Source organism: Terriglobia bacterium (assembly GCA_020072815.1).
In the GTDB taxonomy this organism is placed as follows: Bacteria; Acidobacteriota; Terriglobia; order Terriglobales; family Acidobacteriaceae; genus Angelobacter.
Window position 1 is genome coordinate 1 of record JAIQGE010000018.1, and the last position, 57,671, is coordinate 57,671.

At 59.5% G+C, this 57,671-nt stretch carries 30 protein-coding genes (1 of these 30 running past the window's edge); 19 read left to right on the plus strand and 11 right to left on the minus strand.

Annotated features, from left to right (window positions below):
* The first annotated feature begins 581 nt into the window (after window positions 1–581).
* The 4 genes from LAO20_19160 to LAO20_19175 all read left to right on the plus strand — a co-directional run bounded on the left by LAO20_19160 (window position 582) and on the right by LAO20_19175 (window position 4,733).
* Complete coding sequence (locus tag LAO20_19160) at window positions 582–1,064, plus strand: GIY-YIG nuclease family protein (GenBank protein MBZ5533554.1); 483 nt, start codon at window positions 582–584, stop codon at window positions 1,062–1,064.
* Window positions 1,065–1,372: 308 nt separating this feature from the next.
* A complete protein-coding gene (locus LAO20_19165; protein ID MBZ5533555.1) occupies window positions 1,373–1,729 on the plus strand; it encodes a YciI family protein in 357 nt (118 codons plus the stop codon).
* A gap of 65 nt (window positions 1,730–1,794) precedes the next feature.
* Window positions 1,795–3,045, plus strand: a complete 1,251-nt coding sequence (locus LAO20_19170; GenBank protein ID MBZ5533556.1) for an RNA polymerase sigma factor — start codon at window positions 1,795–1,797, stop codon at window positions 3,043–3,045.
* 308 nt (window positions 3,046–3,353) lie between these two features.
* Window positions 3,354–4,733, plus strand: coding sequence for a c-type cytochrome (locus LAO20_19175; GenBank protein MBZ5533557.1), 1,380 nt, complete (start codon window positions 3,354–3,356; stop codon window positions 4,731–4,733).
* A 3-nt stretch (window positions 4,734–4,736) separates the two neighbouring features.
* On the opposite strand, the gene LAO20_19180 is transcribed toward LAO20_19175, so the two are convergent.
* Together LAO20_19180 and LAO20_19185 are read right to left on the minus strand one after the other, a co-directional pair.
* The gene (locus LAO20_19180; protein MBZ5533558.1) at window positions 4,737–5,165 is read right to left on the minus strand and encodes a hypothetical protein; all 429 of its coding nucleotides are present in this window, start codon (window positions 5,163–5,165) and stop codon (window positions 4,737–4,739) included.
* A 236-nt stretch (window positions 5,166–5,401) separates the two neighbouring features.
* Window positions 5,402–5,836 carry a hypothetical protein gene (locus LAO20_19185; protein ID MBZ5533559.1) on the minus strand — a complete coding sequence of 145 codons (435 nt, stop codon included), beginning with the start codon at window positions 5,834–5,836 and terminating at the stop codon, window positions 5,402–5,404.
* A gap of 113 nt (window positions 5,837–5,949) precedes the next feature.
* Here LAO20_19185 and LAO20_19190 point away from each other — a divergent pair, with 113 nt between their 5' ends.
* On the plus strand, window positions 5,950–7,008 hold the full coding sequence (locus tag LAO20_19190) for a hypothetical protein (protein MBZ5533560.1): 1,059 nt from the start codon (window positions 5,950–5,952) through the stop codon (window positions 7,006–7,008).
* Between the two features lie 494 nt (window positions 7,009–7,502).
* Here LAO20_19190 and LAO20_19195 read toward each other — a convergent pair whose 3' ends face one another.
* The 4 genes from LAO20_19195 to LAO20_19210 form a co-directional block, all read right to left on the minus strand.
* The gene (locus LAO20_19195; GenBank protein ID MBZ5533561.1) at window positions 7,503–8,393 is read right to left on the minus strand and encodes a YwiC-like family protein; all 891 of its coding nucleotides are present in this window, start codon (window positions 8,391–8,393) and stop codon (window positions 7,503–7,505) included.
* A gap of 76 nt (window positions 8,394–8,469) precedes the next feature.
* Entirely contained in the window at window positions 8,470–9,726 is a 1,257-nt protein-coding gene (queG, locus tag LAO20_19200; GenBank protein MBZ5533562.1) for a tRNA epoxyqueuosine(34) reductase QueG, read from the minus strand.
* The gene (locus tag LAO20_19205; protein MBZ5533563.1) at window positions 9,669–9,944 is read right to left on the minus strand and encodes a DUF507 family protein; all 276 of its coding nucleotides are present in this window, start codon (window positions 9,942–9,944) and stop codon (window positions 9,669–9,671) included. Before LAO20_19205 ends, queG begins: the two co-directional genes overlap by 58 nt.
* Window positions 9,941–10,219 (minus strand): DUF507 family protein, encoded by a 279-nt coding sequence (locus LAO20_19210; protein MBZ5533564.1) that lies wholly within the window; start codon window positions 10,217–10,219, stop codon window positions 9,941–9,943. The genes LAO20_19205 and LAO20_19210 overlap by 4 nt, the downstream gene beginning before the upstream one ends.
* Window positions 10,220–10,511: 292 nt before the next feature.
* Between LAO20_19210 and LAO20_19215 the strand changes: the two genes are divergently transcribed.
* Window positions 10,512–12,089 (plus strand): thiol oxidoreductase-like protein, encoded by a 1,578-nt coding sequence (locus tag LAO20_19215; protein MBZ5533565.1) that lies wholly within the window; start codon window positions 10,512–10,514, stop codon window positions 12,087–12,089.
* An 88-nt stretch (window positions 12,090–12,177) separates the two neighbouring features.
* Here the strand turns inward: LAO20_19215 and LAO20_19220 are convergent, their stop codons facing one another.
* A complete protein-coding gene (locus LAO20_19220) occupies window positions 12,178–13,269 on the minus strand; it encodes a hypothetical protein (protein ID MBZ5533566.1) in 1,092 nt (363 codons plus the stop codon).
* Window positions 13,270–13,894: 625 nt separating this feature from the next.
* Between LAO20_19220 and LAO20_19225 the strand changes: the two genes are divergently transcribed.
* The 7 genes from LAO20_19225 (at window position 13,895) to LAO20_19255 (ending at window position 40,335) form a co-directional block, all read left to right on the plus strand.
* A complete protein-coding gene (locus LAO20_19225) occupies window positions 13,895–16,549 on the plus strand; it encodes a hypothetical protein (protein ID MBZ5533567.1) in 2,655 nt (884 codons plus the stop codon).
* A 118-nt stretch (window positions 16,550–16,667) separates the two neighbouring features.
* A complete protein-coding gene (locus LAO20_19230; protein MBZ5533568.1) occupies window positions 16,668–19,370 on the plus strand; it encodes a hypothetical protein in 2,703 nt (900 codons plus the stop codon).
* Between the two features lie 183 nt (window positions 19,371–19,553).
* A complete protein-coding gene (locus tag LAO20_19235; GenBank protein MBZ5533569.1) occupies window positions 19,554–21,929 on the plus strand; it encodes a hypothetical protein in 2,376 nt (791 codons plus the stop codon).
* Between the two features lie 448 nt (window positions 21,930–22,377).
* On the plus strand, window positions 22,378–27,744 hold the full coding sequence (locus LAO20_19240; GenBank protein MBZ5533570.1) for an Ig-like domain repeat protein: 5,367 nt from the start codon (window positions 22,378–22,380) through the stop codon (window positions 27,742–27,744).
* A 187-nt stretch (window positions 27,745–27,931) separates the two neighbouring features.
* Window positions 27,932–28,930 carry a hypothetical protein gene (locus tag LAO20_19245; GenBank protein MBZ5533571.1) on the plus strand — a complete coding sequence of 333 codons (999 nt, stop codon included), beginning with the start codon at window positions 27,932–27,934 and terminating at the stop codon, window positions 28,928–28,930.
* Window positions 28,931–29,645: 715 nt separating this feature from the next.
* On the plus strand, window positions 29,646–35,570 hold the full coding sequence (locus LAO20_19250) for a beta-propeller fold lactonase family protein (protein MBZ5533572.1): 5,925 nt from the start codon (window positions 29,646–29,648) through the stop codon (window positions 35,568–35,570).
* Between the two features lie 562 nt (window positions 35,571–36,132).
* Window positions 36,133–40,335, plus strand: coding sequence for a DUF11 domain-containing protein (locus LAO20_19255; protein MBZ5533573.1), 4,203 nt, complete (start codon window positions 36,133–36,135; stop codon window positions 40,333–40,335).
* Between the two features lie 344 nt (window positions 40,336–40,679).
* On the opposite strand, the gene LAO20_19260 is transcribed toward LAO20_19255, so the two are convergent.
* On the minus strand, window positions 40,680–41,249 hold the full coding sequence (locus LAO20_19260) for a histidine phosphatase family protein (GenBank protein ID MBZ5533574.1): 570 nt from the start codon (window positions 41,247–41,249) through the stop codon (window positions 40,680–40,682).
* 365 nt (window positions 41,250–41,614) lie between these two features.
* Between LAO20_19260 and LAO20_19265 the strand changes: the two genes are divergently transcribed.
* The gene (locus LAO20_19265) at window positions 41,615–42,682 is read left to right on the plus strand and encodes a peptidyl-prolyl cis-trans isomerase (protein ID MBZ5533575.1); all 1,068 of its coding nucleotides are present in this window, start codon (window positions 41,615–41,617) and stop codon (window positions 42,680–42,682) included.
* 444 nt (window positions 42,683–43,126) lie between these two features.
* On the opposite strand, the gene LAO20_19270 is transcribed toward LAO20_19265, so the two are convergent.
* The 3 genes from LAO20_19270 to LAO20_19280 all read right to left on the minus strand — a co-directional run bounded on the left by LAO20_19270 (window position 43,127) and on the right by LAO20_19280 (window position 51,096).
* On the minus strand, window positions 43,127–45,844 hold the full coding sequence (locus LAO20_19270; protein MBZ5533576.1) for a tetratricopeptide repeat protein: 2,718 nt from the start codon (window positions 45,842–45,844) through the stop codon (window positions 43,127–43,129).
* A 608-nt stretch (window positions 45,845–46,452) separates the two neighbouring features.
* On the minus strand, window positions 46,453–49,359 hold the full coding sequence (locus LAO20_19275) for a fibronectin type III domain-containing protein (GenBank protein ID MBZ5533577.1): 2,907 nt from the start codon (window positions 49,357–49,359) through the stop codon (window positions 46,453–46,455).
* Window positions 49,360–49,797: 438 nt separating this feature from the next.
* The gene (locus LAO20_19280) at window positions 49,798–51,096 is read right to left on the minus strand and encodes an energy transducer TonB (protein MBZ5533578.1); all 1,299 of its coding nucleotides are present in this window, start codon (window positions 51,094–51,096) and stop codon (window positions 49,798–49,800) included.
* A gap of 746 nt (window positions 51,097–51,842) precedes the next feature.
* On the opposite strand from LAO20_19280, the gene LAO20_19285 reads away from it, so the two are divergent.
* The 5 genes in view from LAO20_19285 to LAO20_19305 are tightly spaced (at most 49 nt apart) and all read left to right on the plus strand, a layout consistent with a single transcriptional unit that may run on beyond the window.
* A complete protein-coding gene (locus tag LAO20_19285) occupies window positions 51,843–53,357 on the plus strand; it encodes a phosphotransferase (protein MBZ5533579.1) in 1,515 nt (504 codons plus the stop codon).
* Window positions 53,354–54,094 (plus strand): nucleotidyltransferase family protein, encoded by a 741-nt coding sequence (locus LAO20_19290; GenBank protein ID MBZ5533580.1) that lies wholly within the window; start codon window positions 53,354–53,356, stop codon window positions 54,092–54,094. Before LAO20_19285 ends, LAO20_19290 begins: the two co-directional genes overlap by 4 nt.
* Window positions 54,095–54,143: 49 nt before the next feature.
* Window positions 54,144–55,388: a cysteine desulfurase-like protein gene (locus tag LAO20_19295; GenBank protein ID MBZ5533581.1), complete on the plus strand. Its 1,245-nt coding sequence runs from the start codon at window positions 54,144–54,146 to the stop codon at window positions 55,386–55,388.
* Window positions 55,385–56,827 carry an amino acid permease gene (locus LAO20_19300; GenBank protein ID MBZ5533582.1) on the plus strand — a complete coding sequence of 481 codons (1,443 nt, stop codon included), beginning with the start codon at window positions 55,385–55,387 and terminating at the stop codon, window positions 56,825–56,827. The genes LAO20_19295 and LAO20_19300 overlap by 4 nt, the downstream gene beginning before the upstream one ends.
* Window positions 56,824–57,671 carry the 5' portion of an FAD-binding oxidoreductase gene (locus LAO20_19305; GenBank protein MBZ5533583.1) on the plus strand. 553 nt of this gene lie beyond the right edge of the window, so 848 of the gene's 1,401 nt are visible here — the first part of the coding sequence; the start codon lies at window positions 56,824–56,826; the stop codon falls past the right edge of the window. Before LAO20_19300 ends, LAO20_19305 begins: the two co-directional genes overlap by 4 nt.

The window sequence follows — 57,671 nt, forward strand, 5'->3', positions numbered from 1 at the left end:
TCGCTCTGAGTTAAATATCGCCAGCCGCAGTCGGGATGGTGGGGAAAGTGGGAAACGCGTAAGCGTTTTCCAAGGCGGCCTTGCCGCCGTCTTTTCCACCATCCGCTTTCCCTTGGCCCTTGACAAACCAGACAGTCGCCCCCCCCCGGTTTCACCCAATCTCACCCAAGGTCACCCAATGTCACCCAAGAATCGGCTGAGGGTCGCAAGCTCTTACCCAAGTACCAAATGCTAAGTACCAACTACCGGCTTCTTGCTAATTGCTTTATTTTCAATGAACTAGGTCGCTCCACACCCTGAGGCGCAGGCCGACTCTAGCAGATTCATGATAGCGAATCAACGACGAAGTAGTACATCAGCAAGCACGCGTGTCAAGTGTCTTGAAGACGTAGTACCAAGGCAAAACTTCGGGCCACATGAATCGGACCGTAGAGACGTGGCACTGCCACGTCTCCTTCGACTCTGCCGAAGGCCAGCGCGAAGCGCAAGCGGAGCGCGCGAATCAAAGGCATATATCATGGCTGTTAGTGCCGTTAGCTCATCGGTGCATCCCAGAGAACATTTTGACTTAAGGAGCACAAGTGATCGAATCAATGGACCCACTCTTCGCCCCTTATATCGAGAGTCTGCATTCAAAATTGCAGGAGTTGATCGCTGCAGCGCCCATCACGCCGTTGAACGTGCCTCGCAGTACATGTAAGAAAGGTGTTTATTTACTCTCCGAAGGAGACCAAGATCATTACGTTGGACGCAGCAACCACATCAGGAAGAGGTTATCGCGCCATTGCAGTCCCGGTGCGACGCATCGCATGGCAGCATTTGCGTTTCGCCTAGCAAGGGAAAAAACGGGCAATATAAAGGCGACTTACAAGAAGGGGCACGGATCCAGATCAGCTCTAATGGAAGATCCCACCTTCCTGGCCGCTTTCGAGGAAGCCAAAGACCGCATCGCCAAGATGAGCGTCCGTTATGTAGAGGAGACTGATCCCATCAAGCAAGCGCTCTTGGAGATTTATGTTGCGGTCGTCCGGCGGACTCGGTACAACGACTTTGACAACCACTAGCCGTCGTGGCGATAGGGCTCCCTCGCACACGCTCGGGATTAAGAAAAATGGTCCTTGGGTGGTAAGGCGCCGCAAATCCGGGGGACGACTCGGCGCATTACCACCCACTGCGGGGGACCAACTTACATCGCACTATGAACTCCCCTGGAGACGGGAGGACTCTTTCTGTAACAAGAATGCGCACCCGCCCCAAACTTGCGAAGATATTCTGTAAAGAATTCTTTGGCCCTTTGTCGAATTGGCCGCCGCCCGTTCGACTACTCGTCGAGCCCGCTGAGAAAAGGCCAGGCTACGATAAAGGAGACGTTATGAAATATCTTTTGCTCATCTACGGCAATGAAGCCCACTGGGACACGCTGCAGGACGCCGAACGCATGAAAATTTACAAAGAGTTCATGGACTTCTCCGCCGACTTGAAGAAGAACGGCAAGTACGTCGGCGGCAATGAACTGAAGCCCATCGCCACCGCGACTACCGTCCGCGTGCGCGACGGCAAGCGCGCCGTCACCGATGGCCCGTTCGCCGAGACCAAAGAGCAACTGGGCGGCTACTACCTGGTGGACGCCAAAGACCTGGACGAAGCGCTGGGCCTGGCCGCGCGGATTCCGTCAGTACGCTGGGGATCCATTGAAGTCCGGCCCATCAACCCACACGACGACATGTAAGGGACATGGGATGCCTCACGACGGGTTCATGCGGCGGCGAGCTTGCCGTAGACTATCGCTGCCGCATGAACATCGAGCAGATCTATCGCGACGAATGGGGACGCGTGCTGGCCAGCGTCATACGCCTGGTAGGCAGCTTTGATCTGGCGGAAGAATCCGTGCAGGAAGCTTTCGCCGCCGCGGTGGAACAATGGCCGCGCGAGGGCCCGCCGCAAAACCCGCGTGCCTGGCTGATCAGCACGGCGCGGCACAAGGCGATTGACCATCTCCGCCGCGCCCGCCGCGTGGAGTTGCAGGATGCAGAAGACCTTGCGCGACTGGCGGAAGCTCAGCCGGTTCACGGCGCGGAGACCACCATAGACGAAGGACCCATGCGCGACGAACGCCTCAGCCTGATCTTTACCTGCTGCCATCCGGCGCTGGCGCAGGAGTCGCAAGTGGCGCTTACGCTGCGCACGCTGTGCGGGCTCACCACGGAAGAGATCGCGCGCGCGTTTCTCGTCCCGTTGCCCACCATGGCGCAGCGGCTGGTGCGCACCAAGCAGAAAATCCGCGCGGCGCAGATTCCGTACCGCGTGCCGGACAAGCGCGACCTGCCCGACCGCCTGGACGCGGTGATGCTAGTCATCTATCTGGTGTTCAATGAGGGTTACGCCGCCAGTTCGGGCGACAGCCTGGTGCGTCGCGAGCTCTGCCAGGAAGCCATCCGCCTGGGACGCATCTTGTGCGAACTTCTGCCGGAGGATCCCGGCCCCCGCGCTTTACTGGCTCTGATGCTGCTGCATGATTCGCGACGCGCCGCCCGCACCGGCCCCGGCAACGAATTGATCACGCTGGAGGAACAAGACCGCTCGCTGTGGGACCAGGATGAAATTCGCGAAGGCATGGCCCTGGCCGAATCCGCGCTGCGTGCCGGAAATCATGAGGAATACGCATTGCAGGCCGCGATTGCGTCATTGCATGCGCAGGCGGCCACCGTCAGCGACACCGATTGGCCGCAGATCGCGCGCCTCTACGACCTGCTGTGGCAAACGCATCCTTCGCCTGTAGTGGAACTGAACCGCGCAGCGGCCATCGCCATGGCATTTGGACCGCAGCAGGGACTGTGCCTGCTAGACGATTTGCAGTCGCGCGGCGAACTCGCTGGCTACTATCTTCTTCCTGCCGCGCGCGCTGACTTGCTCCGCCGCGACGGCCAGTGGACCGAAGCCGCCGCGTCTTACCGCGCCGCTCTCAACCTGGTAAAGAGCGCAACCGAGAAGCAGTATCTTGAACGGCGGCTGCGCGAGGTGGAAGGCCGATTGAGCAATGGCTGAATTTCACATTCAAATCATCACTTAAGTTGAGTCATCCTGAGCGGAGCGGCGCTGCGCAGCGTGGCGTCGCGCAGTCGAAGGACCCCGAGAATCTATCCCGGCCCATGCCGCGTCAGTGAGTTCTCACCAATCTGTCCCAGATGCTCGTTTTCTTTTTTGCGTGGCTCGCGTACTAATCATGACAGACCAAAAGCGGAACACAATTGTCCAAAACGGCCCGTGCGGTTTGACTTGAGCGGACAAACCATCAGCAAACGAATACAATAGTTCGCGTCACGAAGCAATGCTGAAACAATAAGGTGGACCCGATGCGCACCAAACTGATTGTCGCCCTGATCTGTGTTTTCGTCGTTGCATTCTCACTCCCCGCGCTGGCGCCCGTACAGTACCAGCTCAAACACAAGCACGTCCTCGGCGGCGACGGCGGCTGGGACTACCTGACCTACGATCCCGCCGGCAAACGGCTGTTCATCTCGCGCGGCACGCACGTCATGGTCGTGGACCCGGAGAAGGGAACCGTGCTTGGCGATATCCCGGACACCGCCGGAGTCCATGGTATCGCGCTGGCGCCGGACCTGGGCAAGGGCTTCACCAGCAACGGCCGCGACAACACCGTCACCGTGTTTGACCTGAAGACTCTCAAAGAGACGGCTAAGATCAAAACTGAAGGCGGCGAAAATCCTGACGCCATCATGTATGACGCGTTCTCCAAACGCGTGTTCGCCTTCAACGGCCGCAGCAAGAACGCCACGGTGATTGACGCCGTGACTGACAAACTTGTCGGCAACATCCCGCTGAACGGCAAGCCGGAGTTCGCCGTCGCCGACGGCAAAGGCCTGGTCTTCGTCAACATTGAAGACACCTCAGAACTCACCAGCATTAACGCCGCCAAGGCTGCTGTGGCCCACACCTGGAAGATAACCGGCTGTGAAGAGCCGTCCGGTCTGGACATGGACGTGACACACCGGCGCCTGTTTGCCGGCTGCCACAACAAAGTTATGGCCGTGATTAACGCTGACGACGGCAAAGTGGTGGCCACGGTGCCCATTGGTGAGGGCGTGGACGCCAACGCGTTTGATCCCGGCACGCAGCTCGCTTTCAGCTCCAATGGCGACGGCACGCTGACCGTGGTTCACGAAGACTCGCCGGACAAATACACCGTGGTGCAGAACGCGGAGACCCAGAAGTTCGCACGCACCATGGCGCTGGACACGAACAATCACAACGTCTATCTGGTCACCGCGGAGATTGAAATCGTGCCGCCGGCCAAGGAAGGTGACCGTCCGAGCCGCAAGATGAAGCCGGGGACGTTTACCTTGCTGGTGATGGCAGAAGCGGACGCGGCCAAGCCCGCAGCCCCGCCGAAGAAAACAGCCGACGCCAAACCCGCTGAGCCGGCCAAGAAAGCGTCCACGGCTCCCCAAGCCGCTGCCGCCGTAGCGTCCCCAGAATCGGCAGCGCTCTACAAATCCAAGTGCCAGATATGTCACGGCGCTGACGGCAAAGGCAGCGCAGCCGGCCAGAAAATGGGCGCGAAGGACTTTCATGCGCCGGAAGTCGCCAAGCAATCTGACGCCGAGCTTTTTGACGCCGTAAAAAAAGGCAAAGGGAAAATGACGGCCTTCGCCGGCAAGCTGACCGACGACCAGATCAAAGGCCTGATCGCCTACATCCGCACCTTGAAGTAGCGACTACTTCAGATATTTTTCCGGCAGCGGATGATCTTTGTCCTCCCCTTCCCAATAGACGGAGAGGATCCACCAGCGCTTGCCGTCGTGGATCAACTGAAAGCTGTTGATGCCGCGCGCGAACGGCTGATCACCTTTGGCGTGGCGCGATTCGTAGGTGCTCCACACGTGCGCCATGTGGTCCCAGACCTCGGTGCGGTTGGCGATGGAATTTTCAAAGAAGCCTTCTTTGCTGAAGAACTCCTGTGCGCGCGCGGCGTATTCGTCCGGCGTGTTCACGCGGGCGACGACGGAACCTTTGTCGTCGCGCCGGCTGGGAATCATGCGCGCGCCGGGATAGTACAGCGAGCGGAAGCGGTCCCAGTCGCGCAGTCCGGGCGGACCGGAGATCACGTCATACACCGCGGCGATGATGTGCTCAATCGTATCCACGTCGCTGCTTCGCGCCTCGATGGCTTTTGCTGCGGTTGGCGCGGGCGTGGCCGCCGGAGTTTGCTGCGCGGCCGCCGCGGGAGCCTGGGTTGATGACGAGACCGTCTGTTTACGCGTCGCACCGCCCGAGCAAATTGCAGCGAAACACACGATAAGAATCAAATGTGCAAGACGTTTCATGCCGATTAATGTAGCAGCAAGGCTGTTGCCGCGCCAGAGTCGCGCGAGTTCTTCGTTCAATGCTCCCAAATGCCTCTGCTCATCGGCGCTTCTTCCCCTGGATGCTGGCGCTGCCACCATTGCAGGTAGTGCAGGTTGCTGCAGAACTCGGCCGGCGCGCTCTCCATCTGGGCGATGGAGATACCTTCTTCAAACGTCTTTTTGCATTCGCGGCAAACACCGGCGTCAATAAACTCCGGTTGCACGTTGCCGTGCCAGGGAATGCGGCGGTATCCGCCTTCGTACAGGCCGGAGACGTAAACCGGTCCAACAATCTGGCGAGTGCGCGTGTGCCAGTTCTGGCAGTAATTCCAGTGGTCGCCCAGGGGAGCAACGCCGCGTAGTTCACAGAATGCTGTCTGCGTTTCGTCCGGCTCCGGGTTGCGCCAGATGCCGCGGTTGCGGCGATTGAACCCGCATGTCCCGCAATTGTCCGGACCGCCGTTGGGCATGGGTGACACGTCCTCTGCGCATTCAGAATCAGGCCGGGCAGCAATGTACCATGAAATACGAGTTGCCGCCGGGCCGCGTCGCCAAGTAATCTGCCGGAGAGGGAGGAGCAAGATTGTTGTATCCAGAAGAAACCGTGCGCCTGCTGCGCGAACTTCCCGGCGTCACGCTGCCCAAGGACGCAGAAGGCGCGGTGGTTAGCGTCACGCGCAATCAGCAAGGCGAACTGGTGAGCGCCGATGTCCGGTTTCATTCGCCTGCCGGCACGCAGGTGGTCACTGTCCCTTGCGATGCGTTGCAGCCCGTGATCTCCCGCGCGTCCCAGGACCGCACCGCCGTGTTGTGGGGACTGGAGATTGAACCGGAAAAGCTGATTGAATCCGCGCTGCACTCCATCATGGACCGCGGTTTCACCATGCGTGAGGGCGTGAACATCGCCCGGCTGCACTATGACCTGCAGGAACGCTGGTGGAAGTGGGGTGAGCGCCTGGCCGATCCTTCCGGCGCGCACTTGGCGGCGTCCGGCCACACATGGGACGGATGCGTGGCCGCCCTCTCCGGCGACGAGCGCTTTCATCTGGAATTTCGTCTCCGCGGTCGCGGCGAAGCCGTGGTCCTGCTGCACGAACACGATGAAGCTTATGCCCGGCAGGCACGCCGCACCGAACCCGCTATGCGCCTGGCCCGCGTGCTGGGCAGTTTGTGCTCTGACATCGCCGCTGAGTTCTGCGTTTTCCCCGTCGCCGATCCCTGGCTGATGGATGAAGACTGGAAATCGCTGCTGCGCGCACCGTTCTATCAGGATTTCATGCTGCTTCCGGAGGCGTCCAGTCCGGCTGAGCTGCCGGAAGAATTTCGCGTCGCCCGGCTTACTTCCAATCGCCTCATGCTGACCGCGCTGCCGGTGAAGTTCGATCCCGCCGACCCGCCCATGGAACGTACCGACCGTGATTTGAAGCTGGCCCGCCTGCGCAAATGCCAGGCGCTGGGCGAAAAATATTATGACCAGATGTATGAGACCCGTTTCGGCACGACGGGTCTTTACAGCAGCGCCAAAGAAGCTTTCTACGACGCCATTTCCACCGCCAACGAACTCGGCCTTGCCAATGAAGCGCGTACCCTGGAAGCGCGCTTGGCGAACATCAAAGGCGTTTTCAGGTCGCAGTTTTCGTGAAGGAAGGGAACTCCCAGTCGCAGTTTTCGTGAACGCTTGACAGTCCTTCCTGCCAAGAACGACCCAATCACAATTCTCCTGAACGCCTAACTGTCCTTCCTCATCAACCAAGACCCACGCGCTGAGCGACCTCGTTTTCCATCGTCATCCTGAGCGAGCTCGAGCGACCGCAGGGAGCAAGGGCGAGTCGAAGGATCCCGAGGATCTCTCCCTTGCCATGCCGCGTTAGGGCATTTTCACAGGACTTCAACCCCGTGCCTTTGGGAAATCATTTCCTGCAACTGCCTAGACATCTCTGGTTGAAAAACCGCTGCAAACCTCTCATCGAGCGTCGACGCTGGTCTTTCCTTCTTCAAACTAACCAGCCGATGCCGATTCAGGTCGTTCCTTCTTCAAACCAAAGCGCCGTAGGCGCGAAATGAGTTAGCCTAGGCCGGCAGGCCTGGGTGCGCTGGTTTAAAATGACGGGCCCCGTAGCGGCGACACTTAATCCGCTATCCGCGAATCACAAACGCCGCCACCAGCAGTCCGCTGAACAGGAAACTCTGGGACAACTCGGCGAAACCCAGCACGTGGAAATTAATTTTGTGCGGACGCGCCGCGCCCCATGCGATCAACCGCAACATCGCGGGGATGAACGCGATGCCCATCAGGATGGAAACCAGTCCCGCCTCGGCGGCGGCAATCGAAGCCACCACCAGGAGCAGGTGCAGATAAAAGACTTTGCGCCCTGCCGCGAACTTTTCCAGGCGCGATTTGGCGGACGCCGTGCTGATGCAGAGCTGCACAAACTCAATTTGGCCCGACGCAAAGAGCCAGCTGGCGCCCCAGAGCAGCAGCGCCGTGGCGTCAATTCTGCCGGTGGTCACGTAGTAAGCGCCCGCCGCCGCGGAAGTGAGGCCCAACGCGCCCACGATCTGCTTGCCCTCGCGCAACGCGCGCGTCTTGCCGAACAGCCAACGCACGCCGAAGCACGCCAGCCCCAACGTAGCGAACAGCAGCACGCGCCCGCGGCCCAAGCGAACCAACTCGACCATGCTCAGCATTCCCACAGCCGTTGCTGCGAATACCCACGACCATGCCAGCCGTCGCTCGGTTTTGGAACGCGCTTTCAGCGGAGACAAATCCAGCAACACCTCCAGCGGCTGATAGACCAGGAAGGCGCATGCTGCGGCCAGACAGAACCAGAACAGGACCAATGATGCCGGCGTCTGTCCCTTTCCTGAAATCCAGCCCACCATCGCCCCGCTGATCAACGGCAAGGCCCACAGGCCCCACGATCCGTGCTCCCTGGGCAACAGGAGCTTCTGCATTTGCGTGGGCGGGAAAGTCAAGACGCTGGCTGTGCTCGTCCGGTTGGTTTGGGGCAGGCTGTGTGCGCGCATGAGAGTGTTCTCGAAAAACCATTCTCATGCCGCAACTCACTTTCCGGCTGTGACCACGATCACATCGGTACCTTGCTCACGATGACAACTTCTTGATCGCCCAACGCGCATGTTCCGCAACCACGGGATCCGCACCCGCAGCCATTCTCTCCAAATCGGGAATGAATTGCTTATTGCCGCTGTTGCCCATAGCGACGGCCACATTCCGCCGCAACCCCGCGTACTTCGCGCGTTTCACCGGTGATCCGCGTAACACTTCTCGAAAGCCTGCTTCGTCCATCTGCGCCAATGACTTCAACTCCGGATGAAACACTTTCTCCCGGGCCTGAAATTCCGGCAGGGAAGTCGGCGGCGCGTTGCCGCTCTTGTTGTTCCACGGACAGACGTCCTGGCAGATGTCGCAACCGAACACGTGATGGCCCATGCCCGCGCGCAGCTCTCGGGGAATTTCACCGCGCTTTTCGATGGTGAGATAAGCAATGCAGCGCCGCGCATCCAGCTTGCCTGGCGCAATGATGGCTTCCGTGGGGCAAGCGTCCATGCAGCGCGTGCAACTGCCGCAGCAGTCGGCCGCCGGAACGTCAGCAGCCAGCTCCAGCGAAGTCAGGATTACGCCCAGAAACAACCACGAGCCAAGCTTCTGATGGATGATGCATGTGTTCTTTCCGATCCATCCCACGCCGGCGTACTTGGCGTAAACCCGCTCCACAATCGGCCCGGTGTCCACGTAGCTTCGCGCCTGCACGTCCAGCCCGTGCTCAGTCGCTGCCGACTTGATGGCCGCTTCCACCTGCAGCAGCCGGGGCATCAGCGCGTCGTGGTAGTCCTTGGCGCCCCAGGCATAGCGGGAAATCCATCCGCGCTGCTGATCGTGCACCTGCGTTGAATAGGGTCTCTGCGTGTTGTAATTCAGCGCGCAGACGATGACTGAACGGGCCCACGGCGCGGCGTTCCTGGCGGACGCGCGGCGCAACTCACCGTTCTCCCCGCGCTTCTCCAGGTACGTCATCTCTCCGGCGTTGCCGGCTTCAATCCATTCGACGAAAGCCTGCAACTCGGGGAAATCGTCTTCGCCAACCGGCGCAACTCCGGCCAGCTCAAATCCGGCTTGGGCAGCGGCCTGCTTGGCCGTGTGGGCGAGTTGTTCGCGCGAGATCACCGCACCATTATCTAGGATTTGTGGGGAAGGCGAGAAACTTGAGGTCGAGATAGATAAGACGGGTGGAGCAAGGTCTGGGAAAGACTGAAGGATCCTGGATAAGAATGGATGGCGGTCTAGATCCCCAGCTTTTTGACTTCCTCGCCGTAATACTTGCGGTACAGGATGTCCCATTCCTGGGTGCCTTCCGCAATGGTGCGCTTCTGGCTTTCAATTTTTGCCCGGGCGGCTTTATCAATCTTGGCTTCTTCGTTCATCAGTTCTTCCAGGATGCGCCGTGCTTCCACGCGGATGGTGTTCCGGTCTTCCAGGAACTCCACCTGGTCCAGTTCGGCCAGGGCGTCGGCGACCACGTGGGCCAGCTTGTTCACTTTGTCGCGGGAAAGTCTCACAACACCGCCTTGTATTTCTTCACCAGTTCGTTCTTGATTTTTTTGAACATCTCCTGGTAGCTGGCGCCGGCTTTGCGCATTTCGTCGTCGTATTGCTCCAGGATCAGGCGGACTTCATCATTAATGCGGTCTTCCAGCTGGAGCTCTTCCAGCAGCGCCGCGTTCATGGCCTCGGCGACCGGAGCGAATTCCTTCACTTCAATGAATTCGCCCTTGACCAGCTTTTGGGTTACTTGCCGGGCCAGGTACCCGACATATTCTTTAGAAAAGAGCATGCTGTTTGAGTGTATGTGATTGAAAAAAATAGTTTAACACAAGAGCAGTGAAACGCTGAAAAGCCTAAGCCAGCCTGTAACGCTGCGCCGGGGCGATCACTATTCTTCCATGAAGCTTCGCTGCCGTTCACGAAGACGCTGGCCCAAGAAAGATGAGCACGATCGGGCATTGCACGGTAGTATTGCCCCACTGCTTTTTCTCCATTTGCCCGCCACCAACTGGAGAATAGACCGACCGGGAACCCACCGCTTTACCGCTCGACACAAAAGTAGAAGGAGTAGTCCCATGAGAATGAGACTCTTGACACTCGTCCTGTCAGCAGCAGCATTTTGCTTGCTGGCTTCCTCCCTGGCAGTTGCCCAGTTGGTGGACAATAACAAAGCTCCCAATCCGGCCAAGGCTGGAATCAATAAATCTCTGGCGGATGAAATCGGCCCCGGCCGCGGTGATCTGCTCACGCCCAACTCTTCGCTGTTCATCATCAACCGCGACCCGTTTCGCTCGGTTCGCCGCGGACGCCAGATCTTCCAGCGCAAATTCACACGGGCTGAAGGGCAAGGGCCCAACAACCACGACGGCGTGGGCGATATAACGAAGATCGGCGGCATTGGCGCCGGCCTTGTAGACAGTTGTGCTGGCTGTCACGGTCGTCCGCGCGGTGCTGCCGGAGCCGGTGGCGACGTGGCCACGCGTCCTGACAGCCGCGACGCTCCCCACCTCTTCGGGCTTGGTTTGAAAGAAATGTTGGCCGATGAGATGACCACCGACCTGCGCAGCATTCGCGCTCAGGCCGCGATTGACGCCAACAAAACCAAGCACGCCGTAACGCGCAAGCTTGTCGCCAAAGGCATCTCCTTCGGCTCCATCACCGCCAACCCTGACGGCAGCTTCGATACTTCCAACGTTGATGGCGTGAATCCTGACCTGCGCGTGCGCCCCTTCTTTGCCGAAGGCAGCACCATCTCGATCCGGGAATTCCTGGTTGGCGCGTTCAAGAATGAAATGGGACTGGAAGCCTTTGACCCTGACATGGCCAAGGCCAGCGCCGGTGGTCGCGTAGTCACGCCCTCCGGCATGGTGCTGGATGGTTCGCTGGACAAGATTGACGCGCCGCCGTCCCCGGAAGCCGGCGCGGATCCCGATGGCGACGGCATCACCAACGAACTCCCCGTCAGCCTGGTGGACCACGAAGAGTTCTATCTTCTTCATTACTTCAAGCCCGCGGTTTACAGGCAGACGGAAGAGACCAGGAAAGGCCGCAGGCTGTTCGACAGGATTGGCTGTTCTTCTTGCCACGTGTCTGATCTGCTGATTGAACATGACCGCCGCGTGGCTGACTTGGACACGGTCTTTGATCCGGTCCGCGGTAATTTCAACAATCTGTTTGCCACCGCCACGGCCTTCATTCAAGAAGTCCACGACAACAGCGGTTTCCCCAGCATCAAGAAGCCTGCCGGAGGGCCCTTCCTGGTGACCAACATTTTTACCGACTTCAAGCGGCATGACGTTGGCCCGGCGTTTTACGAACGCAACTATGACGGGTCGCTGACCAAGGAGTTCCTCACGCGTCCGCTGTGGGGCGTGGCCACCACCAGCCCTTACGGGCACGACGGCCGCAGCATCAACCTGCACGAAGTCATCCTGCGTCACGGCGGCGAAGCCCAGGCTTCACGCGACGCCTACGCGAAACTGGAAGACCAAGATCAAGAGCGCATCCAGGCGTTCCTGAATACCTTGGTACTGTTCCCGCCGGACGACACTGCTTCCACCCTTGACCCTGGAATCCGCACCGCTCCTGGGTTTCCGCAATTCGGCCACGGCAGCATTAAACTGACCGTTTTGTTCAACGATCCCAGTGATCCCGAGTAATAGGCAGCATTTTCAGCTTGCCAAAAAAGATGGACCGCCGAGTTGGCGGTCCATTTTCAATTCCTGCAAGTAATCTGCCCGGACAGGGTCAGCGAGTGACATCCAGCGCGACTCCGCGTGCCGTGGGTGCTGCAGCTCCCTGGGTCACTCCGGTTCCAGTCAGTCTGCGTGTCGGAGCAATGTTTCCGTTCGCGGCGGCAAGATTGGCAAAGATATCAACCGACCCTGCCGTTGGGTCCGCCACATACAGCTCGCCTCCTCCTGGCGCGGAGTCCGCGACAATCTGGTTCGGACCGCTGAGTGTGGTGCTGGCGCCGCTAATGACCGCTACCGGCGCGAGGTTCCCGTTGGCCGTTGCGGCATTGCTGTAAATGGTGATCGTCGGTGTGGTGCCGGAGTTGGTCACTACCAGCCGGCCGCCGGAGTCCACCAGCACGCCTGACGGTGCGGCCAGTTGCGTACCTGCGCCGCTGATGGTCCGGGAAGCAACCACCCCGCCGCTGAGGGTGCTGACCGCATCAAAGACCACAATCCGGTTGCCCGCCGGGTCCGCCACATACATGCGGTCGTTGGTGGCATCCACGAAAATCGCCTGCGGCGCGAACGTCAGTGCCAGTAACTGCGACGGAGTGAGAAATCCGTTGGCCGTGGAAGCATTGGCGAAACCTACAATGTCCGCTCCATCCACCACGTAAAGCAGGTCCCTCGTCTTGTCTAACGCCAAGTCCGACGGCCCCCCAAGTAGGGTAGCAGTAATTTCCCGCGAGGGCGCCACGTTGCCAGACATGGCACTGGCGTTGGAAAACACCAGAATTGAGCTGGTGCCTGAATTGGCCACATACAACTGGTCCGTCGCTGCGTCCAGGAAGACGTATTGCGGGGAATTGAGCTTGGTAGATGCGCCCGTCACGGGAGCTGCGGGAGTGGCTGCCCCGTTCGCCGTGAACGCGTTATCGAAGCGGAGAATCGCGTTTGCCGTATCGTTGCTCACATAGAGCTTGCCGGTGGGCGCTGGGGTAGGCGTAGGTGTAGGTACTGGCGTAGGTGTTGGTGTAGGCGTGGGCGTTCCGCCGCCACTACCTGCGCCCGGGTCCGGACGGCGCGGCGAGATCACACACCCCGACAAAAGCAGGATGAAGCAAACCGCCATCACCCAGCCAGACACTCTGGTTACGATCACACTTGTCCGTCGAAGATTTTGACGCATATGAACGGATGATAACCCCGGATTTGCGTGACGCAAGAATTTTTGTTGTTCGCGCGCGGGTACCTCCGTAATGTTTGGGCGACCGCGCTCTTCCCCGCAACTCTGACACCGGGTTTGGATCACGCCTGGCTTCGCGAAAATACGCTTCATAAATTTGTATTTATTTCGCAGCTTACTTGCACCATTTGGAAGGGGCTGGGCAGATGGAACTAAGGCTGATGGACCGTAGGGCCATCTTCCACGTGACGTCAGTACATGTCACGACGAATATTAGAACAGGGCCGGTTAGTGCCAAAATGGCCCATTTTTGGCCCGTCTGGCGGTTCGCTTGCGAGCCGTCTACTAGACCGCATCGTTAGCGCAACCATCTTATTATTAATAAGTTACAGAGATAGTAGCTTCCCGCATTAGTTCATTAAAAGTTTTAACGCACACCTAATCAGCTTCTAATTGCCTAAGCACACAATCTTTCTCGCGGTGGCCCCTCGGTCCACTGCTGTCGAGCACACGCGATCAAGTTCGCTGCTGTCGAGTACCGCGAAAAAAGTGACGACGTTTGTGACGACTGCTTAGGGCAAAACTTTTAGGAGAAATCACCATGAAACCGTCTTCCGGTACTCTGGCCTTTGTGCGCATCTTCACGTGGGTGGTGGCAATCGTTGCAGCATTGGGTTACTACGGCCATGTGCGCGCCCAGAGCAGCGGATTGCCCGAGCAGGGGATGGTCATTCCCTTGCGTCCTCTTGCGCCACTGTCCAGTGTTCCAATCCCTCCGGTGTTCGGCATGGAGGGAATTCTTGCCGATAAGACCGCAGCCATCCAGCTTGGGAAGGCGTTGTTCTGGGAGATGCAGGCAGGCAGTGATGACGTTCAGGCCTGTGCCAGTTGCCATTTCAATGCCGGTGCCGACAGCCGCTTTAACAACGACGTCAATCCAGGACAGGCCGGCGGCGACAACAGCTTTCAGTTAGGCGTTCCGCTGAACGGATCTCTGTTTCCCAACCTTCGCTACACAGCCGGGACCCCGGGAGCCGGATTTGGCGGCTACCACGACGGCGATTTTCCCTTCCGCAAGCTTGCCAACGTCAATGATCGCTTTAGCGTGATCTCTGACGTCAATGACGTTTCTGGTTCGCAAGGCGTGTTTCTCAGCAAGATGAGCCAGGTGGTCGTCAGAATAGATAACTCCAGCGGCAAGGGCCGGCCGGTACTTGATCCCAATGGCGGCGGCGACGGCAGTGGCCTCCCCGAGATTAATCCTGTACAAGATGGTGGACCGGGAATGGTTCGCGGCGGCCCGGGCGCAATCCCGCGCCAGCCAGGATCGCATCCTGGGTTCGGCGGCAATTCCATCGGTGGCGGTGGCGGCTTCTCCACCCAGAACACCATCGTTCACGTCGGCGGCGGTCGCATTGGCTTAACCCCCCAAACCACTAGCGTGGAATCTGGCACCTCGGTGCCTGATCCGGTCTTCTCTTATCCCGATCCGGACAACCCGGGCGCGCGCATCAACACCCGCAGGACCACGGGCCGCAATACTCCCAGCGCCGTGAACGCGGTCTTTAATTTCCGCAATTTCTGGGATGGACGCGCCCAGAATATTTGCAATGGCGGCAACCCCTTCGGCGCCCGCGACAATTCCGCCCACCTGCTGGCAATCGGCGGAGACGGCAAGCTTGCTCAGGCTCACGTAAGCATGGTGAACTCGGCGCTCTGCTCCCAGTCCCTGGGCCCGATTCTTAACGGCACTGAGATGTCCGCCGATGGACGCGATTTCCACCAGGTTGGCAAGAAGCTTCTCAACCGTACCCCGCTGGCCAAGCAGCTGGTTGATCCCTCTGACAGCGTGCTGGGCGCGATGTCCAATGCGCCCGCCGGCAACGGACTCAAAGTCCAATACTCCGACCTTATTAAGAAGGCCTTCCTGCCGGATTGGTGGCAGTTTGCAGACGCTCTTTGCCTGAATCCCGACGGCAGCGTGGCCAACACCACCAACCCGTCTGTTCAGGCCTGCAGCAGCGGCACCCAGCAATATTCGCAGATGGAATACAACTTCTCGTTGTTCTGGGGCGTTGCCATCCAGATGTACGAGAGCACTCTGGTTGCCGACCAGACTCCCTTCGATAAGTACATGGAAGGGCAAAAGACTTACAACCTGATCGGCGACAACCATACCCAGTTCTACACCATTCAACTGGATCCTGGTATTCAGCCCTACACCCTCTCGGTCATCGGGCTCGATCCGCTGGCGGATTTTACCGACCAGGACATGGCCTACGCCTTCGATTCCGGCGATGGACGGGTGATGGGTCCCGGACTCGATATCGGCAACATTGATTACGCCACCGGCAAGCTCACTTTGTCATTCGGGATGCCGCCACTCTCCACATTCCCTGTCAAGATCAGCTACTCGGTCGGCGCCACGCCGTTGACCACCGGCCAGCTTCGCGGCCTGCTCGTGTTCCAAACCAAAGGCCGTTGCGTCAACTGCCATGGCGGCCCGGAACTCTCCAACGCCTCAGTGGGTACGGTGAGCTCTGTGGGCCCCTCAGAACGCATGATCATGGCGGACATGCAGGTTCGGGTCTATGACACCGGCTACTATCACATCGGTGTTCGGCCCACCGCGGAAGATGGCGGACTGGCGGGATCCGATCCGGTGGCCGGTTTGCCGCTCTCGCAATCGGAGTATCTCCGCCAGCGCATCTGCAACGGTTCCGGCGAAGTCCTCATGATCCCCGGGCGTCCGGGCGACGGCATCTCCATGTCGCCTCTGAACTGCAACGATCAGACTGCCAGGGGCGGTTTCTTCAAGGCGCCCCAGTTGCGCAACGTGGCCCTGACGGCCCCCTATTTCCACAACGGCAGCCAGTTAACTCTGGAACAAGTCGTCGAGTTCTACAACCGCGGCGGTGATTTCAATACCTTCGGTGAAGAGCACCAGTACATGGATGCCGACATTGACGTTCTTGGCCTGACCCTGCAGGACCAGCAAGACCTGGTTGATTTCCTGCGCATCGGTCTGACCGATCCGCGTACCGTGAACCAGTCAGCTCCCTTTGATCACCCGCAACTGTTTACGAGCAATGGCCATCCGGTGGGATCGAATGGTTATCCCGTGAAAGATCCGGCGCACCCCGGGCAGGCAGCTAACCAATTTATGGAGGTTCCTGCCACAGGACAGAACGGCGGCAAACCAATTCCCACGTTCCTTCAGAACTTACTGGGGGTGCAAAATGTCCGGCCCAACTAATTTGCAAGCGTTCGCAGTTCCCGCCCACCCATTAGGTTGGCAGGGACCAGACAACCTCCCCCTATCAGCAAGGCAGAGCACGATAACGAAATTGAAGGACGACGGAAGGAGCTTCAAAATGACGGGATTTGAAATCACAACCAAGATCTTCAGGGTGGCGGTAGTAGCTCTGCTGCTGATTGCGGGAATGGGTGCCAGCATGTCCGCCCAGGCTCCGGCCCCCACTCCCTGGCCAACGCCAGCGGCGGTTCCTGCGCCCCCGGTCCAGTTGCCGGCGTATCAGACCAGACCGGCGGGCGTTCTTTTCACCGGACAGATTCAGTGGGCATCCTTGGATGCGACGCCTGGCCTGTGCAACAAGGACGACAATCCGGCCCCCACGCCGGCCAATCCTCCTCTGCCGGACGGCTGCAAGACCACCGGCGGCTGGATTGAGGCAAACAATCAGATAATCCGCATCCCTGCAGGGACAGTGGTCGTTATGCCCAATACGTTCCTCACTTGGGAAGAGGTGTTTGAATTCAATCCCAACACCCACCAGACTGACGCCGTCTTTCAGACCGGTCTGGCCATGGCCGACACGTTGCGGTTCCCCGGAACCTATCAGGCCACCATTGACTACAACATCGTCAATGGACAGAACATCGCCGGCATCGTTCGTATTGCCCAGGACGCCGCGCAAGCGATTTCCGGCTTCATTGAGGCCATTGACTATCCCAACGGCACGCTGATCGTCAACGGCCAACGCATCCAGATCAACGACCCTAAACTCACCTTTGAGATTCCCAACCCAGATGGTTCAGGGACTGGGCAGATCGTTACCAAGGGCCGCTACACGGCCGGGCAATCGGCTGATCCGCGCTTCACCGTTGACCAGGGCAACACCACGGTTCGCGCAGGCACGGGATACGACATGTGCATCCCTGTGGTCGCTCCCGGCACCTACAACAACGAGCTGGGCATTCCGGGAACTCCTGACCCCTATGTCTTGAGCGCGCCCCCGGGTTTGACCTTTACCGGGATGGACGATCCCCAATGTCCGGAGATTAACCGTAAGCGCGATAACTTTAATCCCTTACAGCCGCTCCTGACCCTCTTCATTATGAACGCCCCCGGCGCCGCGCCAACGCCTGAGAACCCGTTCCCTCAGGATCCGTACGCGGAAGCGCCTTTTGAAGTGGGCGATTGGGTTGACGTTCTCCCCACCCTGGAGTGGGACGCTACGACCAATAGCTCGTTCATGACCGCTACCGAAGTTGCCGGCAACGTGGCCATTTATACCGCTCCCGGCGTCGATCCGGCGTATGTCTTTATTGAAGTTGCCCTCATGGGTACGGCCGCCACACCCGATCCCAACTTCCCGCAAGAAGCGGGCGTCAGGACCAGGGTGGAAGGCATGACCTCTGACCCGACTCGCCCGGTGGACGTTTCGGCGATTGACTATGATTGCAACGGCAACCTCACCTTCCGCGAACCTTCATGGGTGGCCAGCTTCCCCGTGGAGCCCGGTCCTCCGAACATCGGCAAACGTGGCCGGTGGCGTGTACGCTTCCCCCAGGGCGGCAACTTCATGCCTCCCGTGGCGAACGTCGGCGTGCGTGTAAGCGGCGCCGTAGTGGGCAAGAACAAGAGCGGATCGGATACCGGTGAATACCAGTTGCCCATCGGCGAGTTCATCTACCCTGAACTCCTGATGCCCGGCAATCCTCCGGTGCCGTTTAACTTCGCTGATTTCCAATATCTCACCAACGGTTCAGGGCCCATGCCTTTCCTGGGCAGCGTGTTTGACAGTATTCAGGTGCAGTTGGGCCTAGCTCCATTGCCCTTCTATCCCAACCAGAACACCGGCCAGCTCAATCCGTTCCCCTATGACTCGACGCCTGCGCTGACGTGCTTTGCGGGTACCTCGAGTTCAGTCGCGCGGCCGCGATTCACGTCCTCGCCGAACCCGCCGTTTGCGGGCGTGACCGTCACGCTTGATGGTACCGCCAGCACGCCGCCTACGGGACCGTTCGCCTGGTCACAGATCGTCAATCCTGGCGATCCGGTCGTCAACATCATTAACCCGACCAGCGCCAAGCCGACCTTTATCGCTCCGGTCGTGGCTGGCGGGCAGAACCTGGCCTTCCAGTTGATCGTGGGCGGGGACGGAATTACGCCGGCCTCAGCGCCAGCCACCTTGCTGGTGCCGATCGTGGTACCGGCGGCGGGTACGCCCCCGGCCACTACCGCCAGCGCGTCCTTTGCTGGTCCTCCGGTTGTCAGCGGAACCACGATTACCGTGCCCAGCGGCGCGGTGGGCGTGACGCTCACGGCTGCGGGAGTTGATCCTGCGGGTGGAGCACTCACCTTTAACTGGATAGCCCCTGCTGGAATCGGGCTCGTTCCGGCGGCTGCCGATGGTTCGGTGCAAACTTTCACCGCTCCTGTCGTGCCTGAGCTGACGGCGCCTCTGTCCCTTACCTTCAGCGTGACGGCGACCAGCGCCACCAGTGGTCTTATCAGCGCTCCCGTGACGGTGACTGTGATCGTGAACCCGCAGGTCGACATCGTGCTGGTTGTCAATGCGGCCTACCGCACGAAGAAGGCGCGCCTTGATGTATTGGTTGAAGACTTCACTCCGGGCGTGACCCTGACTCTCACCCTGGACATCATCAACCAGGCAACCGGCTTGCCGATCTCGGTCGTGATGGGTCCGGCAGTCCCAGCAGCTCCGGGGCTCTTTTCGGTGATCCTGCAGAACGTGCCGCCGCCGAACATTATCACCATCACCTCCAGTGGCGGTGGCTCGGCGCAAACCGGCATCACGGTCCTGAGGTAACGAAGAAACAGGGCTGCCGGGCTTCGGCCCGGCAGCCCCAAACCTAGATTTCCAAAGCAAGGTAGCAAGGCACCTAGCAGCAGACGAAGAGAGGAACCAACAATGAACTCGAAACTTAAGCGGGCTCCGGGCAAGGACATGACTCTTTCAAACAAGAAATCCTTGCTAACTCGCGGCTCTTGGATGAGCGTACTGGCACTGGCAGTAATCACTCTCATGTCAGCGGCCAGCTATGCCCAAATCCAAAACCTCAGCACGCAGATTGGCACTCAAGGCATCAACCAACCCCGCGGCATGGTTCGCGTCACCGTGCCCAACCCGGCAGGCGGAACGGTCTCGGACTATTGGGTCACGGACAGCGTTGCAGGGTTCTGCCGCCTGTCCGCTGCCGGTATCCTGGAAATCGCTACCTGCGACGTCAACGGTACCTTTGAAATGAAGGACTACCAGGCGGAGACCAACGGAATCAATGGATCCAATGGTTATATCTTCGTAGGCAGCATTGACGGCGTGCGCCGCTTCGACTTCGTTTTCTCTGGTGGACGTACTGCCATCAATACCACCACGGTTTTGGCCGGCGCCGGCTCGATTTTCACCAACGGTGTGGCCATCAGCGGCAGAAACCTGCCTGACACCGTCAGTATGGGGCCCGATGGCAAGCTGTACATGGGGTTTGTCAGCAACACTGACATCTGGCGTGTACTCAATCCGCTGTCTCCCACCTTCACCGTGGCGGGCAACAAGATTGAACGAGTCGGCGTTGACGAAGGCACCGGCGGTCGCGTTACCGCCTTGGCCTGGATCGGCCATGATCTGTGGATGTCAGACGTGGGCTTCATCAACCGCATCCAGAATGCCGATCAGTGCTTTTACACCTTCCCGAAATGCAGCGCGATCATCCAGTTCCGCAACCTGTTCGTGACTGCGGGCATGGAGTCGGACCAGTTCATTTCGTCGATTCCCAACGGCCGCTGGCTGTACATGGCCAACGGCAGCCGCGTCATTCGTTATGACACCACCACGCCCGGTTTCATGGAAGTCTGGAACCAGGCGGGTACCCTGGCTGCGGGCGGGGTACAGCACTACTCGCTCATCACGGGCTTGAACTTTCTGCAGACCTTGAACCCAACCCTGTTGAACGCAACTCCAACGGATCCTGGTCCCACCAATATTGAAGAGATGACGGTGACCATGGACCCGTTTGTGAATGCCCTGTTTCCGCCGGCTCCACTGATCGCGCCGCGGAACGGCGCCGGCAAGACCTGGCTGCTGCCAGCTTCGGCGACTTTACAGGCGGAATTTCAGTGCGATGGGAACGCCACCACTTTAACCGTAGACGTTATGCCGGGGTGCGCCATCGGCTCCATCGGAAACACCGGAGTGGAAGCTTCACCGAACCCCATCGCCGTCAAAAGAGGCATCCTGCTGGCTTCCGGCATCACCCATCCAAGGGGAGTCCTTTGGCTGGCCAGCAATTGGTGGGTCTCTGACGAAGCTCTTGGTTTCTGCCGCATTGATGTGAACCCCATCACTGGGAACGGCACGCTCTCCAATTGCTTCCAGCCAGACGCGACCTTCATCCCGGGGCAGACAGCGGCCGGCGCACCTGACGCCAACGGCGTGCAGGTGGTCTATGTGCCGGACGCCTCCGGTATCACACCGAGCATCTACAGGTTCGTCTTCACCCCTGGTCCTGGCGGCGGGACCCTGGTCCTGAACGGGATCCTGGACGGCACCGGCAGCAGGAAGGGTACTTGGCTACAGACCGTGGCCCTGCCTACCGGCCCCTTCAATGATGGTGCCCTGTACGTCGGGTACGCGGACAGCGGATTCATGGAGAAGATCACCAATCCGGCAACCGCCCCGTCCGCAGCTGGACAGATCGCCAGGCTCTTCAATGGCACTGGCGTAATCAGCATGGCCTTCAACGGCAACGACCTCTACCTCTCTGAGCTGGGGCCGCCGCCGATCGCTGGCCAGTTCATCAAAAAAGGACAGGTGACCAACCTCCTGAAGGCTTCGCCTAGCATGGCCCAGGGAGGCGCCTCGCCGGTCAAGCGCGCCATCGCGCGTCTGCAGACTCCGCAGATCATTGTGGAGAACTCTGGTGGGTTTGCAGTCGGTCCCACAACTTACAGGCCGTCCTGCTTGCCGCCTCCGGGTGTGAAGCTTTCACCCAGCGTTCCGGCAGATCCAGCAACCACCCCAGCGTTCTACATCGGAACTCTGGGACTACCGGCCGATGGCGTCCTCAGTCCTGGCGTGAGCAATGGCCTGGCCGAGGACCCGGAAGTGGATCAGTATGACTTCGTCTGCAACGTCCAGAACGTGTACGTGACGGACGCGGCGCTCGATCCGCTCCTGAGCTCTAACCTGCCTCTGGGCGCTGTAACCGCGATCGGGTTCACCAGTCTCACCGATCCCACTGCGGTCATGGCGATTGGCGACGATCCTTCCGTGATCGTTCCCACGCAGACGCGGCAGAGAGGCATCATCCGCAAGAACGGGCCTCCGGGAACGGGGTCGGTTGGACAGGGACACGTTTACCTGGTCCAGTAATGATGTATGGCAACCAACTCGAACAGGCCGGCGCAGTTTCACGCGTCGGCCTAGTTCGCTTAAACGCAGAAACGCAAGTCCGTATCCTAAGGGCTCTCATCGGGGGATGAGGGTTCAGAAGGTACCCAAGCAGCAGAGGCAGTCACAGACATCTCACGTGGCGCCCTGACGAAAAATGTAACTTCGGGTTCAGGTCAACCCAAAAAACTGTTGCGGGCAAACTAGCTTACCGGGTATGCTAGGGCAATTCAGAAATCCTAAAATTGACCATTCATGGCTTACCTTGCCGTTTCGCGGCGGAGTCGGGCAAAGATGTACCCCGCCGGCGAGTTCGCCAGGTTTGCTAGTGAACCGCAGCATCCCCCAAAAAAATACGCTGCTGATCCGTGAGTGCGCACCCAAAAGTGTGCTTTCCCGGACATGTGCTTGAGATTGGAGAAACGTCGACATGAATGCTTCCGGGTCGTTGCGCGTTTGGGAAATTTCGGGGGAAAATACCAGCGACAAGTTTGCCTGGTTGAGGGCCGGCAAGGTTGTTGCCCTGCTGGCTGCGTTGCTGGTGGCAGTAGTCTGTCCGTCCTCGGCTCAGACCGTGACCACAACGCTTGGCGCCGGGACCACTCCGTCCGCGGTGGCGGTGAACGTGGCCACCAACAAGGTTTACGTTGCCAACAAGGGCAGCAACGACGTCACGGTGATCGACGGCGCCACCAACGCAACCACCACGGTTGCTGTCGGCACCGGTCCCGCGGCCGTCGCCGTCAACCCCGCGACCAACAAGATCTACGTTGCCAACAGCGGAAGCAATAACGTTACCGTGATCGACGGAGCTACCAATACCACCACCACGGTCGCGGCCGGGACTGGCCCTGCAGCCGTGGCGGTCAATCCGGTGACCAACAGAATCTACGTGGCCAATGGCGGCGGCACCGTCACCGTGATCAATGGCGCGAACAACACCACGGCCAGCGTGACTGCCGGGACGACTCCCGCCGCCGTGGCGGTAAACCCAGTAACCAACCAGATTTACGTTGCCAACAGCGGAAGCAGCAACGTGACCGTGATCAACGGCGCGAACAACGCAACGGCCACCGTTACCGCCGGCACTCAACCCGCAGCCGTGGCCGTGGACGTGGCTACCAACAAGATTTACGTGGCGAACCAGGGTGGCAGCGTCACTGTGATTGATGGCGCCACCAACGGCACGGCCAGCGCAATCACCGGGCTGCTTCACCCGGCCATCACCGTCAACCCGGTGACCAACAAGATCTACGTCGCCAACAGTGGGAGCAATTCCATAACGTCAGTGGATGGCGCCACGAACGCCGCCGGAAGCGTGCCCGCCGGACCTCTCGGCACAAGCCCGGTTGCCGTGGCCGTGGACCCGATAACCAACATGATCTACGTGGCCAGTCCTGGCCCGACTGTGGGCGCATTGACGGTGATCAATGCCGCAAACAATTCCACGACAGCCACGCTCCTTGTGGGGTCAGGCCCCGCGGCTCTGGCGGTCAACCCAGTGACCAATAAGATCTACGTGGCGAACGGGACCAGTAATAACGTCACGGTGATTGACGGCGCCACCAACGCCCTGGCCACCGTCACCACCGGCAACTTTCCTACTGCGGTAGGGCTAAACCCGGCCACCAACAAAATCTATGTCGCCAACGAGATCGACGGCACCGTCACAGTAGTGAACGGGACCAACAACACCACGGCCACCGTGATCACCGGCGCGAACCCTGACGCCGTGGCGGTCAACCCGATCACCAACACAATTTACGTGGCCAATCTCGCCGATGGGACAGTGACGGTGATCAACGGCGTCACCAACGCCACGACCACGGTGACCGTCGGGACGTTCCCGGAAGCGGTGGCAGTGAACCCTGTTACCAACAAGATCTATGTGGCCAACAACTTGGATAACACCGTGACAGTGATCGATGGAGTGACCCTTGCAACGGCCACGGTAACAGTCGGCACTTCCCCAACGGCTGTAGCGGTAAATCCCGCAACCAATAAGATCTATGTCGCCAATCTTGGCTCCCACAGCGTGACGGTAATTGACGGGGCCACCAACACCACAGCCACGGTCACAACCGGGATCAACCCTAAAGCAGTTGCCGTCAACTCGGTGACCAATCAGATCTACGTGGCCGTTGAGACCGGCACCGTGACCGTGATCGACGGCACAAGCAACCTGGCCACTCCCATAGCCGCGGTCGGAAATGTGCCTTTTGCTATCGCGGTAAATCCTGTCACCAACAAGATTTATGTCGCCAATTTGAGCGGCGGCAACGTGACGGTGATTGACGGTGCAACCAATACCGTTGCTGGTACCATCGTCGCCGGGTTGAGTCCCTCCGGCGTGGCGGTCAACCCGGTGAGCAACAAGATTTATGTAACGAACAAGGGTGATTTCAACCTGGCGATCAATGGCACCTTGACGGTGATTGACGGCGCCACCAACAGCACCTCCAGCATTACGCTGGCGCTTACCCCCGCGCCCGTGGCGGTCAATCCGGTCACCAACCAGACCTACGTTGTCAATGAAGACAGCAACAACCTGATGGTGATCGACGAGCAGCAAGAGCAAGCGGTGCCGCTCATCACAACCATCACTCCACTGGCCGGGAACACCACTGCCAGTGCCACGCCCACGTTCACGTTCACGGCAGCCAGCACCTTTGCTCCAACGGCGCCTCCGGTGACCCACCTCTATTTCCAGTTTGACACCTGGCAGGGACCCTGGCTTGCGGCCACAGGCGGCCCGGCAACTTTCAACGGAACAGCGCCCGTACTGTCAGCCGGCACGCACATTCTTTACGCCTTCGCCACCGACGGGCAGGACGCCACCTCCACCATCACCGGCTTGGGTAGCAATCCGCTCACCGGCTCCATCACCGCCTATTTATTTGACGATACGGCGCAGGGCGCGGCCACCAGCACCACGGTAACTTCGTCGGCGAATCCTTCGACAACAGGGCAGTCCGTCACCTTCACTGTAACTGTTACCAGCGCTTCCGGGACGCCAACGGGCACAGTGGCGTTCTTTGACGGCGCCAACTCCATCGGGACCGGTACGCTGAGTGCGGGTCAGGCCACGCTGTCCACTTCCACGCTGACGGCCGGTACGCACTCGATTACCGCGCGATATGCCGGCAATGCCACATTCGCCGGGAGCACCTCGGCCGCGATCACGCAGACCGTGAACGGCCAGGCCACAACCACGGTTGTGACTTCTTCGCTGAATCCCTCGACCGTGGGACAGACTGTCACCTTCACCGCCACCGTTACCGGCAGCTCGACGCCGACCGGCACGGTGTCATTCCGCGATGGCACCACCACCATCGGAACCGGCACCCTCAGCGCAGGATCGGCTTCGCTGTCCACTTCAGCCCTTACGTCTGGCTCACACTCGATCACCGCGGTTTACCAGGGCGATGCCACTTTCAATCCCAGCACGTCGGCGGCGGTTACGCAGACCGTGAACGGTGTTGCTTCAACTACTTCGGTCGTCTCGTCGTTGAATCCCTCCACCTTCGGGACGTCCGTCACGTTTACCGCCACGGTCAGCGGCTCGGGAACGCCCACCGGCACCGTGACAATCCTTGACGGAGCTGCGGCCATTGGGTCCGCTCCTGTGAGCGCAGGCCAGGCTACGGTTTCCGTTGCCGACCTGACCGTCGGCGCGCACTCCATCACCGCTTCCTATTCCGGTGATGCCACGTTTGCCGCCAGCACCTCGGCCGTACTTACGCAGACCGTGACCGTGGTGGGGACCACCACCGTCGTCACCTCTTCGGTAAATCCATCCACAACGGGTCAAACGGTCATCTTCACGGCCACCGTGAGCAGCAATACGATAGGAACGCCTACGGGCATCGTCACCTTCCGTGATGGCGTGACCACCATCGGAACAGGCACGCTTGATCTGGCAGGGCAGACCACTCTGTCCACTGCGGCGCTGACCGCTGGGGCGCACTCCATCACCGCCATCTTCGGTGGCGACGCCACGTTTACCACCAGCACCTCGGCGATCTTCACGCAAACTGTAAACACCCCAACCAAAGCCGCCACCACTACGGTTGTAGCTTCGTCGCTGAATCCTTCCACCACGGGCCAGAGCGTTACCTTCACGGCCACGGTGAGCAGTGCTTCGGCCGGGACGCTGACGGGCACGGTTGCGTTCTTTGATGGCGCAACCAGCCTCGGCACGGGAACCGTAAGCGCCGGGAAAGCAACGCTCGCCACGGCAGCGCTGGCGGTTGGTTCGCATTCGATTACGGCCGTCTACTCGGGGGACGCCGCGTTCGCGACCAGCACCTCGGCGGCCCTCACACAAACCGTAAACAAAGCCGCTACCACCACGGTTGTAGCTTCGTCGTTGAATCCTTCCACCGCGGGCCAGAGCGTTACCTTCACGGCTACGGTGACCAGCGCTTCGGCCGGGACGCTAACAGGCACGGTTGCATTCTTTGACGGCGCAACCAGCCTCGGCACGGGAACCGTGAGCGTCGGGAAAGCCACACTCTCCACGGCAGCGTTGGCGGGCGGTTCGCATTCGATTACGGCCGTTTATTCGGGCGATGGTACGTTCGCGACCAGCACCTCGGCGGTTCTCACCCAAATCGTAAACAAAGCCGCCACCACCACGGCTGTGGCTTCTTCGCTGAATCCTTCCACCGCGGGCCAGACAGTTACCTTCACGGCCACGGTGACCAGTGCTTCGCCCGGGACGCTAACCGGCACGGTTGCATTCTTTGACGGCGCAACCAGCCTCGGCACGGGCACGGTGACCGCCGGGCAAGCCACGCTTTCCACGTCAGCGCTGGCTGCCGGTTCGCATTCGATTACCGCTGTTTATTCGGGCGATGCCACGTTTGCCACCAGCACTTCGGCGGTGCTCACACAAACCGTAAACAACTCGACCAAACCGGCCACCACGGCCACCGTCGCCTCGTCGCTGAATCCTTCCGCCACGGGCCAGTCAGTTACCTTCACGGCCACGGTGACCAGCGCTTCAGGGACGCCGACCGGGACGGTCACCTTCCTTGACGGGACAACCAGCCTTGGCACCGGCACGCTGAGCACAGGACATGCCACGCTTTCCACGACAACGCTGGCTGCCGGTTCGCATTCGATTACCGCGTCCTACCAGGGCGACGCCACGTTTGCCGCCAGCACCTCCACCGTGCTCACGCAAACCGTGAACAATCCGGCTGCTGACTTCACCATTGGCGCGGCCTCCGGCAGTCCAACATCCATCACCGTGAAGGCCGGCTCGCCAGCCAACTACTCGCTTCAGATCGCTCTTCCGGCCGGCGTCGCGGGCCCACTGAATGTGACGATTACCTGCACGGGAGCGCCTTCGAAGGCAAGCTGCAATGGACCCGCTGTGCCGGTGAACGTCACGGGAGCAGCGCCAACCATCGTTTCCGTCACCGTAACCACGACTGCGAATGCGATGTTGTTGCCAGCGCCTTCGTCCCGGCCCGGCAATCCGGTAAATCTCTTGCCGATTCTTGGCCCCTTGGCAATTCTGTTGCTGTTATTCTGGATGGCAACCAATAAGCGGACCGCAAGACTCGGTGAAGGCCTGGCCTGGCCTGGGAAACTGGCTCCTGCCATGCCCGTGCTCGCCTTGTTCTTGGCGATGGCGTTTGTGAGCGGTTGCGGCGGCGGAGGCAGCAGCACCACTCCACCACCGCCACCTCCGGTCACCGGAACGCCAACCGGTACGTACACCCTTACCGTGACAGCCGTCGCGGGCAGCGTGACGCACACGCAGCAATTGACGCTTACCGTCCAGTAAAATTGGACGGGGAAGCAAGACGGGGCGCAAAAGCTTGGCAGAGACGCGTTCTTTTGGTGGACACGAAGAAAGGACCTGAATGCGGAAGTCTATTGATCGATTCCTAAAGAGCGCCTTCGGGACGCGACCGATTGACCGATGTGTGTGCGCTCTCCTGCTTTGCGTCTTGGCTCTGTCTGCGGGATGTGTGATCTCGCCCCGCCGGACTTTGGGCGGCGGAAGCGGTTCGGGTTCGGGGTCGGGAAGTCCCACCCCAACTCCCACGCCTGGTACCGGTGCTGCGGGGAAGCTGTACGTCTCCAACTCAAACACCAACTCCATCCTGCGTTTCAACGGTGCAGCTACATCCAACGGCAATGTTGCCCCCGCGGCAAACATCTCCGGGGCTTCGACCCAGCTCAACAATCCACAGCATATTTTTGTGGATGAGACCAACGACCGCCTCTTCGTGGCGAACCAGGGGAACGCGTCCGTCCTGGTATTCGATGCCGCCAGCACAAAGAGCGGTAACGTCGCTCCCACGCGCACCATTGCCGGCGCCGGTACGGGGTTGCTTTCGCCGGCTGACGTGGCCGTGGATGCAACCAAAGACCTTCTCTATGTCGCTGACGGGCGCGACGTGTTTGTCTTTACCGCTTCCACAGCAAATGGAAATATTGCCTTTACCCGCGATATTCAGGCCGGCTTTGTCATCTCCGCCATGTTTGTGGATAGCGCGAACAACCGTCTCTTCCTTGCCGATTCCGCCGCAAATGCCATCAACATTTATGACAACGCCAGTACCCTGAACCTGAAGGTGGCTCCTTCGCGGGCCCTCACGGGAGCAGCCACCCAGCTCAACACGCCCTCGGGAGTTGGAGTCGATGCGGTAGGTAAATTGGTGGTCGGCAACGCCGGCGGGAACAGCATCACGGTCTACGTGAATGCCGGGGCCACCAACGGAAACGCCTCCCCCGCCATCGTCATTTCCGGCGCGAATACCACATTGAGTGTGCCGGCCCAGATCGCGGTGAACAAGTCCAATACTCTGGTTGAAGTTTTCGTCGCCAATTCCAACGGCGTGAATGTGCCAGTCTTCTCTAATCTGGGGGGGACGTCGGGGAATATTGCGCCTTCCAGAAACATTGTTGGCGCTTCCACCTCGCTGGCAATCCCGTCAGGCATAACGCTGGATTCCACAAGGTAATCACCGGCCCGGGCTGACCCGTCAGTGGGGCGGAGAGGCATCGTGCGTCCCGTAAGACTGCGAACGTAACCCTTTGGCTCGCGGCAATTGGTCCGCGGGCTTTTTCTGCAAGCAAATCGCTAGAAGCTTAGCCTGCCTCAGAAGGGCCGCTTTTCTGGCTCCGTCCTGGGTAGAAAAGCGCAGAGAGAAGATTAGAGAGTTTAATCGGACATTAATCTCTTGCTAATGAGCGCAAGCGATCATCATGCTGACGTTGCGGGGTCAGAGAACTCAGCCTACCTTCCGGGTTCTCAGTAGTGCGGATCAGTTCTATCGGGCAAAGAGCACGATTTCCTACCGGGTCTTATCCCCTCGTCACAGAAGCTTTTCATTTTGGTCCTGCATGGGCGGGCCTCCTTCCGGGAAAAGCGGCAAGCTTAGATATTTTTACAACAGCGACAGCTCAAGCGATTGCACCTTGCAGCCTTGACCATAAAAGAATTCAGAGCAGAGATATTTAATGTAGCTCTAATCCATTCTTAATCTGAAAGCGTTCGACTGCATATATCGCACTACGATATCTCAGTTACGACATATAGAAGCGCCGGGTTACACGGCGCAAAGGGCAAGACGAACTTCCTTCCGGGCTTCGCCCTGCTTCGAGAAAAGTTGTGATGGCGGTCCGTCCCTTGGACGGCGATCCGCCTGTTGGGCAGAAATCTAGGAGGAAACGTTCATGATCTCCCCACGGAGAATTACCCGCGCATTCTGTCTGGTCTTAACCTCGCTTGCGTTGTGTGCTTTTGCCGCGCTGGCATTCGTGCTCCCGGCGGCCGCGCAGGCCCCGGGCAACTACGTATATGTGAATAACCAGACGGTAGCAAACTCCGTCAACGCTTACTCCGTGTCTTCCACCGGCGCCCTTTCGCCCTTGCCAGGCTCGCCCTATGCCACCGGCGGCGTAGGCGCCAATGTCCTCTGTTATGGCTTAAACCGGATCACCATCAGCGGCGCCAACAACTTGCTGTTTGTCGCCAATACCGGGAACCAGACCATCAGCGTCTTCCAGATCAATCCCGCCACGGGCGCTTTGACCCCGGCGGCCGGATCGCCTTTTGCCAGCGGCCTCACCCTCGATAGCTGCCAGGGGCTCTCGCTGGCGGTCACACCCGATGGTGCGTTCCTGATGGCCTCCAGCAATGGCCTGATCAATACATTCAGCGTTGCTGCCAATGGATCGCTGGCCCCGTTCGCCTCCACCGCAAATTGCTGTTCGCCCATGGCCGGCATGGTGATCTCCGGCAATGGAAAGTTCCTCGCTGCCTCCAACGAGAACAGCGTGTCTGTTTACACCATCGCTGCCGGCGTGCTTACCCCGGTGCTGGGTTCGCCCTTCCCCAAGACCGGCACAGGATTGATCTCCGGACTGGATTTCAGTTGCGCGGCCGACCGCCTTTACGGTGGAGAGGCCACCAGCATCAACACCATTACCGACGCATGGACCGTGGATGCAAACGGCGTGCTGACTCCTGTTCCCGGCAGCCCGTTTCATACCACCGGCACCAATTCGAACGTTGTTCATCTCAGTCCTGACAACGCGCTGCTCTTGGAAAGCAATCAGGCCAGCAACAGCGTAAATTCCTCCAACATCCTGAGCGATGGCCGCCTGAGCAACGTCGGCAAATTCGGCGGCACCGCCGCGGTGCACGTGCCTGCAGGCATGGCCACGGACGCTGGCGGAAGGTTTCTCTACGTAGCAGACGCCAATTTTGGCGTAGCTGTTTTCAAAATCAGCGCAGGCGGCCTGCTCACGTCTTTGAGCGATAATGCCATCAATCGTCCGGGCCAGATCCAGGACCTGGCGGCCTATCCTCCGCGCTCCTGCGCCAGTGCTGATCTTTCCATTACCAAGTCAGCTTCGGCCACCGTGGTGGCCGGGAGCCCGATCGTCTATACGATCACCATCACCAACAACGGCCCGTCGGCAGCGTCGGCCGTGGTATCGGACACCGTGCCGGCCGGCACAACGCCCGGCGGGAACCTGAAAATCGTTGCCGCCACCGGAGCGCAGCGCGCCAGCGGCGTAGTCACCATCCACACCACGGCGCCGCATTCCATCTTTGCCGGAGAAGCGGTGTCTATTACCGGAGTAGGGGACGCCAGCTTCAACGGAGCATTTACCGTTGCTTCGGTCCCGGACGCTTCCTCTTTTACTTACAATCAGGCAGGAACGGATTTGATCAGCGGCGGCGGCAACGCCACCACCCCGAATTGCCAGGTCCCCGCAGGGGGCACCGGCGTATGCGGCGCGGTAACAGCGGCGCGCGCCATACCGATTGTTGCTTCAACCGGAGCCAAGCGAGCGAGCGGCGTGGTGACCATCACCACCACGGCGCCGCATGTTCTGCTCGCCGGTCAAACAATTTCCATCGCGGCCGTGTCGAATACCAGCTTCAACGGCACATTCCCGATCGCTTCTGTCCCCACCCCCACAACCTTTACTTACAGTCAGGCAGGCGCGGATGCCACCAGCGGCGGCGGGAATGCTGTCACCGGGCAGACCTTGACCGTTGCGTTCGACTCTCTCGCCAACGGAGAGACGCAAACCGCTCTCCTCACCACCACCACAGCTACTACAGCCGCTAACGGCGCGGTGATCAGCAACACTGCCACCATCAGCAACAAATCCGCGGTTGATCCCACTCCCGCCAACAACACGGCCACCGCGGCAGTGACTGTGGGGACGCCCGTGGCCACCACTCTTACCGTCCCCAACGGCACCGGACCTTACGGCGGACTGGCTACGCTTTCAGCCGTCCTGAAGAACAGCGTTACCAATGCTCCTATCGCGGGCAAGCTGCTTACGTTCCAATTGAACGGCAGCACCCTGGCCAGCGCGTTGACCGATGCCACCGGAACAGCCACGGTTACTACTTTGCCGATTGGCACCATCTCGGTCGGGACCCATGTGTCTGCCTTCACCGTCAGCTTTGCCGGCGATTCCAGCTTCCTGGCCAGCAGCTCGGTGGGCACGCTGGTGGTAACTACGGCGCAGTTGACGGTCACCGCCGACAACCAGTCCCGTCTCTATGGCGATCCCAATCCGCCGCTGACGTACACCATCACCGGCTTCGTCAACGGTGACACCATTGCGGTGGTGAGCGGGGCCGCCAGTTGCTCCACCACAGCCACCCCGGCCAGCCCGGCGGGAACGTATCCCATCACCTGCACTCTGGGCACGCTCGCTGCCACGAACTATGTGTTTGTGTTCGTGGACGGCACGCTCACGGTGAACCCGGCGCCGTTGACGGTGACGGTGGCCAATGCCAGCCGTGCGTATGGCGCAGCCAACCCGGCCTTTACCGGCACGATCACCGGTTTGAAGAACGGTGACGTAATCACCGCAACGTATAGCACCACGGCCACTGCGGCCAGTCCTGTGGGGACTTATCCCATCACCGCAACTCTGGTGGATCCCGGCAACGTGCTGGGAAGCTATGTGGTCACCAACACTCCTGGCACGCTGACCGTTACGGCCGCGTCCCTGGTGGTTACCGCCAACAACGCAGCGCGCTTGTACGGCGATCCCAACCCCGCCTTCACCGGGACGATTGCCGGATTGGTGAACGGTGACAACATCACCGCTACTTTCACCAGCGCGGCCACTCCGGCGAGTCCAATCGGAAATTACGCCATCGTGCCAGCTTTGCTTGATCCCACGAACAAGCTTGGCAACTATGCGGTCACCCTCAACAACGGCAACCTGGTGGTCAGCCCCGCGCCCTTGACCGTGACGGCGGCCAATGCCACTCGCGCGTTCGGCACTCCCAACCCGGTCTTCACCGGCGCCATCGTAGGCATCAAGAACGCTGACAACATAACAGCGACTTATGCCAGCCCTGCTACCGCGACCAGCGCGCCGGGAACGTATCCCATCGTCCCGACGCTGGTTGATCCCACCGCGAAGCTGGGCAATTACACCGTGACCGTAAACAATGGCACGTTGACCATCACCGCCGCGGCATTGACGGTGACTGCGGACAACGTGAGCCGCTTGTACGGCGATCCCAACCCGACTCTGACCTACACCATCACCGGCTTCGTGAACGGCGACACCATCGCGGTGGTTAGCGGCACGGCCGCTTGCACAACTACGGCCACGCCGGCCAGCCCGGTGGGAACGTATCCCATCACCTGCACTGCGGGCACGCTTGCCGCGTCGGGCTATGTATTCGTGTTCGCCAACGGCACGCTGACCGTGAACCCGGCGCCGCTGACGGTGGCTGCCGCGAATGCCAGCCGGCTCTATGGCGCTGCTAACCCGGCGTTCACTGGCGCCATCACCGGCATCAAGAATGGTGACAACATCACGGCAACCTACGCTAGCGTGGCCACTGCAACCAGCAACGCCGGCACTTACCCGATCGTCCCCACACTCGTGGATCCAACGGGCAAGCTCGGCAATTACACCGTGACTTCCAACAACGGCACGCTGACCGTGACCGCGGCGCCGTTGACCGTGACCGCGGCTAACGCAACCCGCGTGTACGGCGATCCCAACCCGGCGTTCACCGGCACCATCACCGGGCTGCTCAACGGTGACAACATCACCGCAACTTATGCCAGCGCGGCCACGCCAGCCAGCTCCGTGGGGAGCTACGCAATCGTGCCCACGCTGGTGGACCCGACGGGCAAGCTCGGCAATTACACCGTGACTTCCAACAACGGCACGCTGACTGTGACTCCGGCGGCGCTGGTTGTGACTGCCGCCAATGCAACGCGCGCATTCGGCGATCCCAACCCGGCCTTCACCGGTACTATCGTCGGCTTGAAAAACGGCGACAACATCACTGCCACGTTCTCCAGCCCGGCTACTGCAACCAGTCCGGCGGGAACGTATCCCATTATCCCGGCGTTGGTTGATCCTACCGGCAAGCTCGGCAACTATACGGTCACCGCGAACAACGGAACGCTGACTGTGACCTCCGCGGCGCTGGTTGTAACCGCGGCCAACGCCAGCCGGTTCTATGGCGATCCGAACCCGGTCTTCACCGGGACGATCACCGGCGTCAAGAACGGTGACACCATCACGGCCACGTACAGCAGCACGGCCACCGCGACCAGCGCACCCGGGACGTTTGCAATCGTACCCACGCTGTCAGACGGCGGCACGGGCGCGCTGGCGAACTACACCATCGTGATCAACAACGGTATTCTCACGGTGAATGCCGCTCCGTTGAGCGTGGCTGCGGCCAATGCCACCCGCCTTTACGGCGCTGCCAACCCGGTCTTTACCGGTACCATTACCGGCCTGAAGAACGGTGACAACATCACTGCCACCTACACCAGCGTCGCTGATCCCACAAGCAATGTGGGGACCTATCCCATCGCGCCGGTGTTGAGTGATCCAACCAACAAGCTCAGCAACTACGCGGTCACTCTGACCAATGGCACGCTCACCATCACTCCGGCTCCGCTATCGGTCACGGCAGCGAATGCCAGCCGCCTGTACGGTGATCCCAACCCGGCCTTCACCGGGACGATCACCGGGCTGCTGAACGGTGACAACATCACGGCGACGTACTCCAGCGTCGATGCGACGGCCGCCGTGGGAACCTACCCGATCGTGCCTGCCCTGGTTGATCCCACCGGCAAACTCGGCAACTACACGGTCACTTCCAACAACGGAACGCTGACGATTACGCCGGCGCCGTTGAGTGTGACTGCGGCCAATGCGGCGCGCGCATTCGGCGATCCCAACCCGGTCTTCACCGGCGCCATCGCCGGAATCAAGAACGGTGACAACATCACCGCAACATATAGCACCACGGCCACCGCCACCAGCCCGATTGGAACTTATCCAATCGTGCCTGCGCTGCTTGACCCGACCGGCAAGCTCAGCAACTATACGGTCACCATCAACAACGGAACGCTGACGATCTCGCAAGCTGTGCTGACGGTTACCGCCGCCAATGCCGGCATGCTATACGGCGATCCTGTTCCTCTCTTGACCGGCGTCATTACCGGTTTGAAGAACGGTGACACCATCAGCGCGGTCTACGGCACCACGGCAACCCCGGCCAGTCCGGTGGGGATCTACCCGATCATCCCCACGCTGGTTGATCCCAATAACCAGGCTGTCAACTACACGGTCGTGATCAACAACGGATCGCTCGTCGTTAGCCCGGCTCCGCTGCTCGTGACTGCGGCCGATGCCAGCCGCTTGTACGGCGACCCCAACCCGGTCTTCACCGGCACGATCATCGGCATCAAGAACGCTGACAACATCACCGCCACGTTCTCCAGCGCCACCGATCCAACCACAACCGTGGGAACGTATCCAATCGTGCCCACTCTGGTTGACCCGGCCGGCAGGCTGGCCAATTACGTGGTCACTTCAACCAATGGCACGCTCACGATAACCCCGGCCCCGCTGACCATTCAGGCGGCGGATGCCACTGCACCGGTGGGCTCAATCCCGGCCTTCACCGGAACGATTACCGGAGTGAAGAATGCGGACGTGATTACGGCCACCTACTCCACCACCGCAGACGCCACCAGCCCGGCTGGAACGTACCCGATTGTCCCGGCCGCTGATCCCAACCCGGTGCTGGTCAACTACTCGATTACATTGCTCAATGGAACTCTGACTCTGCAGTAGCAACACTGTTCGACTGAAGGCCGGCGGTCCTCCGCCGGCCCTTTTTGATCGCCGCGACATAACGCCTTGCCCAATTCGGCCGCGCAAGCGGCCCCTGAAATCCTCCGCGCCAAATTAGGAACTTTAATCGGTGTCTCTTTAGTTCTTAATCCACAGCTTCTATCTTTGATCCATAAGCTCAGGGTTAGAGAAGCAATCGTACTTCCGGGTTCTCTATGGCTCGAAACTAGCGAGATCCCGCCTTCATGAGTTTGGTGATAGTTTTGCCAACTCCTCTACCCAACTAGAAGTAATCAACTTGATCGTTGCGTCTGCCGTTCTTCCGGGTGGCGGCGAAACCACGGGGCGGTTTGTCTCCCAGCGAGGCAAGCGGAAACGTCCATGATGGTGTGCGCTCTCACTGCCCGGACACGTTGTTGGTCCCTGCAATTGCGTCTGCTTCCGTCATCGTCCCACAAAAAGTTCATGTGTCCTGGCCAAGGTAGCCGGCAAGGTATGAGCATCAACCTGCCAGGGCGCAGTTGGGAACGTTGTGAAGGCTTTAAATTCGAAGGAGACTAACGTGACCTCCCCTTACGCCAACCGCTTTTTCGTCCGCGCCGCCAGTGTGGCAACCCAAGTTCCTGCTGTCAGACAAATATTTACTGCCGTGTTGCTTCTGGCCGTTGTTCTTTTAGCGTTGCCCGCGATGGTCCAGGCCCAGAGCTACGTCTATGTGAATAACCAGGACGTGGCCAACTCCATCTCCGGCTTTGCTGTCTCTCCCGCCGGCGCGCTGTCTGAAGTTCCCGGATCACCGTTCTTGACCGGCGGCGTCGGGTTTACCGGCACCTGCTACGGACTTGACCGGATTGCCATCAGCGCGCCGAACAAGCTGTTGTTCGTTTCCAACAGTGGAGACCAGACGATCAGCGTGTTTCAGATCGATCCCGCGTCGGGGTCTCTGACGGCGGCGCCCGGCTCGCCTTTCGCCAGCGGGCTTACGCTGGATGCATGCAGCGGCATCTCGCTTGCCGCCACGCCGGACGGCAATTTCCTGATGGCTTCCAGCAATGGCCAGATTCAGACGTTTAATGTTGCGGCAAACGGAATCCTTACCCCTGCGGCCACCACGGCAAACTGCTGCTCACCCACGGTGGGAATGAAGATTGCCGCCAACGGAAACCTTCTGGCGGTCTCCAACGAGACCAGCGTTTCCGTCTACGCCATCAATGCCGACGGGTCCTTGACTGCCGTCACTCCCGGCTCGCCGTTTGCGCAGACCGGAACCGGCCTCATTTCCAGCATGGACTTCAGTTGTGCTGCTGACCGGCTTTACGCCAGCGAAGCTTCCTTCGGCTCATCTAGCATTACCGATGCGTGGTCCGTGGACGCAACTGGCGTCCTCTCACCCGTGGCCGGTAGCCCGTTCCTGGCTCCCGGGAGCGATTCCAACGCAGTTGTCCTCAGCCCGGACAACTCGCTGCTCTTCGTCAGTGACCAGTTCAGCAACAAGATCAACTCTTTTTCCGTGCATGCAGACGGCACTCTCGCCAGCCTCGGCAGCTTTGGCGGCGTAACCTCCGTCCATGTGCCGGCAGGACTGGCCACTGACGCATCCGGCAGCTTTGTCTTTGCCGCGGATGACACCTTCGGCGTCGCGGTATTCAAGATCAATGGCACCGGCAGCCTGACCGGTGTGGCTGACGTTGCAATCAACCGGGCCGGATCCATCCAGGGCCTGGCTGCTTATCCTCCGCGGAGCTGCGCCAGCGCCGACCTCGCTCTGACAGAAACCGCTTCGCCCTTAAGCGTCGAAGCAGGATCCAACGTTACCTACACGGTGACCATTACCAATAACGGACCGGCCGCGGCTTCGGCCACAATTGTGGACAATCTGCCCGCAGGGACGTCCATTGTTTCCTGCACCGCAACCGGCGGCGGGGTTTGCAGCTCCTCTTTCGCCAACCCCCACACCATCACGTTCGCTTCTCTGGCCAGCGGTGATGTACAGACCGTCACCATCGTCGCGCAGACCAGCACCGCGCTGCTCAATGGCGCTTCGGTCACCAACACGGTAAGCATTGGCAACAAGTCGGTCATTGATCCCGATCTAACCAACAACTCCGTCAGCGCCACCATCAGTATCACGGCGCAGCCCGGGCCGACGACTCTCACGGTTTCTCCGGCCACAGGCTCGTATGGCGGATTGGCAATTCTTACCGCAACATTGCGGAAGAGCTCCAACGGGGCAGGCGTGAGTGGCAAGTCGGTTGCGTTCACCCTGAATGGCGTTCCCGTCGGCACCGTGCTGACCAACGGCATCGGCGAAGCGATCCTTACCACCAGCGTTGCTGGCTTACCCTTGGGCGCCTACCCGGGAGCCGTCAGCGCCAGCTTTGCCGGCGACCCGCTCTTCAACCCCAGCAGCGGCTCGGCATCGCTGACCATCAACAAAGCGGTCCTGACCGTGATTGCCACCAGTTCCACCAAGGTCTATGGCGACCCCAATCCGGCCTTCACCTATGCCATCTCCGGTTTCATGAACGGGGACACTGCTTCCGTAGTCAGCGGGACAACCACCTGCAACGCCTCCACGGACGCAACCACTCCGGTAGGACGCTATCCGGTTACGTGCGACCTGGGCAGCTTGTCCGCCGCAAATTACACATTCACGGTCTTGCCCGGCACGCTGATCATCACTCCGGCGCCGTTGACGGTGGCCGCGGACAACGCCACCCGTATCTATGGCGATCCCAATCCTGTGTTCACCGGCACCATTACGGGTTTGCGGAACGGCGACGTTATCACAGCCAATTTCTTCAGTAACGCAACCGCATCCAGCCCGGTAGGGACGTATCCCATCCTGGCGACGTACAACGACCCGGCAGGCAAGCTCGTCAACTACACGCCCGTGGTTACTGGAACACTCACGATAACGCAGGCAACCCTGACGGTAACGCCTGACAATCAGTCGCGTCTCTATGGCGACGCGAATCCTGTGCTGACCGGCGTGATCACCGGCATCAGGAACGGAGACAAAATCACGGCAACTTATTCGACCACCGCTGTCCAGACCAGCCCAGTGGGAACGTATCCGATTACGGCTACGCTGGTTGATCCCGGGGCGCGACTGTCTAACTACAACGTGACGGTGAACACTGGCACTCTCACCATCAATCCGGCCCCGCTGACTGTCACTGCGGACAACGCAAGCCGGCTGTATGGCGATCCCAACCCGGTCTTCACCGGTACCATCGTTGGCATCAAGAACGGCGATGCGATCACGGCCACCTATTCCAGCCCTGCCACTCCCGCCAGCAGCGTGGGAACGTATCCCATCATTCCCGCTCTGGTGGACCCGACCGGCAAGCTGGGGAACTACACGGTGACCTCAATCAACGGCGTGCTCACCATTAGTCCGGCGCCCTTGAGCGTCGCCGCCAACAACGCCAGCCGTGTCTACGGCAATGCGAACCCGGCTTTCACGGGGACGATTACCGGCTTGAAGAATGCTGATCCCATCACGGCAAACTTCACCACCACGGGCACTCCGGCGAGCCCGGTGGGAACCTATCCCATCACGTTCGCATCGTTCAACGATCCAGCAGGGAAGCTGGGCAACTACACGGTGACGTCGATCAAGGATGGCACGCTCACCATCACCCCGGCGCCGCTTACAGTCACCGGATTCAACGGAACACGTCTCTATGGCGATCCTAACCCGGCCCCCACGATCACCGGCATCAAGAACGGCGACGCGATCACCGCCGGCTACGATGCCACTGCGCCTGGCCCAGCTACGCCTGCGGGAGGGACCTTCACGCTGGTTCCTGTTGTCAATCCATCCCCGGCGTTGAGCAACTACACCGTGACCATTCAGAACGGCCGGATTACCATCAACAAGGCGCCGCTCTCGGTGGTGGCCAATAGCTTCTCACGGCCCTTCGGTTCGCCCAACCCGACGCTGACTGGGACCATTACCGGGGTGAAGAACGGTGAGAACATCACCGCCAGCTTTACCACCACGGCGACGCAAACCAGCAACGCAGGAACCTTCACGATTACCGCGACGACGACGTTCAATCCCACGACTCTAAGCGCGAACTACACGCTGACCTCGAGCAACGGAACGCTGACCATTACCGCGGTCCCGTTGACCATCACGGCCAACAACCAGACCATTATTCTGGGTGGAGCGGTGGCAAACTCAGCCACCTATAGCGGCTTTGTGCTGGGCCAGACGCCTGCGAACCTCTCCGGCAATCTGAGCTGCAGCGCCGCCAAAGGCACGGGGAACGTGGGAACGTTCGCTCCTCCGAACGGCATCTCCTGCTCCGGACAGAGCTCGACCAACTACACGATCACATTTGTTCAGGGTACCGCGACCGTGCAGTACGAGCCTGCTGGGGTGAATTGCTCCAACGGCCCCGGACATGTGATCCTGGCGCCGATCAGCGCAGCTGGCACCACGACGTTCACCAAGGCCTCCACGCCTACCATTCCGGTACAGTTCCGGGTGTGCGGTGTGAGTCTGGCATCGGTGTCGTCATCCGGAGTGGTTTCCAGCTTCGTGCTCACCTCGGTCAACGGTACGCCGGCCAGCACTCCTGCTCCGCAAGGCGGTCCATTCGCCTTCGTGGGCGGCGCGCTTGCCAACGGCGCGGGTAACGCAGGCTGGCAGTTCAACCTCTCTACCAGCAACCTGACTGTGGGTAACACCTACGGGTATCAAATCAACCTGAACGACGGAACGTCGATCAGCTTCCAGTTCAAATTGCAGTAACCTCCCCCACCTGAAGGGCGGCGCAAGCCGCCCTTCACCACTTCGCTCTTGGTGAACTTCATGTTGATCATCAAGCGCATTTGTGCTGCTCGTGCAATCATCCCTGGAAACTTCGGTTCTGGTGGTTGGCGAATGCGGTGAAGGTCATTGCCTCCCCCGGAACGTCACGACCCCCGCTTCGTTGACGTTGCAACGGAAAGGAACTGCCCTGATTCGCAAACGCGACGGCGGACCCATGATCGCCTGGCGCGGACCCAACCCCGGACGGGCTGGCGGGAAACCGCCAGCCTTGTTTTTCTTGGGCGATGTCAGGTTTTGATTCAAAGAGCGATCTGATGAACAGGTCAGCCCTTTTTCTTCGTGGCCGGCGCTTTCTTGGTTGCGGGTTTGGTTGCCGGAGCAGAGGCGGGAGCGCCTTCACAATAGCGCAACGTAGCTGCGGGTGTACCTGCGCCTTCCACGATCGTCACCACAAACATCCGGTCATATTCATTGGCGGCGATCTCCGGCACCTTCCCCGCCTGCAGACGCGCTAGGACAAAAGGCAAAGTATCGCTGTGCCCGACAACAACTATGTTGCCGGTGCCGGCATAGGCCAGATTGCGGATCAGGGTGTTGGGGTCTTTTGCCGGAATGACTGACGGCGTCAGTTTCAGCGCCTTGGCCAAAGGCGCGGCGGTTTGCTGCGTCCGCTTGGCATCCGTGACGTAAATCTGCTTGATCCCTGCTTCTTTCATCATTTTAGCCAGGCACTCGGCCCGCTTCTCCCCGGCCGGGTTCAAAGCGGGATCGGGGCCAGAGGAGACTTGTTCGGCATGTCGAACCAGAAAGATCGTATGGACGTTTTGCGCCGCTGCCAATTGGCACATCAAGCCCGCGAAAATGACAGTAAGAAACGTATGTCTTAACTTCACCTTTTTCGTCCCTCCTTGACCTCATTACGTTTGTACCATTTCTTGCGCGTTTTTTGACAGTGGAAAGTGGGTTCGGTAGTGGGTCAGTTTAGACTGACCCACTACCCGTATCAGCGTCTAGCGATTCGCGCGGGCCTACAGGCAGACGGTCAGCCGGTTCCACTTTCAGATTCCGTTGTGGAGCCGTCGCCATGCGGGATACTGCTGGTCTTGGGCTGTCTGCGCAGCAGAACGGCATCAGGTGATTGCCTTATCGCGGAAGAGTCGCCGCACGCAGCGTCCGGCAAGGCCTGCCGGAATTTATGTTACGATAACCCATCCCCATCTCACTTTCATTCGTCACCAAAGGAAGGTATTTTTTGAATATGTTCCAAGTTCTCGTGATGATCGGTGTCTTAGCTGCACCTGTACTGGCCCAGCCGCAGGCCCCTGCATCGAGTGATGCAAAGGCGCAGAGCGGGCAGAATTCGCAGACGCCCGCAGGCGCTCCGGGGACGGCCACGCCGCCGCAGCCGCTTCAGCCGCCGCAACCGGTTGCCCCGGATGCCGCTGTGGTTACGATTCACGGCCTTTGCCCTGACGGCCAAGGCAAATCGGGGCAGTCTGATTCGTGCTCTTTGGTATTGACACGGGCGCAATTTGAAACCATGGTCGCCTCCATCAACGTTTCTAACCAAACCTACACGGAGCCCGCGCTGCGTAGTCTGGCCTCGGGGTTCGTCACAGTGCTGGCTCTAGCCGATGCCGGCGAAAAAGAGGGAATCGAAAAAGATCCGCGTTTCCAGGAGTTGATGAAGGTCACGCGCAAGCGTGCTCTCGCGGACGCTTATCGCCGTTTTCTGCAGGAGAAATACGGCAACCCTGCGCCCGAAGAGATCGCCGAATACTACAAGCAGAACATCCATCAATTTGAGCAGGTGAAGATTGACCGCATTCTGGTCCCCAAAGTGAATCCCAAGCGGTCGCAGGAGAACCGCGCGGAATTCGAGAAGAAGGCGCGTCAGTTGGCCGGCGAGATTCGCGAGCGGGCGGCCCGAGGCGAAGACATGAACTCGCTCCAGATAGAAGCCTATAAATCACTCGGGCTTGTTGATTCCCAGCCTCCTCAAGTGGAAGTGAATACCAGCCGAAAAGGCGTCTTGTTGCCGGCAGTGGAACAGAAAATCAATGCTCTCAAGCCTGGCGAAGTCACCCCGGTTGAGGCTGAACCGTCAGGATTCAACATCTATAAGCTGCGTGCCAGAAACACGGTTCCGCTTGAAACGGCCAAGGCCCAGATTGTCCGCGAGCTCTCCCAGAAAAACATTGACGCTGCTATGAAGGCCGTGACCAGCCGCGTGCATGCCGACTTCAACGAGGATTTCTTTAAACCCCACACCACGGGACCCGCACAAAAGCCCCGCCTGCCGTCCGGGACAGCGCAAGAAAGATAGGCGCTCTGGCGACACCAGACGTTGAGTGTGAGAAATCAAGCCGGGAGGCTTCAAGTGCCCTCGCCAATAATAAGGACGTCACTTTGAGAAGGTCGCGCGCCGAGGGCATTCAGCCGCGCGGCACTTCGCCCAAGCGGACTTATGAGGAGTCTAGGTCCCTTTTGACGATCACGGTACATTAGCCGACTTCCCGCTACTAATCGTAGTAAGCCGGCATCGAATCACTCCCGTGGCCGGCAAACCTCTCAGCGATGGCTCGATTCCGGGGTTTGTTCCTCATCGATCCTGAAGCCCAGGCAACACACTCGAAATGACACGTAAGAGTTGTTAAGCGGCCACGTCGCCTTTTTTCTTCGAGCGCGAGTTCGAGATTGTCATGCGTCTCGTCATCATTGGGATTGATGGGCAGCGCCGCCCGGAACTCAGCGATTGCGCCCCTACAAATCACCCTTTTCCGAGAGAATAGCCGAGAATAGCATGGTAGTCGCGCGCCATGGCATCATTGGGATCGATGCGCAGCGCCGCCCGGAACTCAGCGATTGCGCCCTCCTCATCACCACTAAGCACGAGCGCAGCACCGAGGTTGCTATGCGCCTTGGCAAGATTAGGATCGATGCGCAGCGCAGACCGGTATTCTGCGATTGCACCCTCCAGGTCACCCTTTTTTTGCAGGAGCGCAACACCGAGGTTGACATGCGCCTTGGTATCTTTGGGATTGATGGACAGGGCGGTTCGGTATTCTGCGATTGCGCCCTCCAGATCACCGATTTTCCCGAGCCCGATGCCGAGGTTGGTGTGCACCTCGGCAAGATTAGGATCGATGCGCACCGCCATACGGAACTCAGCGATCGTGCCCGCTAGATCTCCTTTTTTGTTGAGCATGGCACCGAGGCCGGCATGCGCGCTGGCATCATTGGGATCGATGCGCACCGCCATCCGGAACTCAGCGATTGCATCCTCCACATCACCCTTTCCCCCAAGCAAAATACCGAGGTTGCCATGCGCCTCGGCATCATTGGGGTTGATGCGCACTGCGGTGCGGTATTCGGCGAAGGAGCCTTCCGTGTCACCCCTTCGTCCAAGGGCAAAGCCGAGGCGGTGATGCGCGTTGCCATCATTGGGATTGATGCGCAGCGCAGTTCGGTATTCAGCGATTGCGCCCTCCATATCGCCCCTCATCTGGAGCGTTGCACCGAGGTTGCTGTGCGCCGCGGCATCATCGGGGTTGATGCGCAACGCAGCCTGGAATTCTACGATCGCGCCCTCCAGGTTGCCTCTCATCTGGAGCGTTGCACCGAGGTTGCTGTGCGTGTTGGCATCATTGGGATTGAGGCGCAGCTCAGCCCGGTATTCAGCGATTGCGCCCTCCATATCTCCCTTTGCCCCAAGTGCGAAGCCAAGGTCGCTGTGCGTCTCAGCACGATCAGGATCGATGCCCAACGCAGCCCGGTATTCTACGATCGCGCCCTCCAGGTCGCCGCTCATCCGGAGCGCTGCACCGAGCTGGCAATGCGCCTTGGCATCATTGGGATTGATATGCAACGCAGCCCGCAATTCGTCGATTGCACCCTCCAGATCACCCTTTGTCCCGAGCACGCAGCCGAGGTAGAAATGCGCCTCACCATCATGAGGATTGATGCGTAGCAGGGCCTGAAATTCTGCGATGGCGCCCTCCAGGTCACCCTTTCGTACAAGGGCGAGACCGAGCTGCAAATGCGCCTTGGCATGGTTAGGATTGATGCGCAGCAGGGCCTGAAATTCTGCGATGGCGCCCTCCAGGTCACCCTTTCGTACAAGGGGGAGACCGAGGTGGAAATGCGCCATGGCATGGTTAGGATTAATGCGCAGCAGGGCCTGATATTCAGCGATTGCGCCCTCAACATCACCCCTCATCCCGAGAATATCCCCGAGGTGGCCATGCGGTTCGGCATAATCGGGATCGATGCGCATCGCAGCCCGGAATTCAGCGATTGCACGCTCCAGATCACCCTTTGTTCCGACCGCGATGCCAAGGCTGTTGTGCGCCTCGGCAAGATTGGGATTGATGCGCAGCGCGGCCTGGTATTCTGCGATGGCGCCTTCCCAATCGCCCTTGTCATGAAGTGCGCGACCAAGTTTGGAATGCGCACTGGCATGATCGGGATTGATGCGCAGCGCGGCCTGGTATTCTGCGATGGCCCCTTCCAGATCGCCCTTGCCCTGAAGCATGAGGCCAAGGTTGTTGTGCGCTTCGGCAAGATCGGGATTGATGCGCAACGCTACCTGGTATTCTGCGATGGCCCCTTCCAGATCGCCCTTGTCATAGAGCGCGCTGCCAAGTTTGGTGTGCGCCCGAACCTCATTGGGATTGATGCGCAGCACAGCCCGGAACTCAGCGATGGCGTCCTCCACATCACCCTTTTCCTTGAGCGCAACACCGAGATTGTAATGCGTGTTGGCATTGTTGGGATTGATGCTCAGCGCGGTTCGGTATTCTGCGATTGCGCCCTCCACATCACCCTTTTCCTTGAGCGCGAAGCCGAGGTTGCCGTGCGCCTCGGCGATATTAGGATTGATGCGCAGCGCCGCCCGGTATTCAGTGATTGCGCCCTCCAGGTCACCGTTTTCCCAGAGCGCGAAGCCGAGGTTGAAATGCGCCTCGGCAAGATTAGGATTGATACGCAGAGCGGCGCGGTATTCAGCGATTGCGCCTTCCACATCACCCTTTTGACCGAGCGCAACACCGAGGTTGTTATGCGTCTGGACATCGTTGGGATTGATGTGCAGCGCCGCCCGGTATTCAGTGATTGCGCCCTCCAGGTCACCGTTTTTCCAGAGCGCGAAGCCGAGGTTGAAATGCGTCTCGGCAAGATTAGGATTGATACGCAGAGCCGCCCGGTATTCAGTGATTGCGCCTTCCACATCACCCTTTTGACCGAGCGCAACACCGAGGTTGTTATGCGCAGGGGCATAATTGGGATTGATGCGCAACGCAGCCCGGTATTCTGCGATTGCGTCCTCCTGGTCACCCTTTGCCCTGAGCGCGGCACCGAGGTTGACATGTGTCTCGACAAGATCGGGATCGATCCGGAGCACGGCGCGGTATTCCGTGATTGCTCCCATCATGTCGCCTTTGGCAAAGAGGGCATTGCCAAGAGTGAAGTGTTCCTCTGCCGTGCTCATCTCGGGCAAAACTCTCCTTCCTTGACTGTTGCTACTGTGCCATGCGGGGGTAATGGCGGCGCGGCCTAGGCTATCACAGGTCTGGCGATATCGGTATGGGAATGGCCCACAGGTCTGAGTTCCATCAACCTGCAAGTCAAAAACGCTTCGCCTCGTCTCTTTCTATTGACAGGTGTGAAATGAGCGTTCGCGTCCAAACTCACGTGATCAGAACGTTTGCGTTCGATTACTCCCCAGAAACGGTCAAGGGTGGAGAAATTCCTCTGGATCGGTCATGGTCCGCAAACGCCCGCGAAACGGGCTTCTGGGAAATGACGGACGAGATTAGTCTGCCGAGACACTTTCGCGTCCCAGCAGCCGGTTTCATTTCACTCTGACCTGACCTGTGGCTACCTGCATTCCCGGTGCGCGAATATACGGCTTTCCGGCCCATTCAAGCACACAGTCATCTTAGGGCAGGCAGGGCTATTACGAATCGTAGCGCCATATCTTCCATCCACAATCGCAAAGGAAAACGGGCCGCGAAGCGGGGCCCGTTGTTCAATTGAAGGTTTAGAGTTTTTCCGGGTTGCCGAGATGCGGTTGCACCCCGGCAGTCCAGAAGCCTGTTATCTCGGTCTGATGGTCAAAGTAACGGAGTTAGGCAGAGTATCGGTGCCACCAGGGCCAAACGATACTGTACCGGTAGTTAACAACGTTTGTCCTGACGTGCCGGCCGCCGCCGTCACATTGACGGTGACGATCATGGTTTGTGGCGGTTTCGCGCCGTTTTTGGTTGAGCCACCCAGACTGGCGGTGGTGCAGGTGACAGTGCCGCCGTTGGCGGGAAGAGCCGGTCCGCCGCAGACTGCCACGCCGCCATTGTTCACGGTAGCGGTGACGCTGTTAATGATCAGGCCAACTGGCACCACATTGGAGAACGCGACGTTCTGCGCGGTTGTGGTGGTTGTGTTGCTGATGGTCCAGGTGAGGTTTCCAGCCTGCCCAATGTTGGGCCGGGGATTCTGGGCGACGCCAGCGACGGAGATCGCGGCACTAGCACCTCCGCCGGTTGCTGCGGTTGTTGTCGTCTTGCTGGCGGTGGTGGGAACCAGGGCAGTACCAGCAGCGTCTGTTCCGGTGACCGTCGCCGAGTTGGTGATGGTCTGGCCTTGCATCTGCACGATGACGTTGACTCTGGCTACGGCGCCTGGAGCCAAATCACCCACAGTGCAGTTCGCAGTAACCACGCCCGCGCCTCCGCTCGTGCACACTCCCGGTCCGGTTGCGGACAGGATGTTCGCTATCGGCAGGAGAGTTACACCACCTGAGCCGCTGACGGCATTAATGCCGGCTTGCGAGTAGGTAAAGGTTGTGGCCGTAAGGCCGCTCGTAACCGCGAATGTGCCGTTGAAGGAAGGATCGGTCACACCTGCAATGGTCACGGTTTGGCCAAAGCCGAAGAAGGTTGGATCGACGGTGGTTACAGTCACAACGCCGTTTAACCGCGAAATCGACGAAATGCTCGCCGCCACGGTGCTCAGCGTGTCTGCCACGGAGATGTTGGACGCCGGGAAATTCGACGTGTTGGTAATGGTGATGGTATAGGTCACTGGCGACGGCGGGGTCGTTCCAGTGGACGGGCCGCCCATGGTAACCGTTAAAGTCGGCGTGTTGGCTGCCGAAGGAATGACCGCATTGGAGGGCGCCGATTCAGCGCTGTTTCCGGCAATGTTGGTCGCGTGCACAGTGAAGGTGTAGGAATGACCGTTGATCAGACCGCCGATCAACACGCTATCAGTATTCGAGCCGAACGCGGGCGGCGGCACGCCTACTGAGACCCCGGTAGGAACACCGGCATCCAGTACGCTCACCGTGTAGCTGGTAATGGGTGAACCTCCGTTGCTGGCCGAAACCGTCCAGCTCACGAACGCCTGCGTATCGCCTGCAACGGCCGTCGCGCCGGTGGGTGCGCTGGGCACGCCGATGCCCGGGGGCGTAGCGATGTTGCTCTGGATTGAAAGCGCGCTGGTTCCCGTGGCATTGGTGGCCGAGACTTGGAAAGCGTAAGAAACGCCGTCGGTCAGGCCGGGGATCAGGAGCGAAGTGGGCGGGTAGATAGAGCCCGCCGCTGGGTTGACAACGATGTCAGCCAGAGGCGCGCCGACGGAGATAAAGCTGTTGTGTACGGTGTAGCTGGTTACCGGCTGGGCAACCTGCGCCGGACTCCAACTCAGGGTAATTTGCGATTCGCCGGCCACCGCTACAACATTCAACGGCGTTCCCGGAGCAGCAGGTCCTGCTGAGGTCTGCGTTGTCTGCCACCAGCGGCCATTGCCAATGGCGGCTGCATTAACAGCAATGACTGGATCCTCGGCTGAGTACGCAATCAGGTTGGCGGGGTCGGTTCCGTCCACCACCATGGCGTTCATGGCCGCGAGCGGCGGATTGGGCAGCGGGTCAACCAGGTAAGTCAAATCAAAGGTGGAGCCGGCCAGTCCCTGGGCAATGTTGCCTACCCAAGCGACTTGGCTTCCCACGCCGTAATAGAGATTGTTGCCGTTGATGGCGGGATAGAACTGATCGCCGGCCAGGCTGACTGTGGGGCCTACCTGGGGCAGTATGGGTATCACCGTGCCATTCGCCGTGCTGCATGCCGCAAACGGAGGAACCAGACAGGTGGTATCGGCATTGGGGATCACGAACGGAGAAGTGCCGTCGCCCGAAAACAAGTTGTGGCCCAGAAAGGCCAAACCGTTGCTGGATGCGCCATCCGGACTTGTGGCCACCAGTTGCTCGAGCTGCGCACAGGTGCCAAAGCCGAACTCGGTGGCGGTGGCTGGGCTGTTAAAGCGAAGGATGTCGCCGCTGTCCAGGAATCCTACCCAGATGTCCCCCAACGGGCTCATGGCCAATCCGTTAGGCGTTGTGCCGGTCCCCAGAAACGGGCAACCTGAACCGCCAAGAAATGCCCCTCCTCTCCTAACGCCCGAGCCGCCAGCCAGCGTAAAGGCGGAGGTGAGGTCCAGCATGCCGTGACCGCCGTCAGCCGAAGGATCGAAGCCGATGCGAATCACGCCTTGGCTGGCGCTGTTGTTGTCAACGAAATAGAGGAAGTGTCTTGCTGCGTCATAGGCGAACTGGCCGCCGAAAGGTATTGGAGCGCCCGCCCGGTTGATGTTATACGAACAGGTCAACATATTGATGTCCCAGGGCCCTGGGGCGTCAATTTCTGGATCCATGCGGCATGGACCGGCGAAGCTATCCCCCACCCACAAATGGCGCACGGGCCGGCCGGTGAACTGGCTGATCGCCGCACCTTGCAGGACGATGCCGCCCACTGGGCCGGTGTTTACGGTGTTCGCAGTTCCACCTGAGAACTCAATGGTATTGGTGGTTGGGGCCACAGGTGTTTGCGCGCTGGCTGTGAGTGCGGCGAACGCAAGAAGAATTGTGAGGCAGAACCAAACGCGGGCCGAAATGCGCCGCCCGCAGCATACGCCTGGCTCGGCGGCTGTCCGTGTCGAGGTATTCATTTTTGCCTTCCCGTCCTGGGCTCATGGCCCAAGGATCGTTTCGAATTGGCAAGGCATCATCCGTTGTGTTTAAGAAAGGCTGTCTTCTTAGAGACAACCATTCACGCCGCCACACCTCAGCGCACGTAAGCTCGAGCCTTCTGCCAGCGCCGTGACCTGTGAAAGCCGGAAGGAGCAGGACAGGGCGCAAATCAGCGAAAGCTCGCTCATTAAGGTTTTAGGCCGGAAGGATTAGAGGGCGATTGATTGTGGATTAAAATCTCTAATGTTCGGTCCTGGACATACGTATCGCCCGGCTCTGGCGCACGCAACCTTATGAATCAATGGACTGGACCGTCTTAATCTGACGCGGAGTTGCCGGACTTCCGGGTCTTATCGGCTGAAGAGCAATGGTTTTACCGGGAATTTTCCCGTTCCACTTTTATTTTCAGGCTGTCTTCAGCGAACCTTGAGAATGATGTCCGCGTCGAAGATGTCGGGCTTGCCGTCACGAATGTAGGGGCGAAAACTCCACTGACGCAGTGCGCGATCACCCGCCGTGAACAGCCGGGAAGACACATTGTTGGGATTTTGGACTCCGACGACTTTTCCGTGCTCATCCACTGAGGCCCGCAATGTGAATGTTTTTCTGGCGGAAGGCTTGCCGGGTGACGCTTGGGCCTCCACCACCCGCGTGGCCAGCTTGCGGGCCTGGCTGTCATTCAGCACGGGAACGGGATCCAGCGTGGAGGCAAAAGCAAGCGTCAGCACTGATTCCATCTGCATGGGGACGCCGTTCACGTACGGCTGGAACCGCCAGCGCAGTAGCTGGTCGCGCGCCGCGTCGCTGACTTCAGGATTGTCAGAGCCCACAAGCCACGCTTCGCGCACGTGGCCGCTGCGGTCTGCGGAGATGTAGAGCGTCACTTGCCCTGAGGCTTTGCCCCTGCGCACCACCGGCCACTTGAGGTCAGGAGCATCCACGATGAGCCTGCGCGCGGTATCTTCCCCCACCTCCACGTTTTTCAGCATCTGTGCCGGCGGAGTTGGCTGGTCCACAAGAAAAAGTTGTTCGTCCGCCTTCGCGGCGGCCTGCAACTCCACGATCTCAGCGCTAATCGTTGTGCCAGGCCGGGGGCTAAGGATGACCCGTCGCGCAACCTGCTTCGCGCCGAATGGTCTATAGTCCTGAAACTCTGCGCGATAACCCGGCGTAGACACGGCCTTGAGCAGACCGTCCTTGCCCCGAAAGCAGAATGCCAATTGCAGGGTGGACTGCGCTGGAGGAACACCAGAGTGTGTTTGTAGGTTGAGGCAGGCGGTGGATTGCGTCGAATCGCCGGGCAAGTCCACTCGCCCAGCCAATCGTTTCAGCTGTTCCAGCATTGGCAGGGGATCAAAAATGGCGGTAATCAGATCATGCAGCCAAAAAGGATAATAGTCACCGGTGTTCTGCTCGGAAACCTTATCGCCATTCACGATCAGCACCTGGGAAAAGCCTGGCGACTGGATCGTGCGGCGCCACTTGGTGGGCGAGAGCCAATATTCTTCCACGTCGGCCCGGTAGTCCGAATGCGGGTTTCCAGCTTCAGCGATTGTTGCCTTGAGATGAAAAGGCGGGCTTCCTGGCAGGGTCAGTTGCGATTGCTCCACAGCATGTTGCGCGGCCTCGGCAATAGAAACGATCTTATCGGCCGGCAGACCATGAGCTACAGGGGAAATCATCAAGCCCAGCAACAGGAGAGCAGCTGATCGCATAGAACCACATATTCAGCTGGCGGGACGCAGAGTGTCAACCCAGTCTCACGTCAAAGTAATAATGATGCGGAATCAGTACCCATCAAGTCATTGCCGCAACCTCTCTTGCCCCACGGAGAGGTTCAATACCACCTTTGTGCGCCTGAAATGAGAATTCTTAATGAGCCCCTAATGCTCTCTTAAGCTTGACCCCTTAACGTAGAGTGCGGCAAGTCTCTTAGAGAGAACTCGCGCCTTCTTGCGTTTGTGCAGGGGGCTGGAGTTCTTCCGTTCTGGCAAAGAGCTAAACACCTCGGCATCAACGTCAACGATCATCGCTATCGTTAATGTTCTGCGGCGAGGTTTTTTGCCCTGTAGGCATTAGCCTGCAAGGGCCAGGGGAATGCGGCACAACGCGGTACGGCACGGTTTGGCAAGAAGGTCCTATCCTCCCCCAAAGCGTCGCAGCCGCAACTGGGGTTCGGAAAGAGCGAGGGCGGCCAGGCTCCTCTCTGGGCATCACCTCGCGTACCGGACCCGGCAGGGTGCCACGATTCCCGCTTGAACTGCGCGCACGCGCGGTTCCTCCGAAGAGGCTGGCGATGTGCCCCGCCAGCCTCTTTCTTTATCTTCAAGGACCCAACTTTCGCCAAGGCCAGCTCCCGGCGTGCGTGACCTAGACCCAATTTGGCCGTTGGACGTGGGGTTGGATGTTATCTTTGTGATGGCGATGATTGCGCGGCGTTCGACCCCGGGAGACCATGTCTATCAACGTTCTCAAAGAGCTTTTTGAGCAGCATTTCCACTTGCCGGTCGGGCAGGTGCAGCCGCTGCAGGGCCAATTGGGAGGCTCCGGACGCAACATCATCCGCCTAGCCAGCGGAGACGTGAGCGCGGTCGGCATTCTGTATGGCGTGCGCGAAGAGAACGTTGCTTTCATCGAATTCTCCAGGCATTTTCGGCGGCTGGGCTTGCCGGTGCCGGAAATCTACGCCGAAGATTTGAGCCAGGGCGCGTATCTGGAAGAGGACCTGGGTGACACCACGCTGTTTGAATTTCTCTCGAAGAACCGCGCGGGCGATATCGTCGCTCCCGCCGCGGTGGAAGCATACCGCAAGGTCCTTTCCGCGTTGCCGCGCTTTCAGATCGAAGCCGGCCGTGAACTGAACTACCAGGTGTGTTATCCGCGTGGCAGCTTTGACGCCCAGTCCATTGCCTGGGATTTGAATTATTTCAAGTATCACTTTCTTAAGCTCGCCGGAATCCCTTTCAACGAGCAGGCCCTGGAAGACGATTTTGCCAGGCTGACCGAGCTGTTGCTGAGCGCAAGAGGCGATTACTTTCTCTATCGGGATTTCCAATCACGCAACGTGATGCTTCGGGAAGGGAAGCCGTTTTTCCTGGACTATCAGGGCGGACGCAAGGGCGCGCTGCAATATGACGTCGCGTCTCTGCTCTATGACGCCAAGGCGGACCTTCCGCCCCAGTTGCGTCAGCAACTACTCGATCACTATCTGAGCGAGGTTGCTGGTTTCATCGCGATAGATCGCGAAGCTTTCATGCGGCCCTACTATGGCTACGTGTACGTCCGCATCATGCAGGCGCTGGGCGCGTATGGCTTTCGTGGCTTCTTTGAGCGCAAGTCGCATTTTCTGCAGAGCGTACCCTACGCCCTGAAAAACCTGCGCTGGCTGCTGGACCACGTGGAACTCCCCGTCGCCCTGCCCGCGCTGATGGCCGCGTTCGAAAGCATTGTGGCATCGGAACAATTACAGGAGCTGGCCGCAAAAACAGAACCTGTCAGCCCTGCTGCTTTGCAGAAAACGCCGGGCCTACGCCGCGAAACGGAAGATCTCGTCGTGCGGATTTCCAGTTTCTCTTTTCACCAGGGTGGTCCGCCAAAGGACGAAACCGGGCATGGCGGTGGATTCGTCTTTGACGCTCGCAGTCTTCCCAATCCCGGAAGGGAAGAGCGCTTCAAAGCCCTTACCGGCAAAGACGCGCCAGTCATTGACTATCTCAGCCAACAGCAGAGCGTGGATCAGTTTCTGGACAACGTGATGTCCCTGGTGGATGCCAGCGTGACCGAGTACCAGCATCGCGGCTTCAAGAGTCTGACGGTGTCGTTCGGGTGCACCGGCGGGCAACATCGCTCGGTGTACCTGGCGGAACAATTGGCGCAGCGTTTGCGCTGCCGGCAGGGCGTAAAAGCCGTGGTGCGTCATGTTCAACTGGAGAAGCTGGAATTTGAAAAGCCGGAACTGGGGAAGCCAGGCCGATGAAAGCCATGATTCTCGCCGCCGGGCTGGGTACGCGGTTGCGGCCGCTCACCGACCAGCGTCCCAAGGCGCTGGTGGAAGTCGGCGGCCGCACGCTGCTGGACATCACTCTCTCCCGCCTGCGCGACTCCAGGATTCGCGAAGTGATCATCAACGTGCATCACTTTGCTGACATGGTCATCGAGTACCTCAAAGCCCATCATGACTTTGGCATGCGGATTGAAATCTCCCGCGAAGACGACCTGCTCGATACCGGCGGCGGCTTGAAGAAAGCCGCTTGGTTTTTCATCGAAGGTCCCCGCGGAAGCGACGCGCCCTTCATCGTGCACAACGTGGATGTCGTCAGCACCATTGACCTAGTGCGTCTGGCGGAATTTCACGCGCAGCAACGGGCGTTGGCGACGCTGGCCGTCCAGGAACGCGAGACCTCGCGTTACTTGCTCTTCGATGAGCTTGGACTCTGTGGCCGCCGAGCGGGCCGCGACCAGGAACCCGAAATGATTCGGGCTGCGGCGAATCCGCAAGCGCTGGCGTTCACCGGCATCCACGTGATCTCTCCGCGTCTTCTGTCCATGATGGACGAGCGAGGCGCGTTCTCCATCATTCCCGCGTATTTGCGTATGGCAGGCCAGGGAGAAAAGGTCGTCGCGTTTCGCGCGGACGAATATTATTGGCGCGATCTGGGCAGACCAGAGAATGTGGCGCTGGCCGAACAGGAAATGAAGCAAAAACTTCTATGAACCAGGCGCGAGCGTACTCCTGGCACGCGCGCGGTATATTATCTCCACCATGGCAGAGTTCCCCATAGACCAGGTTCGCGCTGCGTTCCCCGCGCTGCAAGAAGACTTCATCTTCTTTGATAATGCGGCGGGCGCGCAGTCACCCCAGACCGTACTCAACGCCGTGGCCAATCATCTTCTGCATCGCAATGTTCAACGGGGCGGCCGCTACCGGCAGTCGCGGGAGGTGGACGAAGCCATCGCGCAGGCCCGCGCCAGCGTCGCTCTGCTGGTGAACGCCCGCCATCCCGACGAAATTTCCTTCGGTATGAACGCCACCTCGTTCATGCGGCTCATCAGCATCGCCATTGGTCAGTCTCTGACAGATCGCCGTGAAGTCATCGTGACCGACCTTGACCACGAAGCCAACATCGCCGTCTGGCTGGCACTAGAGCGCGAAGGCGCCAAGATCCTATGGTGGCATTTCAGAGATGATGGCCGCTTGCATCCTGAAGACCTGGAGCAGTTGCTCTCGCCGCGAACGCGCATCGTGGCTTGCACGCTGGCTTCGAACGCTATTGGGTCCATCCTTAATATTGCTGAGGTCTCCAACTGCGCTCATGCTGCCGGAGCCGAAGTTTTCGTGGACGCCGTGCATTATGGCCCGCACGGGACCATGGATGTTCAAGCCTTCGATTGCGATTACCTGGTGTGCTCCGGTTATAAGATCTTTTCTCCCCACATGGGATTTCTTTGGGGACGCCGCGAAACGCTCAATGCTCTGCCCACCTTCCGTGAAGATTTTGTGCCTGACACCACTCCCGCCAAGCTGGAGATTGGCACGTACATCTATGAAAACGTCGCCGGCATGGATGCCGCGGTGCGCTACCTGGAAGATCTTGGACGCCTCATCAACCCCGCCGCAACTTCCCGGCGCGCCGCGCTGGTCGCTTGCACTGAGGCCATCCGCGACTACGAGGCGCAACTCTCGCGTGCCATGCTGGACGCGCTGGCGAGTGTGAAGGCGACCGTGTATGGCGTTACCGCGAATGACCGGATATCGTACCGGACGCCGACGCTGTGCTTTAATCTTCCCGGCATTTCACCGGACAAAGTCACTGAAAAGCTGGCGTTGCAGAATATCGGCGTGCGCGATGGCCACATGTATTCGCCGCGGCTGATGAAGCGCTTGGGGCTTACCAAAGAGAGTGGCGCAGTCAGAGCGTCGCTGGTGCACTACAACACGCTGGAAGAGGTGCGCAGATTCGGCAGCGCGCTGGACCAAATCAATCGCGGACGTGTTGGCAAATCATGACCGATCCCGAGCGCTCCCAACCCATCGCCGCTGCCGGACTTGTTGAGCCACTTCCGGCGACCGAACCCGAAGGCCTCCACCGCCGGCTGGGCCAACGGCAGCTCGCCATGATGGCCATTGGCGGCGCCATCGGCGTTGGTTTGTTTCTGGGAAGCAGCGTCACTATTCGCCTCGCCGGGCCCGCCGTCATTCTCTCTTACATTCTGGGCGCAGGCATCGCGCTGATCATGTCCTATGCGCTGACGGAGATGGCGGTTGTCCATCCGGTGGCCGGCGCATTCGGAGTTTACGCGGAGAAATACCTCAATCCCTGGGCGGGGTTCTCCGTCCGCGCCACCTACGGCGTCGCGCAGATCATTGCCATTGGCGCCGAGGTCACCGCCGCCGGCATCTACATTTCTTTTTGGTTCCCGCATGTGCCGCAATGGATCTGGGTGGTGTTGGTTTCAGCCGCCCTGGTGGCGCTCAATGCCATGCAGGTGAACCGCCTGGGTGAGTTTGAATACTGGTTTGCCATGATCAAAGTGGCGGCCATCCTGGCTTTCATCATCGTAGGGCTGGCGTTGATTTTTGGTTTTGGCGTTGGCCAAGGACGCCATGCGCTTGGCCTGGCCAATTTGACGCAGCACGGCGGGTTCTTGCCGAATGGATGGAAGGGGGTTTGGCTCTCGCTCACCATCACCGTCACCAGTTATATGGGCGTGGAAATCATCGCGGTCACCGCGGGCGAAGCCGAGCGTCCGGAAGTTACGATTCCGCGCGCCATGCGGAACATTGTTTACCGGCTCATTGGGTTCTACGTCCTGGCGATTGCCATCATGGTGACGATGGTCCCCTGGAACCAGACCGGCGGGTCGTCCGCCCTTTCCGGCAGTCCATTTGTGACCGCGTTTGCCGCGGCGCGCATACCCTTTGCTGCCGCCATTATGAACTTTGTGGTGCTCACGGCCGCCCTCTCCAGCGTGAACACCAACCTTTATTTGGCGACGCGCATGCTTTTCTCTCTTGGCCGCGAGGGCTATGCCCCGGCATGGATGAAGATGGGCAAGGTAAGCAGCAACGGAGTACCGCATCGCGCGCTGCTGGCTTCAACCGCGGGAATCATCATGGCTATCGTGCTTGCGCTCAAAGCGCCTAAAAACGCATTCCTTATTCTCTATGGGGTCGCCGTGGCGGGAATGCTTTTTGTCTGGCTGGTGATTCTCAACACACATTTGCGTTTTCGCAAGGCGCTCAGCCCTGAACGTCTATCAAATTTGCCGATGCGTCTGCGTGCCCATCCATTCTTCACCGTTCTCGGAATTTTGTTGCTCCTCGCTATCGCCGCTACAACTTTTTTTGTTGACGGCATGCAATGGTCCGTACCGCAGTTTTTGGTTTTCCTCGCGATCATCTCGCTTTCATACCTACGCAGCCGGCGCGCGGGGAACGCGAGATGATCGAAGCCAGCGAAGAACTCTACTCTTCGCTTCGCCGGAAATTCAAAGGTGTCTTGCTGCGTCCCGCCGACAGCGGTTACGACGACGCGCGTCTCATTTGGAACGGCATGTTTCATCGCACGCCAGGTTTGATAGCCCGTTGTGTAGACGCCAGCGATGTGCAAAGCGCGATCCGGGCCGCGTCTGACGTCGGAATTCTTACCGCCGTCCGTTGCGGCGGTCACAGCCTTGCCGGCTTCAGCACGTGCGAAGACGGCTTGGTCATTGACCTGGCGAAGTTGCGCCAGGTTACGGTTGATCCCGAAGCGCGTCGGGCGCGCTTCACCGGCGGCTGTCTGCTGGGATCGGTTGATGTCGCAACACAAAAAGCAGGACTGGTGTTTCCCTCCGGCGTGGTCTCTCATACCGGCGCTGCTGGACTGGTTCTGGGCGGAGGGACGGGCTGGCTCACCCGGCGATTCGGATTGTCATGCGATAACGTTGAAGGATTCACTCTGGTGACTGCAGATAGTTCCATCGTTCGCGCGAATGCAAAAGAGAATGCAGACTTGTTCTGGGCGCTGCGTGGAGGCGGCGGGAACTTCGGTGTGGTGACAGAGTTTGAAGTGAAGCTGCATCCCCTCACGTCAGTGGTGCTGGCTGAAGGACTGACCCCCGAAGCCGGCATTCGTCCGCTGCTGGAAGACTGGCGCGATTTCATGGCCGAGGCCCCGTTCGACTTAAAGTGGAACATCAACCTTCGTCTAGCGACGCAAACAAACAAGGTGCCTGCGCAGCTTCGCGGACGGCCCGTCGCCAGCAATTCTTTGATCTGGTCCGGCGAGCCCGAAGCTGGGCGCAAGTA

Bases quoted from the DNA above. Each gene is read 5' to 3' on its own strand.
- LAO20_19165 (MBZ5533555.1), top strand. From the start codon at position 1,373: ATGAAATATCTTTTGCTCATCTACGGCAATGAAGCCCACTGGGACACG.
- LAO20_19170 (MBZ5533556.1), top strand. From the start codon at position 1,795: ATGAACATCGAGCAGATCTATCGCGACGAATGGGGACGCGTGCTGGCC.
- LAO20_19175 (MBZ5533557.1), top strand. From the start codon at position 3,354: ATGCGCACCAAACTGATTGTCGCCCTGATCTGTGTTTTCGTCGTTGCA.
- LAO20_19185 (MBZ5533559.1), bottom strand. From the start codon at position 5,836: ATGCCCAACGGCGGTCCGGACAATTGCGGGACATGCGGGTTCAATCGC.
- LAO20_19195 (MBZ5533561.1), bottom strand. From the start codon at position 8,393: ATGCGCGCACACAGCCTGCCCCAAACCAACCGGACGAGCACAGCCAGC.
- queG (MBZ5533562.1), bottom strand. From the start codon at position 9,726: ATGGGACATCCTGTACCGCAAGTATTACGGCGAGGAAGTCAAAAAGCT.
- LAO20_19210 (MBZ5533564.1), bottom strand. From the start codon at position 10,219: ATGCTCTTTTCTAAAGAATATGTCGGGTACCTGGCCCGGCAAGTAACC.
- LAO20_19215 (MBZ5533565.1), top strand. From the start codon at position 10,512: ATGAGACTCTTGACACTCGTCCTGTCAGCAGCAGCATTTTGCTTGCTG.
- LAO20_19225 (MBZ5533567.1), top strand. From the start codon at position 13,895: ATGAAACCGTCTTCCGGTACTCTGGCCTTTGTGCGCATCTTCACGTGG.
- LAO20_19230 (MBZ5533568.1), top strand. From the start codon at position 16,668: ATGACGGGATTTGAAATCACAACCAAGATCTTCAGGGTGGCGGTAGTA.
- LAO20_19235 (MBZ5533569.1), top strand. From the start codon at position 19,554: ATGAGCGTACTGGCACTGGCAGTAATCACTCTCATGTCAGCGGCCAGC.
- LAO20_19240 (MBZ5533570.1), top strand. From the start codon at position 22,378: ATGAATGCTTCCGGGTCGTTGCGCGTTTGGGAAATTTCGGGGGAAAAT.
- LAO20_19250 (MBZ5533572.1), top strand. From the start codon at position 29,646: ATGATCTCCCCACGGAGAATTACCCGCGCATTCTGTCTGGTCTTAACC.
- LAO20_19265 (MBZ5533575.1), top strand. From the start codon at position 41,615: ATGTTCCAAGTTCTCGTGATGATCGGTGTCTTAGCTGCACCTGTACTG.
- LAO20_19270 (MBZ5533576.1), bottom strand. From the start codon at position 45,844: ATGAGCACGGCAGAGGAACACTTCACTCTTGGCAATGCCCTCTTTGCC.
- LAO20_19275 (MBZ5533577.1), bottom strand. From the start codon at position 49,359: ATGAATACCTCGACACGGACAGCCGCCGAGCCAGGCGTATGCTGCGGG.
- LAO20_19280 (MBZ5533578.1), bottom strand. From the start codon at position 51,096: ATGCGATCAGCTGCTCTCCTGTTGCTGGGCTTGATGATTTCCCCTGTA.
- LAO20_19290 (MBZ5533580.1), top strand. From the start codon at position 53,354: ATGAAAGCCATGATTCTCGCCGCCGGGCTGGGTACGCGGTTGCGGCCG.
- LAO20_19295 (MBZ5533581.1), top strand. From the start codon at position 54,144: ATGGCAGAGTTCCCCATAGACCAGGTTCGCGCTGCGTTCCCCGCGCTG.
- LAO20_19300 (MBZ5533582.1), top strand. From the start codon at position 55,385: ATGACCGATCCCGAGCGCTCCCAACCCATCGCCGCTGCCGGACTTGTT.